Origin of the sequence: Sporocytophaga myxococcoides, assembly GCF_000775915.1 — a bacterium.
Lineage (GTDB): Bacteria > Bacteroidota > Bacteroidia > Cytophagales > Cytophagaceae > Sporocytophaga > Sporocytophaga myxococcoides_A.
Genome location: NZ_BBLT01000004.1, coordinates 519,045 through 576,715, shown reverse-complemented (window position 1 = coordinate 576,715; position 57,671 = coordinate 519,045). Strand labels below are relative to the sequence as shown.

Sequence of the window (57,671 nt, the reverse complement as noted above, 5' to 3'; positions counted from 1 at the left end):
AGGGGCTTTAGCATCCAGAGTATTACTTGCCTGATTAGTGATAATAGGTTCGTTGGTATCAAATACAATGGAAGCTCTTGCTCTTACTGTATCTCCGGTCTGTACACTTTCTTTCGGACGGATAGAGTACGTTACATAACCTTCTCCGTTTCCAAACAGATCATTAATAGGCAGGTAACCTTTCAATGGATTGGAAGGAGGTAAACCAGTTGCAGGATCAATTGTCTGGAATGTCCAGAACAGTTCGTTTTTAATTACATCAACACCTGCAATAGCTTCTACATCATAACCCAGAGAATCCGGAAGGTCGAGTGTGGTCAAATAGCTTGACTGGTTTGCCGGAACTTCGAAGTTGAATTTACCGAATCCAAATTTCCCTACTCTAAAGCTTAGCGGATTCAGATGATCATCTAAAGGAACAGTAATGGAAACTCTCTGTGCTGCAGTAGTCGCTGCTGCAGAGTCATTTTCATAAGTAACCTTATAGGACATAGGCTGAGAAGAAGCCACCATTCTATCAGGTCCATAACCCACAGGCCCGATGATTTCATTCGGATCACAAGAGCTGAGGATATTGGTACAGAAGAATTCTTTTCCGATACATGTAGCAACGTTGATAAAGAACTCAACACCACTGGATGAATTCACACAGTTGATTCCATCAATAATCATCTGACCACGTCTCTTAACTTCTTCATTGGTTTCAGAGCAAAGTGTTACAGCTACTGTAAATTTGATCGCATTAGCTGCGATGCTCATTGAAATAGCAGGGTTAAATCCTTTAGCATCTTTTGCCGATAATGCTCCGTTAAGTCCGTCTGCAACTCCTCCCACCACTGCATTTGCATAGCAGTTATCTATTGGGAATAAAGTTGATCCTACTGATATGGCAGCAGAATAAGGGTCACTCGCCTTGGTAGCCACTTTTACAGCCTGGTTTGTTACATCAAATGTTTTCTTACATATATCACTTGATGTATTGCTCTCATTACAAGGCTGCTGCGGAGGAGGAGGTAGTTCCTGCTCGCTTGGCGTCCTTGGTCTTGGAGGGACATAATATTTGCTTGTTCTGTAAGAACCAGGTCCTTTTGTTCTGCTTCCCGGTTTTTTCCTTGGAGGTGTTCCAGGGGGAGTTCCAGGAGGGGTTGTCTCTGGTCCAGGATTGATTGTTCCTGTTGGTCCGCTTTCTCCACCAGGTCCTGTTCCGCCAGGTCCTGTACCACCAGATCCGCCTTCACCACCGGATCCACCACTTGTTGAACCTCCGTCACCAGGTCCGCCAGGTCCACCAGGGCCACCAGTACCACCAGGTCCGGTTGTGCTGGATCCACCAGGGCCACCCTGACCACCGCTTCCACCGCCAGGTCCGCCAGTTCCACCAGGTCCGCCAGGCCCTGCAGGAGTCGTACTGTTTCCAGGTCCGCCCTGTCCGCCAGGACTTCCAGGTTGGCCATATCCACCAGGAGCGCCAGGGATACCAGCTTCTCCCGGTTTAGGTATTCTTGGAGTGAATACAAGTAATAATGTATCGGTACCCTGAAGTTTTAAAGAGAATTTTCCTCCATAAGTATAGTTATGGGCAACAAATCTCGAAGTGTCAATTGAAATCTTGGAAGTTTCAAATGACTTGATCCCGCCCTCTGCTACTGCAATTGGCCAGCTTTTGGTTACTGAAGGCCACCAGCCCGAAAGATATCCGGGATAATTGTCTTCGTCAAGAGATGAAATTCTGACAACAAAAGGATTCGTAGCTGTTGCTGTAACATTGATGCTTCCCTGAACTTTAATCATATCAAAGCCAGGATCAGTACCAGCTGTACCATTGTATTTGTTGATTTCCCACAGATAATCCTGTCCCGGACCGAAAACAGCTGTTGGCAGATTTACAGTTCCTGGGCTTGCTCCCGGATCATAGTTGAAAGTAATTCCATCAGTATCATTTTCTTTGGGATATGCAGCATTCAAACCTTCTGCGTCCAGACAGCTGTGACATGCAAAATCAAAGCCTACTGTATCAGTCTCAGTTAGTAATCCGTTTTTGAACGAAGGAGTCAGGAAGAGATCAACAAAAGCTTTTCTGTTACCAGCAGTTTCAACCAATCCTTCAACAATATCAGCTCTTAATAGAGCAGGGTCGGAAAGTATTCCAAGTCTCATAAGTTCAAGGTCCTGATTCAGCTTTTTCATTAAGTGTTGCTGATCATATGCGTATAGTCTTACAGATAAAGGGAAATTGTTATAGTTGAAATCTCTTATTCCCAGATTTACAGCAAGTGTAATCTGTTTTCCTGGTGCAAGATCTCTTGATATAAATGGTATCAACTTGATTCCCCCTATTTCTGTATAGTCAGTATTGGGAAGATCGATATCAAGAGGGTAATCCTTTCCTGTGATGATTTTACCTTCAAGTTTCTGAACTTCTACTACTTCAGTTTTTTCTAAAACTGTAAGGTCTCCATGCAGTACCGGAATATCTACGTTTGAAGTATTTCTAAAAGTAAAGGTATAGAATCCGCTTTTACCTTTTCTAAGAATACTCGGAGCCTGAGGTATGTAATCGATAGTATAGGCTTTAGCCGCTTCAACAACCACTCCTTTAACAAGAACCTGTTCTTTGTTATCCGGGTTGATAGCCACAACATCATAAATACCTTTCGGCGTTGAAGTCAGATCCCAGCGTAACTGTAGTTCCATACTGCTAACCATTTTAACAACTTTAGCAGTGGCTACTGTTGCATTGCCATTTTTCAATACGACTTTTACTCCATTTTTGAAACCGGCTCCGTTTAATACCCCGCTTACAATGCCTTGTCCCATCTGATTTGGAGTAATGTTCAGTATGGAGAATGGAAGGGCTTTAGCAAGCAGTTTCAGTTTTTGATTTCCATTATAACCAACAGACGATCTGATCAGGATATAATAGTTGCCGACTTTCGTTTGCGGTACCAGTACTTTCTGATTTGGCCTGTTTGTTTCTGTGTATTTGAAATCAAAATCAGTGCTTGATGGCACTCTGTTGTATGCGATGTATACTTCATTTAATCCGTATGACTGATCACTTGTCAGAGTAAATATAAGGTCAAGATCAGCTTCCACATTTACCTGATAGTACAATCTGTCCTTAGGTGTAAGCACAGTATTCTCAACCACATCGAGATATAATGAGCGTGCTTTTACTGTCAATGTATTGCTGCTAGCTCCGGTGTTATTGTTGGTATTGATTTCATTCACCGCATTGGAACTGTTGGTCTGAAGCAATCCGTTGTATACATCCGGAGTAATTCCTGTTAAAGGAGCAGAGAATGTTCCTCTTATCGAATCACCAGGTAAAAGTTTGATGGATGTATAATCATAATTTACCAGCATGTCCTTGTCAGTCTGCAGGATGAGGTCTTTGGATAAGAATACATTGTTGCGCAGATTTCCTATTGCAGGCACTGTTCCTATGTTTCTCACAGAATAGGACGCCTGAATCGTATCGCCAAGATATGCAGAAGGAGTGAGGTTTAGTCTCTTCACCACCAGATCTGCCGGTGCTGCAGTAGAAATCTTAATTGGTAATCCGATGGACAGGTTGTTATCATCCTGGTTATTTTCATAGACCAGATTTTGATTATCAGCTTTGTAGAAAATGAAATAGTTACCATTCAGATAGTCGGGAAGTTTAACTTCAATACTATCGGTATAACTTTCATTTTTCTTCAATATCTGATTAAACCCTGATTTTCCTACCTGCACAACACCTGATTGAGAAGCCAATGCAGGATCAAGAGCCACATATATAGCATCAGTCCAGTACTTGATGTCTTTGTAGATGGATTGAGCATCTGTACCACCTTGGTTTTTCACAGTATATTTAACTGTGATAGTCTGACCTGCATAAGCTTCAGAAGGAGCATTCCAGGAAGTTACAATCAGATCAGCCGCAGGGTTTGAAGTAAGGTTGATGGCTTTAGCAGCAATATTATTTTTTTCTGAAGCATCATTTATGACCGCCTTTGTCGGATCCGTCACCAGGAATATAAAATATTTTCCTGAAAGGCCTTTTGGCAGATCAACTTCAGCAGACCCATTATAACCTTCCTTAGGTGAAAGCGGACTGTTTCTGAAATTATTTACAACTAAAGCTTTATCATTCGCATCCAATATTGAATCTGCAGAAAGGTAAATTCCATCTGACCATGAATTGGCTTTGGTAATATCATTGCCGATATTGTTTATCTTCCAGTCAATTTTGAGTTTGCTTCCTGAATTCCCTACCGAAGGCACTGTAAGAGAAGTTACTGACAAGTCAGCTTCCAGAGGTGCATATTTGATGTATACACTTTTTAAAATACCTTTCAGGTTGTTTGCTTCACTTCCGTTTTCAAATATATCATTGTGAGGATCTGAATAAACAAAGAACCAGGCCTCTCCAATGCTTTCAGGAGCAGTAACTTTGAGTTCCAGATTTTTGATCTGCTCAGGCTCAAATACTCCTTTCATATAATTGCTCCTTAAAACATATACAGGATTCCATGTAGATGTTGAAGAATAATAAACATAATCAGAATAGTCTGCTGTAACTCTTCCGGTTCCAATGTTTTTGACCTGATATTTTACCGTGAATTCTCTTCCTGCATAAATAGTATCAGGAACTTCGACAGACAGTACCGATAGATCCGCATAAGATCCTGCAGAAATTTTCATGGTTCCTTCACTTCTTGCAATGTTATTAGCTGTATAGGTGTGTTCAAAAACTTTGAACTCTTCATTGGTTACCACATATACATAATAATCTCCTGCAATACCTTCCGGAATATTTATTTGCTTAGTATTTGTATAAATTGAGTCTGCAAGGAACTCAGGATTGTTCGTTTTATAGAATTTTCCAATACTGATGGAAGAATCTTTATTGAAAGTATTTTTCTTCGAGATATAAATATTATCGTACCAAACATTCTCTGATTTATGAGGTCCGCTTGCTCCTATATTTTTTACTGTATAAGAGAAGAATCCTTCTTTGCCAGCAACTGCTGTAGCCGGAGCATCAACTTTAGTTACAGAAAAATCAGGAGGAGGAGTGAGGTTAATTGTAATCTGCTCACTTGCCTTAATGTTATTTCCATAACGAGAAGCTTCATCAACACCCTCTTTGTCTGCTGCAACTACAAGGATATAGTACTTACCTACATATTTAGGAGGCAGATTCACTTCACTTATCATGGTATATGAACTGTCTATTGCAAGTGGTATACCGGCAAAGTTCCTACAAATATCTCTTTCTGTTTTGCTTTTCAGGGCAACAAATGAATAGCCTATATAGACGTCAGTCTCAGGAGAATAGGTTTCATCTTCAGAGAGATAGATCATATCGTTCCAGTATTGGTCATAACAGCTTGGAACAGCTCCTCCTCTGTAAGATCCGCCACCAATGCCACCGGTCACCATAGGAATTACACCGCTTGCATAAGATTTCTTTCCTACAGCATTGGCCTGACCAATATTTTTAACCTGATAGGTCACATTGATTTTACTTCCGTTAAATACTGGAGTTGGTGCTCCTACACTCGTAACTGCAAGGTCTGCAGCAGGTGATGGATTTATAGTAATGACTTTATATATATAATTGTTTTGTTCATTGCTTTCAAGTACATGGCTTCCACCGCTGACTCTCTCTGTTGAGCATTTATCTCCTGTAAGGGTTCCGCTACAAGTAGCATGAGTGTTATCTGTAATAATAAACAGATAATAAGTGCCAGGTGTTGACGGTAGTGTTATTTCCTGGCGCTGTGTATAGGATTTATTAGGTTGCAGATAACTAATGTTGTCAAATGTTCCCAGTAATTGATCCTCGGCCGCTCTTAAGTCAAGGTCAGTAGAAAGATATACTCTGTCTTGCCATGCAGCACTTCCGGTTGAAGCCAGACCCGTATTTTTAACTTCCCAGGTAAGCTCAATAGGAGTTCCCCCATTCGCAGATTTAGGAATAGTGGTATCTACAATCTGCAAATCAGGTAATGGCATGGTCTTGAATCTTTGCACAGGACCCTCTGTAGACCTGCAGTTGTTTTTCGCTATTACCTGCCATTTGTATAATAGATTATTTGTTAAGCCTGTTTTTGCAGCATAAGCAGGTCCGGAGATATTAGTTGCATAATTGTTAGATGGTCTGGAAGCTAATGAATCCGGCCATATATACAGATCATATGAAGTAGCACCAAACGAGGAAGACCAGGTTAGATTTACCGGTACAGATGCATTGATGGCTCCGTCTGCCGGCTTCATATCTGTGATAGCAGCGGGTGTAACAGGGTTTTTTACGGATACTTCTATGGTTTTGGAGGCTCCTCTTTCACCACAGTCAGCAACGGGAGTTACAGTAAGATTGAAAGTTCCGGTTGTAGTCCAGTTTACCTTTACAGATGCTCCTGCTCCTGTTCCGGTAACCAAGCCTCCGCCTGAAACCTGCCATTCGTATTTAGTAGCGAATTGACTATTAACAGAATATGTCCATTCCCCCGGACAAACGTCTGTCAGGCCGTTTATTGCAGAAGGTTGATCAGGTACAGGACAAAAAAGCTTAAAGGTCTGAACTGGTCCTTCAGTTTGTTTACATGTGTTTCTGGCTACTATCTGCCAGTTATATATTACACCCTTTGCAAGTTCTTCTGTTACTCTGTATGTAAGGCCTGTAAGATTGTTTCTGAAAGGCAGTCCTGGTTTTGATTCACTTTTTTGCCATAGGAAAAGGTCATAAGAAGTGGCGTCCTTTGCAGTTGACCATGAAAGGTCTAATGGAAGGGTAAGATTTTCTGTGCCATTTGCTGGAGTCATTCCTGATACAGCAACAGGAACAGGAGAATTGATGACTGTTACCTGTAAAGTACGTGCAGTTCCTGTCTTTCCGCATTTAACAGAAGGTGTGACGGTTAGTGTATAAGTCCCGGGTGTGATCCAGGTTACCTCTACTGACGGTCCTGATCCGGAAATCACTCCATCGCCTGTAACTGACCATGTATAATCTATCCCATCAGCTCCTTGGATGCTATATGATTTTTTTACAGGACAAGTTTGTGTTTCTCCTGAGATAGCTGATGGTTGTTGAGGAGTAATACAATTCAGAGTAAATGTCTGTATCGCACTTTCTTTGGATTTGCAGCTATTTTTTGCTACAACCTGCCATTTATATGGTTTTCCAAATTCCAATCCGGAGTTAAGAACATAACTTGTTGAAGTTATTTCTTTCTGCATCGGACTGCTTGGTTTAGAGCTGCCATCCTTCCAAATAAAGAGATCATAGTTGTCTGCATTTTGACTTGCAGACCAGGAAAGGGTTAATGGCAAAGCAAGATCTGTTGCAGCATCAGCAGGAATCATATTGACAGCAGCAACAGGAGTAGGTTTGTCTGCAACAGTAACAGTTAATGTTTTTGCAGTACCTGTTTTTCCACATGCTACTGACGGCGTCACTGTGATGATAAAAGTTCCTGTTGACGTCCAGTTTACGGATGCAAAGCTTCCAAAACCTGTTACGGTGCCTCCTCCGGAAACAGTCCAGTTGTAATCAACACCTGATTGCTGTTCAACGTAATAGGTCTCTTCTCCCGGGCATGCAGAGGTAGAACCATTTATGGCTGCGGGCTGAGAAGGAGTTACACAGTTTAGTGTAAATGTCTTCAAAGTGCTTTCCTTTGTTTCACATATTGATTTTGCAACTATTTTCCATTTGTATGGCACCCCATAATTAATTCCGAATGTTACTTTATAAGAAGTATCGGTAATGTTGTTTGCATAAGGATAGGTTAATGAAAAATCATTGTTACCGTAATAAAGGTCATATTTTGTCGCATTAGCTGTTTTATTCCAGGTAAATATTACCGGCAACGTCAGATTATTTGCATCATTTGCCGGATGAACAGTTGTAACAGTTCCTAATGGAGGCAATGATACTACTGATATAGTTTTGGAAATAGTATCACTGTTCTTTCCGCAATTACCATTGATATAAAGTGAAACAGTCTGGTTCCCCAGAGTATTCCATTTTACAGTAATGGTGCGGCCTTCATTTTTGGTGATGGTACCTCCGGAAGAAACCAGCCAGTGATAGGTTGCCCCATCAAGGCTTGATGTTGAATAAATTTGTTCTCCCAGACAGGAACTTTCCTCTCCCTGGATGGCATATGGACGGTTTGGATTAACACAGAATGTTCTTACTACAGGATCTGCAGCTTTATATGTGGCATTCCCATTTTGGGAAGCCTGTATAGTAACAGTTCCAATACCAGTAAAAGATACTTCTCCATTATAAAGCTGTGCCGGTCCTGAGACTGTATATGTTACAGGAAGACCTGAGCTTGAGGAAGCATTCAGTGTAAAATAATCATCAAAGTCTCGGTCAGGCAGTGGATTAAATGTAATGGTTTGAGGAGTTTGCCCGAAAGACAAAACCCCATTAGGTGAGAGTTGAACTATAATAGCTTTGGTACTATAATCATTTCCCTGGCTATAACCATTTGCATTTGATTGGACTGGAAGAGATTCGCTATTGGAATAGCCTGCAGCTATGACATTACCATTTCCATCAGATGTAATTGCTGTAATCTGATCATCATAGCTTCCTCCATAATAAGTAGCCCATTGCCTTACACCAGAATTGTTAAATTTCAGAATAAAGCCGTCATCATCATATTGTGTAGATCCCTGAGACTGATTATATCCTCCGGCTATTGCAAGTGTAGGTAAATTACCTTGAGATGAATAACCTCCTACAAGGATATTATTAGATTTATCAGAAGCAATGGCAGTTCCATAGTCATTGCCTGTTCCACCATAATAAGTAGCCCATAAACGAGCTCCAGCGTTTGAAAACTTTACAATAAACGCATCGCTTTCACCTCCGGCATTAGAAGTTTGGTTGTAAGCTCCGGAAAGATTCTGAAGAGGAAAATCAGCACTTGCAGTTCCTCCTGTAATTAATACGTTATTACCTGCATCAATTGCAATACGACCTGCAGTTTCAGTTCCATTCCCTCCATAACAGGTAGCCCAAACCAGCGATGCACTGCTGTTAAATTTCATAAGGAAGGCATCATAAAGATTTGTCCCGGAAAAATTTATATTCTGGTTGTATGCACCGGATACTGACTTTCCCGTAAATCCGTAAGAGGTAACCCCTGTAATCCAGAAGTTGTTGTTGGCGTCTATGGCAATTCCACTTGGGTTAATAGATATTCCACCGTAGTAGCTGGCCCAAAGTCTGGCCCCATTTGCATCAAACTTTGCGAAATAAATATCGCCGGTTCCAAAGGAAGTAGAAACGTTAAGTGCTCCAGTCAAGCTTTTGACAGGAAGGTTCGTACTATTGGTAGTTCCTGTAACGATAATATTTCCGGATCCATCGATGGCTACATCACTACCCTCTTCATCTTCAGATCCACCAAAGTAAGTACTCCATTGAAGAGCACCACCTGCATTAAATTTCGCAATGAATGCATCTTTGACATATTCTTCACCAAATGGTTGTTGGTACCCCCCGGACAGTGTTTTTACGGGGAAATCATTACTGGTTGTACTTCCTGTAATGGCTATATTACCATTCGCATCTACTCCGATTCCAGACAGCACGTCTTCATCATTTCCACCAAAATAAGTAGACCACTGGCGAACTCCATTGTTATTGAATTTAACTATAAAAACATCCTGGTATCCGGAAAATGAAGATTGATTATATCCTCCTGAAATATTTTGAGTTGGAAAATCATCGCTGTATGTATTTCCCGCCATATATATATTGCCAGCTGCATCTGTTGCAATATCTATGGCTTCATCATGACCTGTTCCACCGTAGTAGGTGGCAAAAGGGTCTATAATAAGCACTTGATTTTTGTTGAAACGAGATAGATTAAATCCAACCGTTTTATTGTTTATTAATTTAAAGTCTGAAGCTACTTCAACCGTTTGATTATTGATTATCTGATATGTATAAGGTTTAAGTTCTTCAATTTTTCCTAAGCTATGATTGATCAGAAGTTGTCCATTGCTGCTTATTGCAGTTCCTTCAGCACCCTCATACTCCATTGCTATTTTGGAAGGATCACCTCCAGGATGAACTATAAAGTCATATTTCAGCCCTTGATTGTTGGCATAAAAAACAAGGTCAATATTGGGATATATCTTTTTATAGATAATTTTTCTGTATCCAGGTACATTGGTAATGCCATCCGGACAATGTTTATAATAAAAGTTATAATGACCTTCTGCTTTTTCTTCAGTAAGGATTTCAGGAGTTTTATTTCCACCTTTTAAATGAAGGACTAAAGTTTGCTCTTCAAAGGTCACCTCGTTGTTTTTACCCTGGTCCTTTAATTTTCCTGTTGCTTCGGAAAATTGTTCTTTTTCTTTCTTGAAAGAATAAACAATCCGATCAAGAAGGAAATAGACTTGAGCACCTTTGGCGGACATATAATATCTTATGTCCTTCATGGCTTTTCCGTCATGGCTTGCCAGCTGTCCTCTGTTTTCAATGAAAAGAGGAGAAGCATTTTTTTTGATTGTACTTAAATCACTTGCCTCTATTGGAATGAAGGCAGTAAGAAAAAAGCAGCACAATAAATGTAAAAAACGATTCATAAATAAATTAATAAAATTTGCTGTTAGAAAATTTTTATGTGCCCTTAAATCAGGGATATATATTGAGTACTATAAGGTAAAATTTGATTTTAATATGATTTTTTTTGTCCTCTAAAAATTCAATGGAATACAAAGTTAGTATAAATTCAATTGAAGGTAAGTCAAGTAAAACGGTATTTTTTTATTAGAATAATCTTCTGAATCCTTAGTGTAATGGGATGATACAGCTTAATATAGTATTTAAATTATGTCTGAAAAAAAAACTGATGTTTGTCAGAAAAAATCTCCTTGTCTGTGAATGTTTTACTTTGTTAGGTTAAAATGTAAGATTGATTGTTTAAACACGGGAAAAGTATATTTATGATTATTCTAACTATTAGATTTAAGTGTTTGTAAATTGAATTTATTAAAGTCAGATTAAAATTTTTTAATTATTTAGAATTGTTCTAAATAAGTTTGTCCAGATTTTATTCTCTTTTATATTTGTTAATTGGAATCTTTCTTTCAGAATGGATAAGATTAGAATTTTTATACTGGATGATCATTATCTGATAAGAGAAGGACTTAAGAAAACACTTAAGTCTGTGAAGGATTTTATTATTGTAGGTGAAAGTCCGGACCTTGCTGATTTATTGCTTGTTATGAAGGATTTTAATCCTGATATTCTTTTTCTGGAAATAGGACTATGTAAACGACCTATTGTAGAACTCCTTGTTGATATTAAAAATGTGTCTCCAAAAACAAAAATCCTGGCTATTTCTGATTGTAGTTGCGAAATGAAAGTTTTTACCTCGGTAAAGGCAGGTGTTGCAGGTTTTATAAGCAATAAGGCAGATAGGGAAGAAGTTATAAAAGCTGTTCTGGAGATTTCTTCCGGTAATGATTACTATTCTCCGGAAGTTACAAAAATCCTGATGAAGGGTCTGTTTGCAGGAAGGGGAACTGACATTCAGTTTTCTGAAAGAGAGTCTGAAATAATGAACCTGATCTGTCAGGGAATTACCAATGATTCTATCGCCAGTCAACTTTTTCTCAGCGAAAACACAGTCGCTACTCATAAAAGAAATATCATGAAAAAGGCAGGAGTCAGACGCACCAGTGACTTGATTTTGTGGGCTTTGGATAAAAAGCTTATTGCCAGAACTTCCTGAAAAATACTTTTTTTTTAGTATCGCTTACCAAATTTTTAGTATTAAAAAACACTAGTTTTTCAGTATTGCAAGCCAACGTTCAGCCTTCTATCTTTGTATTGTTTAGAATGATTATAAATAAGTGTTGAGGTGCAATTTACATAGCATTTGGATAAGATTTGTGGCTTTTGAATGTCAGACGAAATATATTTTGAATTTTATTTAAAAACTTATATAAAAGGAAATCATCGAATATTCGGTGGTCCGTAAAGTTTTAGTCCTTCAGGTATTTACCCGAATCGGCAGTTATTAAGTATTAAGATATCTGGTTAAACTGAAGGCACAAATTAGTAGAAATGATTGGTAACTTTTTTAGTTACCAATCTCGAAGCTTACTAAAAACCGCTTGGGCTTAAAGTATTAGGACAACTATAATGTCGACATTTTTCTGAAGGGAGGTACCTTCTGAAATGTAAATAAAGTACCTGTTACAGTTGAGTTAATAGGATAAGTTAAATAAGGAGAATCTTAATAGTAGAATAATATATAAAGATCGGCTATGTGCGAACAAATTCAATTAAGCAAAACAAAAAACGGACAGATATTCAGTTGCGATAAATGCGATGGAAAAATATGTCTCATGTATAAGAACATAGTCCAGGGCCTTGTTTTAAATGATTTTTATAAACTAAAAAATTTAATTGATACAATAGATATTGAGGAGTTTTTTCTTAATTATCAGGGTGAGAAAAGGCTAAGTATAAGAACTTCATTTGCAGATTTATTTTTTGCTTTTGATGTTAACGAATTGTATGAATTAAGAGAGCTTATGTTGTATGCCGATTTAAAAATTAAACTCTATGAAAGTATTAAAGACAATATCAACTAAGACAAGACTATTAATCTTTTCATATTCAGATTTACAGACGAAATTGCTGTAAAGTTGAAATATTTGATGAAGAAGATAGTATTATCATGTTCTTTGGAGAAGAACAAGACACTCCGGAAAACATATATCCGGAGAACGTTCCTTTTAAAATATTTTTTTGTTCTTAATTTTAACTAACTCCGGGTATTTAATATACCTCGGAGTTTTTTTATTTCAGGAATATAAAGATCATCATAATTTATTATTACCAGTTTTATTAAGACAATACGACCTGTGTCTGGAATAGTCTTGCTGTTACTTAAAACTGTTGCTTCCTCAGGTACCTATCAACGCGGCCCCTATAACTCCTGCAGAATCTCCTGTTGTATTCTTTACTATGGCCGTTTTTAATTCATCGTTAAAATGATACTTCTTTACCTGCTCAATTCCAAGAGTATAAAGCTCTTCTATGTTTGAAACCCCACCTCCCAAAACTACAATGTCAGGGTCAATTACAGCAAGTACATTGGAGAGTGCCACACCAAAGTGTTCAAAAAACTTCTGCATGATGATTCCCGCGTCCTTGTTTCCCGTCCGGTATAATGATATAATTTCATGCAGTGATTTTTTTTCTCCCGTCAGCTCTTCGTAACGCTTCTCAACTCCACCTCCTGAAATAAAAGTTTCTACGCAACCACGCTTACCGCAATAGCATTTGGGTCCATTCTGATAATCAATAGTAGTGTGTCCCCATTCTCCTGCTATAGATTGTAAACCTGGTATGACTTGTCCTTTATATACAATTCCTCCTCCACATCCGGTTCCCATAATCACTCCGAATACCATTGCCTTTCCTTTGCCTGCGCCATTAAGAGCTTCAGCCATGGCAAAGCAATTAGCGTCATTTTCTATGGCTACCTTTCTTCCGGTACTTTTTTCGAGATCACGAAGAAATGGTTTTCCATTAAGGCAAACAGTATTGGAATTTTTGAGCATGCCCGTTTTGGCAGATACTGATCCAGGTGTTCCAATCCCGAAAGTATGCTCAGCTTCATGAATGACTTTGCAACATTCTTTATACAATGAAGTGATGTTATTCAGAATATGCTCATAACCTTTTTCCTGTTCTGTATTAATACGCTTTCTGAAAACTTCCTTCAAAGTACTATCCAGAATGATAGCTTCTATTTTGGTGCCGCCAAGATCAATGCCAATTTTAAACATATCGATGATGAATTAGATTTTTATAAATATAAAAGAAATGAGGAAAATGTCTTATAAAATAAATTTCATTGCACCGTATTTCGGTTTTGATTTCCTTAATTCTGGAAACATTTAGGAAGTGCTTAAAAATATTTTTTTGATGCCTAAAAAGAGCATTCCTAATTCCTTACAGAATCCTCTTTTAGTTTTGATGTCAATATTAAAGGTGTTTGATATCTAATTTGAAAGACGGTAAAATAATGACTAACCTAAGGAAATATTATTTATTATTATTTTTTATTATGCCAGTTATTGCCTACGGACAGGATTATAACCTCAATCAGTTGCTTGAAAAAGCAAAGACCTCATATCCTGTTATTAAAGCAAAGCAATACGAAGTAAAGAGTGCTCAGGAAAAGATAGGATATGCACGAGCAGATTACCTGCCTAACTTTATAGTGGCAGATCAATATACCTATTCTACAAGTAATAATGTTGAAGGGGCCTTTTATCCTAATGAAGGAACAGCCTTTGCTCCCTCCGGTGGCATAAGGCAGGATAATATTTATAAAGGTGCTTATGGAAGTTATACAACAGCCATACTGGACTGGAAAGTAATCAACTTTGGAAAGGTTTCAGCAGGTATTAATGCCGCAAAGGCAGAAAAGTCAAGAGTTGAAAATGAGTATGAAAATGAATTGTTTCTGCATCAGATTAAAGTCGCAGATTTATATCTTCTCTTTCTTATCAATCAGCAGTTAAAACGTGTTCAGGAATTCAATCTTCAAAGAGCTGAGGATTATATGAAAACGGTCAATGCCAGAGTGTCTGCAGGTCTCAAACCCGGGGTAGATAGTGCACTGGCTCATGCGGAATATACAAAAGCTGAATTGATGCTTCTCGAGAGTCAAAGAAATGAACTGTCCTATGCCCTTAAACTTATAGAGTTGAGTGGGGGAGATCTAAAGGATTCCCTTTCTATTGATACTATGAATTTTTTTAAAGACTTGCCCTCTCAGATTATAACAGATAAGGATAATCTTAAGAACGCACCTTCTCTCAGGTTATATCAGTCTTTTAGAGATCTAAGCAAAGCAAAAAGTATTTCAATAAAACGTTCCTTCTATCCTTCTTTATCTGTCATTGGTACAACATGGGCAAGGGGCTCTGGTATATCAAGGAAAACAAATGAATACAGAAGGGATTTTTCAAGCGGCGTGGATTATCAGGTTTTTAATTACCTGGCAGGAGTGGCATTAAGATGGAATCTTACCAGTTACTTCAAAATACATAGAGATTATAAAAGTGAGATGTTTCAGTATGATAAATATCAGCTTTTATATGATGCTCAGGTTTTGCGTCAGAGCAGAGAATTGAAAGATTCTGATATGCAGTTTAACGTTGCATTAAAGCAGGCTCAGTTATCTCCCATTCAGCTGGAAGCTGCGAGGGCCGCTTTTGAACAGGCTCAGATAAGGTATAGTTCAGGGTTAACGGATTTGCCTACGTTTACCCAAAGTCTGCTGACTCTCAACAGGGCAGAAGCGGATAATTATATTGCCTACAGCAATGCATGGAGAGCATTACTCATGAAAGCCGCAGCGGCAGGAGATCTTTCTTTGTTTTTAAATCAGGTAAAATAAATTTTAATTAACCAGAAGACATGCTTCAACTAATCAGATCAGCGCTAAGAAATCCGGTTGCCATAATAGTAATGGTTATAGGTATAGGTTTCTTTTCCATGCTCTCGTTATTTAAGATCCCTGTGGATATATTTCCAAATCTGGATCTTCCGACTATCTATATTGTCCAGCCATATGGTGGTATGGCGCCTGAAGAAATGGATGCTTTTATTGCAACCAGATATCAGGATCACTTTCTGTATGTTTCAGGAATTAGAAATGTTGAAGTTAAAACTATTCAGGGATTATGTCTCATAAAACTTGAATTTTATCCGGGGACCAATATGGCTCAGGCAGCGGGAGAGGTGGCAAATAATGTGTCCAGGGCAAAAGCTTATATGCCGGACGGAACAGTTCCTCCTCAGGTGATCAGGTTTGATGCAAGTTCTGTTCCGGTAGGGCAATTAGTTTTTGAAAGTAAAACAAGTTCATTGAGTGAAATCCAGGATCTCGCAAGTTCAAGGGTTCGACCTATGTTTTCAAAAATAGAGGGAGTTTCCAGTCCTCCTCCTTTAGGTGGAAATCAAAGATCTGTTGTTATTAAAATTGATCCTAATCTTATACGCAGTTATAAGTTAACTCCTGAGGAAGTTATAAAGGCAGTTGTTGCGAATAATCAACCGTCTCCTGCCGGTAATATCAGAATAGGTAAGAAAACACTTATGACTCCTGTTAATTCTTTAATTGAGCGTCCTGAAGATTTTCTCAATATTCCAATCAGGGTGGGAGCAGGCCCTACGGTTTTTATCCGTGATATAGGTACTGTTGAGGATGGGTCTGATATTACTGTGAGTTATGCATTAGTGAAAGGTAGAAGAGCAGTGTATATCCCTGTAGTCAAAAAGTCAGACGCTTCTACTTTAACAGTAGTAAATAATATAAAAGCTGCCATACCGTCACTTCAAAATGCCTTGCCTGAAGACGTTAATGTCTCTTACGAGTTTGACCAGTCAGGGTATGTGACAAATGCATTGAAAAGTCTTATTACAGAAGGGATTCTGGGAGCTATACTTACAGGTCTTATGGTGCTCCTGTTTCTTAAAGACTGGCGTAGTGTGATTGTAGTAGTTGTTACAATTCCTGTTTCAATTCTTTCTGCAGTTATTATGCTGAATTTATTCGGCCAAACAATCAATATAATGACTTTAAGCGGTCTGGCATTAGCGATTGGAGTACTTGTAGATGAATCCACTGTAACAATAGAAAATATTCATCAGCATTTGGAAATGAATAAACCAAAGGCTGTCGCTATATGGGATGCCTGCAAAGAAATAGCCTTTCCTAAGCTGCTCATATTACTTTGTATTCTGGCGGTTTTTGCTCCTGCGTTCATAATGGTAGGTGTGCCTAAATCAATGTTCCTGCCTCTGTCTCTTGCTGTGGGATTTGCCATGATAGCTTCATTTATTCTCTCCCAGACTTTAGTGCCGGTATTGTCAAATTGGTTACTGGAACATCATGGAAAGCATGATAAGCCAACATTAGCGCTTGATTCTGATGAAGTAAAAATGTTGATCAATGATGAACGATATCAACCTAAAGAACTTACTTTTTTTGAAAAGTTCAGAAAGCAATATGTTAGATTATTAAAGAAAATTCTGATAAACAGAAAAAAGTGGACCATCGTCTACTTTGCGGTTACAATTGCAATAATTTTAATTGGCACTCTTACAATTGGAACAGATATTCTTCCTAAAGCGGGCAGTAATCAATTTCAAATCCGATTGAGGGCAACAGACGGGACAAGAGTTGAAGAGACGGAAAGGATAACGCTTAAGGTGCTAAATCTTATTCAGAATGAGGTCGGACCTGATAATGTTGAAATTTCATCAGCATTTGTAGGTACCGTTCCTTCAAGTTATGGTACATCTAATATTTTTGTTTTCAACAGTGGTCCTCACGAAGCTGTTATGCAGGTAGCATTTTCAAAACATGCAGATATTGATATAGATGATTTGAAAGAAAAAATAAGAGTAAAAGTAAAGGATCAGTTAAGTGATGTCCGCATATCATTTGAACCTATTGAGCTTGTAGATAAAATAATGAGTCAGGGATCTTCTAATCCTATTGAAGTTACAGTTGCATCTAAAGATATCAAAGAAGCTGACAGGTTTGCCAGTAAGATTTTGAAGAATATGCAGAAAATCCCATTCCTGAGAGATGTCCAAATTGCACAACCAATGTCTTATCCTACTCTTAGAGTAAATATTGACAGAGAAAGAGCCGGGCAGTTAGGTCTTACCTCTACACAGGTATCGAGGTCGCTTGTGGCGGCCACTTCTTCAAGCAGGTTTACAGATAAGAATCTTTGGATGGATTATAAAAAGGGATTAGCTTACCAGGTTCAGGTACAAATTCCTGAAACTAATATGTCCTCTGTTGATGATATTGGCAATATTCCTCTTCTCAGTAACCAGTTACACCCTGTACTTTCAGATGTGGCTACTTTTTCAGAAGTTTCAGCTCCCGGACAGTATGATCGTTCCGGCCCAAATAGATTGGTAACAATAACAGCTAACATTCATAACTCTGACTTGGGGAGGGCCGGAAAGGAGGTAAATGAAGCTATTAAAGCAGCAGGGAGTTTACCTCGCGGATTAGTTGTAGAACTTAAAGGTCAGACTAAACTTTTGAATGAAACATTAAATAGTCTGCAATTAGGTCTTTTAGTGGCAGTCGTAATTATATTCCTGTTACTTTCTGCAAACTTTAAATCTTTTAAAATATCCCTGATTGTCCTTTCGGCCATACCTGCAGTGGTTGCGGGAGCTCTTGTGACATTGCTAATCTGTGGTGCTACATTAAATCTTCAATCCTATATGGGGCTTATTATGTCTGTAGGGGTTTCTGTAGCAAATGCGATACTTATGATAACCAATGCGGAACAGTTAAGATTGGAGATGAAAGATGCCCGTCATGCTTCAGTAATGGCGGCAAACAGCAGAATTCGTCCTATTCTTATGACGAGTATTGCAATGATTGCAGGCATGATCCCTATGGCTAGTGGTTTAGGAGAAGGGGGAGAGCAGGTTGCCCCATTGGGACAGGCAGTTATCGGAGGTTTGTTTGCTTCTACATTGGCATCTTTGTTTATCCTTCCTGCAATCTTTGTTTCATTGCAGGGTAAATCTTCATTTGATTCTGTTTCATTGGACCCAGAGGATCCAGAGAGTAAATATTTTAAATCTAATCAAACACAAGTTTATGACCATGTTTAAATCAGTAATTTATATAAATGCCTTAGTAATATTTCTGATGGCATGCTCTAAAAAAGAAAACACTAGCAAAGATGTAAAGATTGCCGAAGATATTACAGTTGTTGCTGTTTCAGAAGTTCTGAGCCTTCAGCCTGAAAAGCCACTATTGCTGCCAGGCGAACTTCATCCTTGGAATAAAGTGAGTATATATTCAAAAGTAAAAGGTTTTGTAAAGGAGTTAAAAGTAGACCGAGGTTCTCAGGTACGCAAAGGTCAGGTTCTTGCAGTGCTTGATGCTCCTGAGGTATTTGCAGAATTTGATCAGGCAAAGGGGCAACTTTCTGCAGCAGAAGGCGCATATGAAGAGTCAAAGGCTAGGCTGATTGCTTCATCACTTACATATAATCGCTTATTAAAGGCGAATGCTATCAAAGGTGCAGTCGCTTTAAATGAACTGGATCAGGCCAAAGCAAGAATGCTTGCAGACAGTGCTTCTGTTTCCAATGCAAAAGGCAATATTGATGCAGCACGTTCACACTACAGAACCAAACAAGAGTTGGTTAATTATCTTTCAATTACTGCTCCTTTTGACGGCATTATAATTGAAAGAAACATTAGCCCAGGGGCTTTAACAGGAGCCAGTGATGAAAGTTCCAAGCCATTGTTTGTTCTCGAAGATAATTCCAGGCTTCGTCTTACCCTTGCTGTTCCTGAATTATATTCTAACACGGTGAATAAAGAAGGTGTAGTTACCTTTCAGGTAAGTGCTGTTCCGCACAAGGCCTTTAAAGCAAAATTTGGTAGAAGCGCTGAAAGTGTACTGGATAAAAACAGGGTAATGATGACGGAATTTGATTATAATAATATTACCAAAGAATTAAAGGCAGGGATGTATGCAGATGTTCAAATACCTGTTGTAAGGTCATCTCCTACATTATTTGTCCCGAAGTCAGCAGTTGTAAATTCAAGTGAAGAAGTATTTGTAATTAGAAATAATAAGAATAAAGCAGAAAGAGTACCTGTGAAAAAAGGAATTGCACTGGATACACTTGTTGAAGTTTTTGGAGACTTGAGTAAAGGCGATATAATTCTGAAAGAAGGTTCTGAAGAGATAAGGGACGGGCAGAAGCTTAGAGTAAGGGGAGATAAGTTGTAAGCGGAATAAGTTGAAAGATAAAAGTTGAAAGCCGAAAGTTAAAAAAAAACATTAGCATATATCGTTTGAAAGAAAAAATCAAGAAGGCTAAATTAGTAAGTAATAGCCTTCTTTTTAATTTAACTCAGTTGAAGGATATAATAATGATAATACCCTTGGTTCATATACTCTCATTTCATTTTCGACTTTCGACTTTCGACTTTTAACTTTCAACTTTCAACTTTTAACTTTCAACTTTTAACTTAATTTTGATAGTATCATCTTATGTAACGAATTCCCATATCTGTACTCCACTTTTAATCCTGAATGGTCTGCAATTTTCTTTACAATAGAAAGGCCAAGCCCGAGAGAATCAGTGTTCTTATCTTTCTTAAACCTTTCAAATAGTTTCTCCGGAACAGTAATGAGTGGATGACCGGTATTGCAAATCTCAATAGATGTATTTTTAATTTCAACGTTTACAGATCCATTAGATACATTGTGAATAATGGCGTTTTTAATGATATTGGTTAATAAAATTTCGGCCAGATCCTGATGTATATTTAATTTAAAAATTCCTTTGGTGATAAGGCTTATGCTGATATTTCTGTGAATATATAAAGCTTCGAATTCTTCCAGCTTATCGCAGATAATATTATTAAAGTCTATAAGCTCTGAAGCATTGTATTGTCCATTGTCTATCTTTGAAAGAAGAAGTAGTGCTTTATGCATCCTGGAGATTTTCAAACACGCATTCTGAATTTCATCAAGCCATAATATTTGTTTATTATTGAGGTTTTCGCACTGGATCAGGTTTTCGACTTTGCTATTTATTATGGCCAAAGGAGTCTGTATTTCATGAGAAGCATTTTCAGTATACTCTTTTAGGCTCAGATAATCTTTACGCATTTTTCCTGTCATTTTTTTAATTACGTCGTTCAGCTCATTAAATTCATAGATTTGAGTAACTGAGACTTGTATATCTTTATCATCTTTGATATCAAATTTTTTAGCTTTGTCGAGCGTATTGTAAAAAGGCCTCCAGATGTTTTTTGACATTTTTCTGAAAAATATAAACATGCTGGAAAGTCCTATATTTAAAAGGAATAACATAGTGAGGGTGATATATCTGATAAGCTCAGTGGTTTCGATCAAAGACTTCCGAATGCTTATTTTATACCAGTCGTTTTTGAATTTATTGTAAAAAGTGAGTTCCCGATATGGAACATCTTCTTTCGTATATTTATTGTAAAAAATGGTGTCTTTGAAAGAGTCTTCAAATTGAGTAGTATCAGATTTTGAAAGTTTTTGAATCTCAATTTTGTTTTCCACAAAATATGAGCTTTCATCCCAGTCCCCATGTCTTTTTACAAAGGCTTCAAAATCATGTTGCTCAGCTCTCAGTCTTTCCTCAACTTCTTTATAGATCAGGTGTTTTACAACAATGTAAAATGCACCAGCAATGAGGATATAGGTGATTAATGAAATTAATATATAATAGATTGTTGTCTTGGTAAGAAGCTTCATTTTTCCCCAAATTTATAACCAATGCCATAGACCGACTGTATATAGTCCTTGCTGCCTTTATCCAATAGTTTTTTTCTGAGGTTTTTAATGTGCGAATATACAATATCCAATGAATCCGCTGAGTCTATGTTGTCTCCCCATAAATGCTCAGCAATGGCAGCCTTGGTAAGTACATTATTTTTATTCGAAAGAAAATACATTAGCAGATCAAATTCTTTTCTGTAAAGATTAACTTCATTATTGTTAACAAAAACATTTCTGGGGTTAAGGTCAACTTTTATTTCATGAAATATTATTTCATTGCTTCCGTTAAAATTCCTTCTCCTGAGAAGAGATTTGATTCGGGCATTTAATTCAGAAAAGTGAAAAGGCTTCACGAGATAATCGTCCGAGCCTGTATTTAAACCACGAACCTTATCGTCAAGAGAGTTTCTTGCAGATATAATTATAATACCTGTAGAAGAAGAAGTTTTTTTTAGATTTTCTATCAACGAGAATCCATCTCCTCCTGGAAGATTTATATCAACTACTACGCAATCATAGTTGTATAACATTATCTTCTCAAGGCCACTTGGATAATCGAAAGCTGCTTCGCAGAGGTAACCTTCTTTGTCAAGTTGAGAGGTAATGCTTCCTGCAAGTGCTTTTTCATCTTCAATTACCAGAATTTTCATAATACAAATTTTTTTTTAAAAGTAATGAATGATTCTGGAGCAAAATGGGAAGTTTGAGATCTTTTCAAGCTTAGGTTTTTAAGACTGACTCCTTTAGAAAAATTTCAGAAATTACTTATAAAAAATATCCTGAATTGTAGTAATCCAAATCGGTTTTTGCAATAATTTTGATATCCGTATTTTGAATTTAACAAAATGGAAGACTATCTCTGTAATATGTACTCCTTTCTCCTTGACCGCACTGCACGTAGAGTAAAACAATATGCGCAACAGCAGTTTAATGAGAAAAATTTTAATGTCACTGTGGATCAGTGGCTTGTCCTGAGGCATTTATATGAACATAATGATTTGAACCAAAAAGAGCTGGCAGAACTTCTTTTCAAGGATACTCCGACACTTACGCGAATAATCGATATTCTTTGTGAGAAAGGTCTGACAGAGCGTAAAATGCATTCCAAGGATAGGAGGTCTTTTATTGTTCATTTAACTGATACCGGATTAGCTTTGGTAAAGGAATTGATGCCTCCTGTTTCGGAAATCAGACTCAAAGCGTGGGAGGGACTTTCTGAAAATGACTTTCAAGAGTTTAAAAGAATTCTTAATTCTATTTATAATAATTTGGAAAACAATTAATTAGGATAGATGTAAATTTTTTTACCTAAATAGTTGTTGTGCTAATTATTGTTGAGCATATTTGTTTATAAGGAATTCATTTACCTAACCCCAAATTTTCATGATACACACAGATATATGCATCATTGGAGCCGGACCTGTCGGACTTTTTGCTGTTTTTGAAGCGGGTTTATTAAAAATGCGCTGCCACCTTATCGATGTTCTTCCGCAGATAGGTGGACAGTTATCAGAGATTTATCCTAAAAAACCAATTTACGATATTCCTGGCTTTCCGGAAGTGCTGGCTCAGGACTTGGTGGATAATCTCAAAAAACAGATTGATCCTTTTAAGCCTACTTATACTTTGGGAGAAAGGGTTGAAACGCTCGCAAAAAGAGAAGATGGAACTTTCGAAATCAAGACTTCTGATGAGACTGTCATCAGTTGTAAGGCTGTTGTAATAGCCGGTGGCCTGGGTTGTTTTGAGCCAAGAAAACCAGAGATTGAAAATCTTGAAAGGTATGAAGGGAAAGGGGTTTATTATATGGTTAAAGATCCGGAGCGCTTTCGTGATAAGAAGATCATTATAGCTGGAGGTGGTGATTCTGCATTAGACTGGACAATCTTTTTATCAAATGTTGCTTCAGAGGTTACACTTGTTCATAGAAATGAATCTTTCAGAGGTGCACCAGACAGCGCAGAGAAGGTTTTTGAAATGGCTAAAACCGGTAAGATTAAATTACTTTTAAATACTCATCTTAAGGAGCTGAAGGGCGATAATATCCTTGAGTCAGCTACTGTAATCGGCAAAGAGAAGGAGGAGAAAGAACTTAAAGCAGATTATCTTATTCCATTATTCGGTCTGAGCCCAAAGCTAGGACCAATTGCGGACTGGGGATTGAACATAGATAAAAATGCGATTGAAGTGAATACATTTGATTATAGTACAAATGTTCCTGGAGTTTTCGCAATTGGTGATATTAATACCTATCCGGGAAAGCTGAAGCTTATTTTGTGCGGATTTCATGAAGCGGCATTGATGGCACAGAGTGCTTTCAAATACGTTTATCCTGATCAAAAGCTCAGCTTTAAGTATACAACAGTAAATGGTGTCAATGCATTTTAATTTTTACTCTTATGATAAAATTTGAAATAGAAGACAGACAAGGGAATATACAGGAAGTAGAGATCCCGGAAGATATCAATCTTAGTTTGATGGAAGTCTTAAAAGCTTCAGACTATCCGGTATTGGCAACTTGCGGAGGAATGGCTCTTTGTGCAACATGCCATGTCGAGGTTCAAAGAGGTTTGGAGAAATTAGGAGGCCCTTCCGATGCAGAGCTGGATATGCTTGATACTTTACCTGATGCTTCTTCAGCAAGCAGACTTGCATGCCAGATAAAAATAGGAAGTCATTTGAGTGGAATGATGTTTAAGTTGAAGGGTGAATAGTAAATCTACATATTAAAAAAGCCCCGCAGCTTTCGCTTGCGGGGCATCACACTTAAACACAACAAACCTTGTACTTCGTCAAAAATTCAAACTATTTGTTGGTACCTTTACGCTCTTTATGAGCTTGCTTTCTTTTTTCTTTCATCTCTGCTTTTTTAGCTTCGAGTTTAGTATACTGGTCCTTGTTCAGTACACTTTTAAATTCTTTATCCTGTTCATCTTTCAATGCCTTCATTTGTTTACGATGTTCTTCATGCATTGATTTTCTCTTGTCAGAATATTTCTGATTGATGGTTTCAACTTTGGCTGTCTGGTCGTCTGACAAAGATAATTCAGTTTTCATCCATTCAGTTTGTTTCTTTGGACTAAATCCTTCTCCTTTTCCTTTATGTGGATGTTTAGGGCAGTCAGCCTGAGCATTTGCTTGTGAAACAAACATTACTGCACTCATCATAAGTGCACTGAAGATTACTTTTAATTTAGTGGTCATCATAACATTTAAAGGTTTAGTTTATTCTAAAATTTTAATCCGTTCCGGTTTACTTATTTATATCTACTAAACATTTAACACCAAATTAATGCCTGTTTCTTCCTTCATTGACAAAGAATATACCAAACCTTAAAATGTAAAGACGAACAGGATTAAGTGAGCTTGATCAGGCTATTTATATGAAATGATCACCTTTTGATTTTCAATCATTAGCTCAAATTCACCAGGCTCAGTTACAGTCTCGAGCTTTTGGCTTACAAATTCCAGATCACTCTTATTCAGTTCAAATTCTACTGTTACAGTTTCTCCCGCCTTGATTGCAACTTTTTTATATTTTCTAAGGCGCTTACTGTCAGGTGTGACACTGGCAAACAAATCTTTTGAATACAATTCTACACTGTGTTTCCCATCCAACTGTCCAGTGTTTTTTACTTCAACAGAAACTTTTATTGTTTCATTTCCTGAAAAATCTTTTTGGCTAACTTTAATAGGGCTGTATTCAAAAGTCGAATAGCTAAGACCGAAACCGAAAGGCCACTGAGGTTTGTATCCGTTATATTCAAAGCCTTGTGCAGTTTCCTGGATTTTTTCGGTAAACTTATGATCATACAAAACTAGGTCCCCTGTGGCTGCAGGATAAGAGAACGGCAATCTTCCATCTGGGTTGTAATCTCCGAATAAAACATCTGCTATAGCATCAGCGCCCTTAGTACCTGGCCAGTAAGCCTGTATTATGCCCTTCATACCTGGTACAATCGAATTGATTACTCGAGGCCTTCCCTGAGTCATGACCAGAATCACCGGCTTTCCTGTGTTTATTGCTGCTTTGGCAAGTTTCAATTGATTTACAGGTAGGTCTAAATCATCAATAGCTCCCGGCTGTTCGGCATATGCATCTTCTCCAAGACAAAGAACAATGAAGTCAAAAGCAGATGCATTTTTAAAAATGGACTCCGTTGCAAAATTGACTTCGTTATTATATTCTTTTGATCCGTAAAAGGTAACATTGCTTTTACCTGTTTTTTCTTGAATTGCCTGAAGAATTGTCTTGGTTGTAGAAGGATAATATTTGCTATTATTCCCTTGCCATGAATAAGACCAGCAACCGTGAAGGCTAGGAAGGTTATCTGCTCCAGGACCTGCAAGAAGTATCTTAGCATTTTTCTTTAAAGGTAATACCGGGCTCGCTCCCAGGTTTTCATTTTTTAAGAGTGTGATAGACTCTCTTGAAGCCTGTAATGCAGCCACTCCATATTCAGGAAGGTTGAATAATGATGCCGCAGATTTTTCAGGGTATGGATTATCAAATAATCCCAGATCATATTTAAGCTTTAATATTCTTCTTACAGATGCATCAATTGTTGCCATGCTTACCTGACCTTCTTTTACTAGCTCGGTTAGATAGGTGAAGAAGCTGTAATCATTGGGTACCATGCTCATATCTATACCTGCATTAATTGCTATTTTTACCGCTTCCTTAGGTGTTGATGCAATCATATGTCTGTTGTGCAATCTTATAATGTCTTCCCAGTCCGTTACTACCAATCCTTTAAAACCAAGCTCTTTTCTCAGGACTTCTTTAAGAAGGTATTCGTTGGCATGAGTTGGTATACCATTGATTTCTGCAGAGTTAATCATTACAGTAGAGGACCCTGCTTCAATAGCAGCTTTAAATTGTGGCAGATAGTACTCTCTGAGGATAATATCAGGAATATGAGCCGGAGTTCTGTCTTTACCTGTTCTCGGAGCTGAATATCCGATGAAGTGCTTCATACAGGATGCCACAGCAGTTGGGTTTTTAAGTCCGTCACCTTCCATACCTTGAATGGTGGCCACACCCATTTGTTTGGTTAGGTATGTGTCTTCTCCCCAGGTTTCTGCAAACCTTGACCATAATGGTTGTCTGCCTGCATCTAATACCGGAGAGAAATTCCATCTAATCCCGGAAGCTCTTACCTCTCTTGCTGTTATATTTCCACTCAATCTGGCAAGCTCATCGTTTCTGGTAGCTGCAAGTCCAAGATTATGAGGGAATAGAGTTGAATTAAGTGTGAAAGTTGTTCCATGAACCGCATCTATTCCATATATAACCGGAATTTTGTTTGGGGTCTTTTTTACAGCAAGGTCTTGAATTTCCGTAATTATCTTGTGCCAGGTTTCTACAGAATAAGCTCTGCCGACAGGGTTAAGTACTGAACCTACTTTGTATTCGAGAATAGCTTTTTTAAGTTTTTCTTTATCAAGGCTTCCGTCTGTATTCTGATACCCATTGACAGCAAGCAGATTCAGATCTATTTGGGTCATTTGTCCTACTTTTTCTTCAAGAGACATTTGAGACATCAGTCTGTCAATCTTTTGATCCTGATTTTGAGCCTGGACATTCTGATAATTAAAAGCTAAAGCCATAATGATTAGTTTACCTGCTTTAGGTACCTTTTTAAATAATCTTTTCATAGGATAATTTATTTTTTACCATGTAATCGATAGCAAAGAATAGGAAGAGAAATAAGAAATAAATAAGATTTTTTATGAAAAATTATATTTTTGGGCCAGGTAATCTTCGTTAATGAAGGATAAAATTATGATTTGTTACCTAGGGTTGATGTCTGTTATTCAGTATTTTATATTTAAATGATGATGGAAACTCATCCCGGGATAACGATCTTTGAAAAAAGCTATTTATGAACAATCAATTTTTGGGGTTTCTAATTCTTCTGGCAGGTCTGATTTTGCCAATCGGAAAAATTTATGCTGAAATAAATCTTACAGATCAGACCGAAGATTTAATCATTCAGGGAAGAGAAGGTGAGTGGATGGAAGATTTTTCAGGCAAAAAATCATTTCTGGAAATAGCATCAAAAGGAACTTTTTCTAAATCAGAAAGCGGAGTTTTAAGAAATTTTAACCCCTCTTCCGTTTATTGGATCAGGTTTAATGTTAAAAATAATGCCTCAAAAGATAAAAAATGGGTGCTGGAAAGTCTGACTCCGAATATTAAGTTATTGGATGTCTGGATCCCGGACGAGAATGGAGTGATAAGGCAATATACTTCCGGACTGCTTCATCAGAATGCTAAGAGTTATCCTCATAAAAATTACGTATTTGACCTGCCTTCTGCTCTTCATAAATACACTGTTTATGCCAGAATTTATTCACCTAATGACACTGGACTTGAGTTTAAAATAAGGTCTCAGCATTACTTCACAGCTTATGCATTGTATGAGTATTTCTTTCTTGGCATCTATTATGGTTGTCTTCTGCTGATGCTGATTTATAACCTGCTTCTATATCTTACCAACAAAGAACGGGTTTATATTTTTTATTCGGTTTATGTAACAGCCTGCATTTTTCTGTCGCTTACAGAAGATGGCTTGGGTGTAGAAGTTTTCTGGAAAGGCTTTTCATCTGAAAGCCTTTATCTCTACTATTATATTGCTCCTTTGGTATTTCTTATAAGTTCTGTATTCTATGCAAGAGCATTTCTTAATTTAAAAATAAACTTTCCTCAGGCTGATAAAGCTTTATTGTTTCTTACTCTTTTGTATACCGGATATGTTGGTATTGAGGCTGTCAGAAATTCCAAATTTTCCTTGCCAGAGTTGTATATAGTACCGTTTGTTTTGATCTATATAATTTCCATATATATCTATATAAAAGGGTATAAAGCGGCCAGATTCTTCATACTTGGATATACTGTAGTCTTTATCTCTCTGATTATTCTTCAGCTGCGACTAAATAAAATCCTGGAACCAGATATTTTCAGTGTATATGTTTTTAACTATGGTATTCTTGCAGAAGCCATGATTCTATCTTTTGCACTTGGAGACAGATTGAAAATGATAAGGAAAGAAAAGGCAGAGGCGGATAAACAAATCATGATTCATTTGAATGAAAATAATGATCTTAAAGGTCAGCTGGTTCTTGAACTGAAAGAGAAGAATCAGCTTGCAGATAAGGTTAATCGGGAGTTGGACATGAAAGTACAGGAAAGGACTAAAGCGCTTCAGCAGAAAACAGATGAACTGGCATTAGCTCATGATAAGCTGGAGTTATATTCTAAAAAACTTGCAGACATGAACATTAAGCTTGATCTGGATAACTGGAAACTAAAGACAAAGGTAAAAGAGGAGCGCAAGGCAAGAATAGTTTCAGAAGAGATTTCTATTGAAGAGTTTTTAACAACGTTCCCGGATCAGAGTGCATGCCTCAGATACCTTGAAGAGTTAAAGTGGGCAGAAGGTTATTCCTGCAGGAAGTGTAGGAATACTAAGTTTTCTGAGAAAAACTTTTCAAGGAAATGCACAAAGTGTAATTATATCGAATCACCTACTTCTAATACTCTTTTTCACGGAATTAAAATTCCTTTGAATAAAGCTTTTTATTTGCTTTACTGCACGAACCTGAAAACAGGGAAGTATACTTTAGATGAGTTAAGCTTGAAGCTGGAGATCGGTAAAAATACCTGCTGGGAATTCAGAAAAAGAGTACAGCAAAGGCAGGAAGAAAAAAGGAAAACGTTGAAAATAAAAGAAACTGAAAATTGGGAACTCTTAATTATGGATTAAAATGGGCGAACTTTAAAATGTTATTGAACTAATGCTTATATCAGTGTGGTTATAGAATCATCATTAAAAAAAACACTCCCTTATGTCGAAACTAAAAAACCTGCTTATTCTGATGTTATTGGTATGCTCTATGGTACCGCAAGCTCAAAGCAAAGGTAAGAACAAGAAAATGCCGGAGAATATATCTGCAGAAAAAGAGCAATTGGTTTTAAACGGATGGGGGGTAAGAAAGAAGTTTTACATAGATCTTTTTGAAGGTGGCCTTTATCTGAAGGAGAGAAGCAAGGATGCAAATAAAATCATTCAGGCTGATGAGCCGATGAGTATCAGAATACATGTCATCTCAGACCTCATTACCGGCAAAAGACTCGAGGAGAACATGCGTTCAGAATTTGACCGTGTTACAAATGGTGATTGGGGAACTCATAAAGCAAACATTGAAACAGTTATGCATGCTTTTAAAGAAGATATCAATAAAGGAGATGTGTTTGACCTGGTATACCTTCCTGGTTCAGGTTTAACGATCTTTAAAAACAATAAAGAACAGGCTCTTGTCAAAAGTCTGGATTTTAAAAAACTTTTGTATTCGATTTGGCTAGGTGATGATCCTCAGGATGCAAAACTTAAAAAAGGTATGATGGGCTAATAAGTTAAAAGTTTTAAGTAGTAAGTTTTAAGTATATTAAAGGTGGTAGAAAGCAGGGGAGACTCTGCTTTTTTTGTTTATCTTTATTTAAATTTTTGATACCGCACATTTAGGTTTGTATACAATGAATTTTGTCAGTATCTATAATCGAATTTTGATTTTCTTATGAACAAATATTTTCTTATAATTTTATTTTTAGTACCATTCATTGCTTTTGGCCAGAATGACGATAAGATATTCGATTTTACTAAAGGAACAGATTCATTACAAAACCTACTGTTATCAAACATAAAAATGCCCATTTTTAAGTCAGATTTGGCAGACTTTATGAGAGGGAATATTAAATATCCAAAATCAGGCATCAAAAAGGGCATTGAAGGGACAGTATATGTTTAATTTGTTATTGGCACAACTGGTGAAGTGACAGACCTGAACATCATAAGAGGCTTGGGTAATGGTTTTGATGAAGAGGTATTGCGGGTAATGAAATTAATGCCAGAGTGGGAACCAGGGTATTTGGATGGTAAGCCCATTAAAATTCGAAAAATTTTGCCGATAAAATTTTCTTTACCTGACTGAAAGTTATATAACTCTTGATTGAGGATTTTAAATAGAACGCGAATGAAATATATACTTCTTTTCTTGTTTAAGTTATCATTAGAGTTGTCATTTGCTCAAACTGATGGCGAAAATTTTATTGTAAATAATAAAGAAGAGAAGAGTTGTCCCAATGGAAAACAAAAGAAAAAGCCAGCCACATTTAAAGGAAAGCTGAAGACTTATCTTAAACAAAATCTTCAGTACCCGGAAGAGGCATTGATAAAAAGACTTGAAGATACCGTATGGGTTACCTTTGATATTGATGTTTACGGTAATATTAAAGATCCTCGTATCGATAAAGCCGGACAAATATTTTTTGACGAGGAAGCATTGCGGGTTATAAAACTAATGCCAGCCTGGAGTCCTGCCACCATTAATGGAGAGGCCGTTTCAGAATGTCAGATAATACCAATAATATTCAAACTTCCCGAAAAAGGACATTCTGAAAAATGATATTATCTATTATCTTATCTTATCTTTTGTAATTTTCTATTAAGCCTCTTATAGTAGCCAGTTTTATCAATTCAGTAGTATTTTGCACACTGCTCTTTTCAATCATATTTTTTCTGTGTGTAGAGACTGTGTGAACACTTAGGTTTAGAATTTCACCTATCTTTTTGCTTGTCTTTCCTTCTGCCAGTAATGAAATGATTTCAAGTTCTCTCTTTGAAAACCTGTAGGAAGCGCCTGTGGAGCTGAAGCTGCTGGAAAATATTTTCTTTAATAAACCTGTTTCTGATTTTTTATAAACTATAAACTCATTTACTTCATCTTTTTTAAATAATGAGATATCAGATATTGAAAGCACAGAATTGATAGGCTGGCCTTTGGTGTTCACTTTAAATGGTCTCATTTCAAATAAGGTCCAGATATGATTGCCATCGCTTCTTCTCATTTTTAATGTAAAGCCGAATTTAAGTTCAGTGACTTTTTTTTTCTGTGAATACAAATGATAATACTTAAAAAGCAGGGGAAGGATTTCATTGTCGAAAAGTTCTCTCTGTGCAGGATGCAACAGTGAAAGAATAAATTGGATATTTCCTTGCAGGAATTTTTTATGATCAAATCCTAAAAGTGATTTGGTGTTGGAACTAAAAAAATCATAACCACAACTGACATGATTGTATATTCCCGTTATTGTGGCGGAATTTACATTGAATAAATCCGGTATACTTAGGTCTTTATGGTTACCCTTGGTTTTACCTTCAGGATAATTATAGAATTTTCTGGTAATGTCTATCAATTTTCTATTAATAGAATCGGAAACTGTTTTTTTTTCCATATGCTTTCTGAAATTGAAAAATATTATACTATCGTATTAGTGATCTAAAAACTGAACTAACTAGTTGTTGAAGTATGATTTAATTTGTCCTTAAATAATGCTTCATTTAAGAGGACTTAAAGTTATATATATTAATGTAACTTTCTAGTATTCTATTCTTTAAAGGAAAATTTTTTGTAATCTAAAATTAAATTATAATTCTGTTACCACTCTCCTTATGGTACTTGAAGAAAAAAACTGATGTTAAGATGCAAACCATTAGTAATGTAATTGTTATAATACTAATTTGTCTGCAAAAGGTAAACGTCTGAAATATAAAATATTATTGGCTTTTTGAGACAATTATATTAGGATAAATTTTTAAAATACATAGATGAAATGAATATTTCTTTGGATATAAATATTAAAACTTGAAACTGTCCATATCTTAAAATCGTAAAAATACACTATGAAAAAGATAGTCTTAAAAACATTAGTCTGGCTCAGATCCAGTTTGGGTTTTAGGCAGAAAAAAGCAAACATTGACATGATTATAGAAGAAAACATGGCAATGATGAAAGAAATAAGAGCTAAGAGAATAAGCTTTTATAGGCATTATAAAAAAGCTGAATCTTATTTATGATTTAGCTGGTGAAGTGTAATAAATAACCTGCAGGTTTTTTTTAAGATCTTATTATTTAACATATAATTTTTTGCAGAAATAGCTTTTTTCTGCTGTTTGTTTTATTGCCTGAAGCGCCAGTCAATGTCTGGGAGGTTTCTAAGCATATTTTAAAGAATTTTTCTTCTTACTAAATCCTATTTTGGGCCAGGTTCTGATTAAGTTGTTCTTGAATATTGCTTTTAAAATGCCATTTTTTTTTAAGTATGAGTATCCTTGAGTATAGAAATGGTTGGGATTTTTATAAATGATGAGAGAGCTTTTTCTGATAATAACAATCATTAAAAAGCTTAGTATATTTAAACATGAACTCTCTGGAAACGATTTTACTCAGTATATCCATTCTTATCATTATTAGTACAATTGTCGCTAAAGTTTCAAAAAAAAATTGGAATGCCTGTACTATTGATTTTTATAGGCACAGGTATGCTTGCAGGTTCTGAAGGGCTTGGTGGATTGAGTTTTGATAATGCATCGGTTGCACAGAATGTTGGAATTATATCATTAATATTTATACTTTTTTCTGGAGGGTTGGATACCAACTGGTCCAAAACAAAACCTGTATTGTGGTCGTCTCTCAGCCTTTCTACACTTGGAGTTTTAATTACAACATGTTCTGTAGGAGCATTTGTACATTTTCTTTTTAATCTGCAATGGGCTCAGGCGTTTTTGTTAGGTGTGGTTGTATTGTCAACAGATGCGGCTGCTGTATTTTCTATATTAAGCTTAAGTAATTGTAATCTGAAAGGCAAGGTGAAACCTTCACTGGAAGTTGAATCGGGGACGAATGACCCAATGGCGATATTCCTTACTATAAGTCTTATATCATTTATTACAAACAGTAGTACTTCCTATATAGAGTTTTTTGAGTTGTTTATTCTCCAGATGGGACTTGGTTTTCTCATTGGTTTTTCGGCAGGAAGGTTAATGGTGGCAATTATAAATAATATCAGGTTTCCTATTGAGGGGGTTTACATTGTTTTTGTATTGGCGTTTTCAGTATTAATATATTCTTTTACCGCAAAAGCAGAGGGGAGCGGATTCCTGGCTGTATATGTAGCCGGAGTGGTGGTTAACAATTACGAAGTGGTGCACAAGAGGGCCATATATAGATTTTTTGATGGCCTTGCCTGGTTATCTCAAACAGGAATGTTTATCACCCTTGGGTTGCTTGTATTTCCAAGTAAACTGGTGCCGGTTATGTTTACCGGAATCCTAGTATCTGTTTTTCTCATAGTACTAGCAAGGCCATTAAGTGTATTTATATCACTGGCAATGTCTGAATTTAATTTTCGTGAAAAGCTATTGATTTCCTGGGTTGGTCTGCGAGGAGCTGTTCCCGTCATCCTTGCAACGTTTCCTCTTTTGGCAGGTATAAAAGAAGCTGGCTGGATATTTAATTTGGTGTTCTTTATAGTGTTATCATCAGCTATTGTACAAGGGGGGGCATATCTCCTATAGCTAAATGGCTGAAACTTGATGAACCATCAAAAGCGAAAATAAAATCGCCTGTTGAGTTCAGTTATCCGCAGGATAGCTCTATGAAACTTATTAACCTTCGTGTTCCTGAAAATCATAGCAGTATTAATAAATCTCTGGTTCAGATTCCTCAATTGAAAGGGAACCTGATTGTAACCATTACATGAGACAGTAATTACTTCGTTCCCAGCGGAGGTACAGTGCTGGAGTCAGGGGATATAATTCAGGTTTTGGTAGCAAAAGAGAATGTACGCGAATTGAAAGATTATTTCTCGTGATCTGAAGAGAAAGAACCCGAAGTTCCTGATGAATCATAATACTTCGGGCCTTAAAAGATTTTACCTATCGGTTAAAAACTATTTCATTAACCATTCGGAGAGAGACTTTATGTCTGTACAGGGGATTGTAAGTGTAATATAATCCTGTGTGAGAATTGTGATAGAGATCACGCCTTGAGCAATGGCACCGGTTTTTACTTTAGTTCTGCCAACCAGTCTGCCAATAAATTTTAGCCCAAGTTTTTTGTACGATTCACTTTTCTCGTCTAAAACAGCAACTACTGTTTTATTGTTGAGTTCGGCTGAAATTTTTTCGAAATCCATCTCTAAGGTTTGATTTATATTTGATTAAAATATAATTATATTAAAGGGATTCTATGATCTTGCTTCAATATAACTATTAAAATTCAAATTCAAAAACCATTCCCCTTTTTTTATATGTTTATTAAGATTTCATTAAATTTATCTATGATACCTTATATTGTTGGAGCCACTGAAGCGCTTTGGTCTTGTCAGTAAAGAGTTTTGCAGGTACTTTATGTGCTTTGAATTTTATGAAAAAATTTCCAAAAATTTCCTGAGCCTTACTTTTAATGATAAATGCTCCTGCTGTAAGATAACATGTTCCTTTGTCTGAGTTCAAAAGCTGCATAGCATCTTTGGTAATATATTTTACTTTGCGGACATCGTTAAGTAATGGATAGTAATGGTTCCCGCAAATATTTATCCTTTTATTTATAGCAAGCTCAGCAAATTCGTAGGTTATAATCATTTCTTTTTTTGTCTCACAGCAAATTATGCCATCAATGATTTTTATATATATATACTCATCTTCATATTGACTTTCCTGACTTTCCATTTTTACGTTTTTCACTAACGACATTAAATTTAATCTAGCTAACGATTTATTGCACAAAAAATTTTATTGTGTTGTTAAAATATAGAAGGGATTAAAATTATTAAAGGTATGAAGCGGTTGGGTTTATTCATTATTTCTTTGTTGATGATTTTTATGCTTTCTTGTTCTTCGGGAACTTATGTTGGCAGAACATATACTAATGGCTATGGATATGATTATTATCCGTATTCTTATTATAATTATGACCCGTATTGGAATGATTATGGTTCTTATTATCCTTATTCAGACCCCTATTATCAAAACTACAACAACTATGGGTATGGTTGGAATTATTACCCTTATAATTATAGATACTATCATAACTATGACCGCAGTATTAACGAAATGTGGTGAAATTAGCGGAGTATAGAAATATATCCGTGAATAACGTTCCCTATACTTCCCTTAATAGTATAATAATATTGTCCCACAGGCAAATCTTGCCCATCAGTAGTTTTTCCATTCCATGTAAAATTATCTGTGTCTGAATAATGATTTTCAAATAAAATGTGGCCTTGAATATCTGCTATTATAATTTTATTTTCTTTTGAAATTACTGGCGCAGTCCAGGTCTCATCTCTCAATGGGTAAAGAATTATTTCTTTAAAGCAATTTTTCTCTGGTATAATCAATTGTTTCCTTGAAATACATCCTTGTGAATCTTTTATTAAAAGTTGAGCAGGCCCGAACCCTAAATCTTCAAATACCGGAAATTCCTGATAGTTTGCTCCGCCATTAAGTGAAAACTGATAACCTGGTTTTCCTCCTTTTACCGAAGCAAGGTCAATTGTAATTTTTCCTGAACCTTTCTGGTCTTTACAAACAGGTTCTATATGAATAAAAGCGTCTATCGCATCTGCTTTGCAAGGAACAGGACTACTTTGGATTGTATATTTTTCCTGTACATGCTCAGTCATTTGTTCTATGGCCAGATTGATGGAATTTAACTGAGTTATTGTTTCGGGAAGTGGCATGATAGAATCTGATATACTTTGTAATTCCGATGTTGCCGGAAGAGGTATTTGGGATTCAATATATGGTGGTTTCTGAGTTGTAATTTCTGAAATTAAAGGTTGAGGAGTAGCTGCTATACTTTCGGGCACTTTAGCATTTAAAGATATAGGTGATTCTTCTGAAACTGGTTTTGTATGGTCAGTATATTCAGCTTTTAATTCGTTAGCTTTCGGTGATATTGTAAAATAGGCAATAACTGAAATCAATATGATAGCAGTCGCAGTACCTCCATAAAGTTTGTAACGACTTGCAGTTCTTTGTTTCAAAGAAATTCGTTTTAAATCTTTTCTGAGACCTGTAAGGTTCAATTCTACGATTGCTTCATTCGCAAGCTGTTGCAATTGCACTTCTTCAGCAAGACTTTCGTGCTTTTCCATCATAACCTTGAATTCTGAAAGCTCCTGTCTGGAAAGCTCCCCATTAAGGTATTCATCTATCTTTTCAAAACTGGCTCTCAGCTTGCTCATGATTCATTAATTCTTTTACCAAAGGGTTTTTTTTCAGCAAGCTGATAAGCTGCTGTTTGCACTTGTAGTTTCTGGTTTTGGCTCCGTTTTCAGTCGAAAAACCCATCTTTTCACAAATTTCTTTCATAGACATTTTATGATAGATGGTGTAAGAAAGAAGTTCTTTGCATCTATCGCCAAGCTGCTCAAGTACCGAAGTTAAAAGTTGAGCCCTTTCTTCGGTTATCATCAGGTCAAGTGTATCGGTCTCTGAATAATTTAATGCTGTAGATTCCTCTTTATATACCTTTTCTTTTATCTTTCTTCTCTTTGCTTCATTAATCCATAGGTTCCGTGCAACAGAGTATATAAATGCACCAACTTCATAGCTGGAATCAAAGCGGTTTAGTTTTACTTGCCTGTAAAGTATGACAATGGCTTCCTGGAAAATATCTTCTGCATCTTCATAATTTCCTGAATTTTCAATAATTAATTTTTTTATCCTTGGGAAATAGGTCTTGTACAGATAAGATAACATTTGTGAATTATCCTTTCCTGCAATAGATTCAAGAATGTAGGTATTGCTGTAAGCCACTGATCCGGATTTTATCAACCTTCCTACAAGTTAAGGAATTAATTGTAACCCCTTTGTCGAGTTTTTTTATTAAAGTTTTGGATCAATTTTTTGAATATGTAACAAATTTTCATAAAGTTTGACTAGTTTTAAAGTGCCCTGGAAAGCACCAGCTAAATGAGGATTTATCTAATACTTTTAATTTTATCTTTTGGGTCTTTAAATTCCATTGCACAGCAGACTGAGAACAGGTTTCTTCCTGTTCAGTTATATCAGTTTTCTGAGTTTTATTCTTTAATAAATCCTGCACGGAGCTCTGAAAATTTTAAATTTGACATCAATGTTGGTCATAGGGGAAGTGCTGCTGAAGGAATCACTAACCATATCAATTATTTTAATGGTCAGGTTAAATTTTACCAGAAATATGACCGCTTTCATAAAGTAGGCCTAAGTTTTACCGGGCTTGCAGAAGGGCAATATTTTAAGAAAAATCAGGTGATGGTGAGTTATGCCTGGAAGATGCCAGTCGGAAAGAAAAATTACCTTTCAGTAGGGTTGTCATTAGGGGCATTTAATTATTCGATTGGTGCAACGCAGCTTACGGCAGGTGCAAACTCCATGACAAGTACAGGAAATGCAGGAGTATTATTTTATAATGATCATTTTTTTTGCGGGGTTTCAGTAAATCAGTTAAATAACGGAAGGGTAGTGCCATACACCGAGGTGACAAGGCTTGCTCGACATTATAATGTAATATGTGGCAGGATTTTCCATTTGAATCAGCATATTTCTTTAAAATCTGCCTTGCTGATTCGGTATGTAAACAACCCGAAATTTGACAGCGAAAAGCCTTTCCCTCAGATATATTTTGGTACGATCCTCGGGGGATTATTCTCTGCAGGAGCAGTTTATCAATACAGAAATGGTATGGCCCTGACCGCGGGACTGGAAGGGATTTATCTGAATGACAATAAATTAAATTTCTTCTTTTCTTATCAGGTATATAGCAGCCGTACCAGACTTAATCTCCGTTCGTATGAGATCGGAATAGGCTTTTACATAAAAGAGAAAAGAAGTCCGGTGAAGTTGGAAGATGATGACTCAGAATAAAGGGTTACAATCAAAGGTCTTGACTGTAGTATTAAATACGCAGAAGAATGATAAAAGAATGAGTAAAAGATTCTTCAAAATATTGTTTTATCTATTAGTGTTTGTGGCAACACCCGGACACAGCCAGGTTCCCTGGACTGTGCAGCCCTCCTCTGTAGTCAACACTATTTTTCTGAATATAAATCGTTCTATGTTTGAAGAAGATACTTTATTTCTAGGGGCCTTTTTTGGCAGTGCTACCGGAAATGCTAAATGCGGCGGATATGCCAGAATACCTGGTGATTCTATTCTTCGAACTTTTGGTAAAGACGCCTACGAGGACGGCTTTATGCAAGGCGAGCAATATCAGTTTAGGGTTTATAATCCTAAAAGAGGTTGCTATATGTTAGTGAGCTTTCAGGATTCATATACATTCGGAAATTCTTTTTATCTGGATGATTCTTTACTATCGGTAGCTCCTGCTAAGATTTTTTATCCTCAAACAGTCAGTTGCAGGAGCAAACAGGATTTAATCCCTGTAAGTAATAATAATTTATATACCTGGTTTTCATCTACTCCCTATGGTTTGGCAATGGATTCTGTCACTGGAACTATCAATACCAGAAATAGCAAACCTGGTATATATGAAGTAAATATAACTACAGAAAGCTGTCTTGTGAATGACAAATTTGCCATTACCATAACCAATGGGAATGAGATTTTTTACTCAAAAGATACTACTTTCTGTGGGCCTGTACAGATAGGTACATATCTGTATGCAAAGAGCTATTACTGGAATACGGGTGATTCAGTGCCATTTATAAATGTAACTAAGTCTGGTGATTTTATTTTGGAAATTGAGGATACAAGCGGATGTTTTTTAAAAGACACTATTTCAATTAATGTTATAAATTCAAATTCCAATCTACTTGGTGAAGATACTGTTGTTTGTTCAGGTTCTTTTACCCTAAATGCACCCGAGGGGTATACATATGAATGGAATACAAAATCAAAAGAGAGATCTATTGTAGTCAATAATTCCGGCGCATACTGGGTTACGGCTGAAAAACAAGGTTGCTTTTTTGAAGATTCAATTTATATCAAATTAAAAGAGCCGGTTCAATTTGATCTGGGCGGAGATACCATACTCCTATGCAGATCACCGTTTATTCTGAATGGTCCTCCAGGTTATTTATATCAATGGAATACAGGTGAAACATCAGAATCAATTCAGGTAGATAAATCTGGCAGATATTCCCTTCATCTGATAGATGAGGATGGTTGTAACAGCAATGACAGTATTAACGTCGATTTTTCCAAAGCAACAGATGGCCCTGAGATAAACCTTGGGTCTGATACCATAATTTGCGCCTTATCTTCATTTACAATCAATGCAGGAAAATCAGGTGTTGAGTATACCTGGAACACGGGTGAAACAGGGGATTTTATTGAGGTGCAGTCCAGCGGATTGTATACTGTAAGTGTTAAAGGCCAGAACGGATGCTTAACCTTTGATAGTATTGCTGTGGAGTTTAGGGATGGTTTTGCTGCAGGAAATATCTCTGTTGACATCAATAATCCACCTTGCAGTGAAGAGATAACTCTTAAAGTTATTCCTGTTTCACTACACGGAACTTACCCTTATACATACGAACTGATAAAAGATGGATTGATAGTAAGTAATAGCTCGGACGGAATATTTAATAATATTCATGAAGGCATCTATCATTATGAAATCAGAGATGCCCAAGGTTGTAAAGCCTTAAAGACGAATGATATTATTTCAGTTAAAAAAAATGAACCTTGTCCTGAAAAAGTGCTTGCATTTACAGGAGCGTATCAACCTTCTTATTTTATCGGATTTCCAGGTACAACAAAAATTTATGATATGAGCGGAATTCTTATTAAAACCATTTTGACTCCTGCGGAATGGGACGGGACGGGAAATAACGGGGAAATCGTACCTATGGGAGATTATATTATTGTATCTGGTGAAAATCAAAGAATTATAGTTACTGTAATAAAATAAAAATTATTTTCGATGAGAGGGGTTACATTATAGGTGCCAGTTTGTAGAATAATCAAATTTGCCCTGATTCAAATCGGCGAACTTATTTTTTATACAATCACAATGGTGAATTTTTTATTGTATAAGCGTCTTATATTTTGAATTGGCGGATTAAGTGTTTTGTAAATTTTTAAATTTTTTTGGTTGAAAGAAGCAGGTAGTAAAAACTACCTGCTTTTTTTATAAACAATATTCCTGGGAAATTGTTTAGCTAACTCATTTTTAATCACCAAGCTAGAACAATTGTATTATGGAAAACTGGTACCAATATATCTTCAATGGCAAAGTTTTATTTCTTCTGGTTCTGATATTCTCCTCCATGTATATTCATTACAGAGGAAAAGTTAGATATACTTTCTTTCGCCAGTTGTTGGATCACTCTACTTTTATGGCTCCAATTAATTTCCTGATGTATATATTTTCATCAGCCCCTTCGAGACCCTATCTGGAGGTTTCAAAATATTCTGATTTACAGGTCTTAAGGGAGAGTTGGGAAACAATCAGAGATGAAGCTTTAACTCTTGAAAGAAGCGCCTTGATAAAGGGCTCAGATAAGTACAATGATATTGGTTTTAATTCATTTTTCAGAAGAGGGTGGAAGAGATTTTATCTGAAATGGTACAATGATTTTCATCCTTCGGCTTTGGAATGTTGCCCGAAAACTGTAGAGTTGATAAAAAATATTCCATCCATAAAGGCTGCCATGTTTGTGGTATTGCCGGCAGGCAGCAAACTCCCGGAACATCGCGATCCTTATGCAGGCTCCCTGAGGTATCACCTCGGCCTGATAACTCCCAATTCTCCCAAATGTGAACTGGTCCTTGACGGGCAGTCTTATTTCTGGAAAGATGGTGAGGATGTTTTATTTGATGAAACATATATTCACTATGCGGAGAATGCTACAGATAAAGACAGATTAATTTTTTTCTGTGATGTTGAAAGACCAATGAAGTTGAAAATCGGTAAATGGCTCAACAGCTTCTTCGGTTGGTTTATTATGGCTTCTGCAGCTTCTCCTAATAAGGAAAAAGATAAAACCGGAAATCTGAATAAAATATTCAAATATCTTTATCAGATAAGGTTACTCGGCAAAAGAATAAAGGCATACAATAAAACTGTTTATTATGGAGTGAAGTATGCTCTTTTCGGCTCTATCATTTACCTTATTTTCTTTTAGACAATTTTAATTGAAGGAAATTTTAAAACAGATCTTAATAAAAAAGCATAGGGATTAACCTATGCTTTTTTATTGAACTTATAGCAAAGTATTTGTTAGTCACTATTCTTTCCGGAGGAATTTTTAAAATCACCCATGGAAATTGCCATCAGCTCTTTCATAGTTCTTTGCATACCGTCTGTAGATCCATCAAGGAATATCGTATTGCCTTTACCATGTTCTGCAAAATTCTTTACGGCTTCCGTCCACATTGAAAACAAAATAAGAGAGGAATTAAGATTAGCTTCCTGCATTTCTTTGGCTGCCTGGGTCATACCTCTTGCTACTTCCTGTCTGAATAATGCTACTCCTTGTCCGCGAAGCATTGCAGCTTCTCTTTCGGCCTCGGCAGCAATTTTTATAGCATTACCTTCTGCTTCGGCAGCTTTGGTCTTTGTGATGAGCAATGCCTGACCTTCGTTCTCTGCAGCAGCTTTAAGATTGTTGGAGGCAACTACCTGAGCCATGGATTTCATGATCTGGTCATCAAAAGTGATATCGTTCATCTGAAGGTCCAATAGGTGATAACCCCAGCTTTCAAGAGTTAAATCAAGCTGTTCTTTTACATCTTCTACAATTTCTCTTCTCAAAGAGAGTACTTCTGATTGCTTCTTGGTCGCTACAAATCCTCTGATTGATCCTTCTACTGTGCGAATCAGTGCCTGCATGAAATTGTTGTGGTCCACGAATTTAAAAGCAACATTTTTTATAGTTTCTTCTTTCTGGTCCAATACAGAGTAAAGTAACATGGCAGTAAAATTTACATTGGCCTGGTCAATCGTGGTGGCCTGAAACTCAAGCTCTGCAGAATGATTCTGGACTGATACTCTGTTGTATATGGTTTCAATCAAGGGGATTTTCAGGTTTAATCCAGGAGACATAATCCGGCGGTATTTTCCGAAAACAGTGATCACACCAACTGTTCCCTGTTTTACAGTAACAAAAGAACTAAACAAAATAATGAGGGTCAGGATGGCGAAAATAATAAAAACGTAGGTCATGATAGTATTAAGAAAATAATGGTTTATACATACTATATCGATATAAAAAGTCAATAGTTGTTGAATTACAAAAAAAGAATAAAATCTTTCTTAAAAAGTTATCCAATAAAATTATAAATCCTGAAAATGGGCTTCAAAGATTATTAATAAAAAGTCCTGCCTGCTAAGAGACGAGGCAGGACTTTTACACTATGCCTGATTGTTGTTTACTTTGGTGTTAATGCAGTAAATCAGATCGTCTATAGTTGACTCCGGAGTTATTTCATTATTCCCTATATCTATTTTAAAAATGTTTTCTACGTTAAATAACAAAAGATTAAAATCTAAAATAGTTAATTTCAGATCTTTTGTAAAGGATGAAGTACTGTCAATTTTTTTTGAATGGATCAGAATTTCTTTGTCCAGAATTCCATAAACAGTTTTTTTAATATTTCTCATAGCAAATGTATTTATAGCTATGACAACGTATTCGTTGATTACCCCTATACAATAACTTGTAAAATTTTATTTTTCGTTATCTGTATAATTTAAAATTCAAATTTACGTTCCCCAAAAATATTGTGACTGTTACAAAATAAAATTACTCTAGGTTACTCAGCTTGGGTATGGAATTATCCTTAAATTTAACACCTTCGGAAATCCCTCCAGTTCGGTTTTGTTTGTTATACAATTCTTCTGCTTTTTCTGAAGAAACAATTTGCAATTCAGAATAAGTCGTTTTTCCGGAAACAATTGGAAACCCTGCAACTCTTGTTGTTTCTGAGCATTCTAGACAGGTTTGGGTATTTGGTAAAGCCTTCAAACGCAATTCCGGAATGGCTTTCTGGCATTTGTTACATTGCATAAATCTTATTTTGAGAATTTTATTTTTTTTCCCTTTTTTTAACACCCCTTACAGCCTCTGCAGTCCAGGGATCTTCAGGCCAGTGATGTTTAGGATACTTCATCCTGAGTTCTTTCCTCACTTCCTGATAAGTGTTCTGCCAGAAGCTTTTTAAATCCTGAGTGATCTGCACCGGTTTATATCCGGGAGATAAGAGATGAAGAATTACTTTATTTCTTCCTTCATTCACAGCAGGTGAATCAAGTAAGCCAAAGACTTCCTGAAGTCTCACTGCTAATACAGGAGGAGCTCCTTCATCTTTATATTGAAGTTTGATCATTGAACCGCTGGGGACTTTAATATGTGTAGGAGCGAGAAGGTCCAGCTTTTGATAAAGATCCCAGGAAACTATCCCTGAAATGATTCCTTTAACATCCAGTTTTTTAAAGTCTTCTTTCTTTCTAAGGTTTTGAAGATAAGGTGCAACCCATTCTTCAGCATTATCTGTAATATACCTTCTGTTCATTTCAGGCCATGGCTCTGTCGTCCTCCATAGATGAAGGCTCATTAAACGTGCTATCAGTTCATCTGTTTCTTCAGACCAGGGGAGCAAATCTTTACCTTCCGACCTTATAATCGTGCATAACATTTCAGATAATTCATCTTCAGGAATGTTTTTAAGTGGGCTTGAACTGATTATAAGCTCACCGATCTTAATCTCATTTCGTGCAATCAAGATCCCTTTATTTTTATCCCAGCCTACTGCTCTTTTATTTTTTTTTAGGTGATCCAAATTGTCAGGATTAACAGGTGCAGCAAGAAAAATCTTTCCTTCACCCATACCCGCATCTAGATGAGCAATGGCAAGCCAGTTTTCAATATTTAAAGGATCAAAGTCTCCGAGTCTTGCTGATCTCCCGTTTGCCAGTCTGTATGAATTATTGGCAGCATCTTTCTTGATAGCAATTCTTTCAGGATATGCATCTGCAATCAGTTCTCCAACACAAGCACCGTCTACAACAGAGTTGTCACTGTTAATATTAAATGTTTTTCTCCAGGAAGAAGCTATACGTTCAATTCTTTCGAGGACATTTTTTTCAGCATCTGAAGATTCCTTATTCCTCCATCTTCTTAGCGCCTCTATTCTGAGTACCATATTACTTCCGGCTTCTTTGCGCAATGGATCTCTTTCTTCAAGGATTGCTGCAAGATCTGTCGCAAGTGAAAGCATCCCTTTATGTTTACCTTCAATCAAAAGGTGCGCAATTCTTGGATGGGTAGGTAGTTTGATAATTTCTTTTCCCCTTTCTGTAATTTTTTCCTGATCATCAATGGCATCAATGTTTTTTAGAAGTTCCTTGGCTTGTTTTACAGAACCCTGTGGAGGAGGAGTAAGAAAGGAAAGGGTACTTATATCTCTTGCTCCCCAGTTTATTAACTCCAGGATAGTAGGGCTTAGGTCTGCTTCGAGGATCTCAGGAGTCCTCTGTTCCTGAAGATATTGATGTGATGGTTGTGACCATAATCTATAACATATTCCAGGGCCTAGTCTTCCGGCTCTTCCCGCTCTCTGGTCAGCAGCGTCTTTAGTGACAGGTATTGTTTCAAGTTTTGTTAATCCGGTTTTGGGATCAAATCTGGGTGCTCTTGAGAAGCCACTATCTACGACGATTTTTATACCTTCTATCGTTAAGCTGGTTTCTGCTATAGATGTAGCCAGTATTATTTTTCTATACCCCTCAGAATTTGGAGATAGAGCCTCTTGTTGCTTTTGAAGAGGCAGGTCACCATACAAAGGCAATATTCTTATACTTCTCAGATCTTCACTTAACAAATCCAAGGTTTTAAGTATTTCTCCTGTTCCCGGCAAGAATACAAGGATGTCGCCATCATCATGTAATGACACTACTTTTCTTATGGCCTTTGATACCTGATGAGGAATCGAAAGATTATTATCAGGAGGCATATAACTAACTGTGACTGGATGTTGTCTTCCACTGCTGGAAAGTATAGGAGCATTGTCCAGTAAAGAAGATAGCTGATCGCTATTTAATGTTGCAGACATAATTAATATACGCAAATCTTCTCTGAGCACTGTTTGTACTTCTCTGCAGAGAGCAAGAGCAAGGTCAGCGTGCAAACTTCTTTCATGGAATTCATCGAAGATAACGAGACCAACATTATCGAGAGCATTATCCTGCTGAATCATTCTGGTCAATATACCTTCAGTAAGTACTTCTATCCTTGTGTCTTTACTTACTTTATTGTCAAAGCGCACCCGATAGCCGACTGTTTTTCCCACCTCTTCATCCAGATGCTGAGACATTCTTGATGCTACGGCTCTGGCGGCCAGCTTTCTGGGTTCGAGCATAAGAATTCTTTTGCCTTTGAGCCATGGTTCATTATACAAAGCAAGCGGAAGGACTGTACTCTTTCCTGCTCCTGGAGGAGCTTGTAATATCAGGGTGGTAAACAGGTTTAATTTATCTTTTATATCCGGAATAATTTCCTGAATCGGAAGATCTGTTATGCTCACTTTAATTTTATTATATGAATATGAAAATCAAATAACAATTCAATATTTAGATGTGCTATTTTGTTTTAAAATTAGAAAGACGACATAAGAAAAGCTATCTCAAAAAGTTTTATATTGTAATAAACATCTTTTTGAAATGAAGAAATGTGTTTTTCTTTTGCTTAGCAATATGTTGTTGTTTTATGTTTCATCCTGTTCTCAGAATAAATCTATGAATACAAATGAAAAATCGGTGGGGTTAGAAAAGTTCCAAGTGGCTAAAGATTCTTCCCAATTTAATGCTTTGAATCCTGAAGAAGAAAGGGTTATAGTGCATAAGGGTACAGAAAGGCCATTTACAGGGAAATATTACAAAAACAAAGAAGAAGGAACTTATATCTGTAAGAGGTGTAATGCGCCTTTATACAGATCTAAAGATAAGTTCGACTCTTTTTGTGGATGGCCAAGTTTTGATGATGAAATCCCAGGTGCTGTAGAAAGAATTCCTGATCCGGACGGAATGAGAATTGAAATTATCTGCGCTAACTGTAAAGCACACCTTGGTCATGTTTTTGAGGGAGAGGGTTTTACTGTAAAGAACTTAAGACATTGTGTCAACTCTGTTTCTATGGAGTTTGTGCCTTTTAAAGAGAAGTGATAAAATACACCACATAACAAAAAGTCCTGAAAGAATTCAGGACTTTTTGTTATGTGGTTGAAACTTATGTTTTTAATAACGCTGAATCTCAACCTCAGTTTCATCCTGATAAGGGGATTCAGAGTTTATCTCCACATCTCCGTCTCTCTCAATTTCAACATTATCATTGCTATCGAAATTGTATTCACTTGAAGCATCATACCCCTCATCCATAGGTGTTCTTGCTTCTTCATAATAATATTCTGTTTTCTCAACAGGTTTTGATGGATTTTCAACGACACTTTCTCTATATTTTTTGTTGTACTGATCCTTCGGCTCACCTCTGAAAAGCTTGGTTATACCTTTTACAGGAGAGTATGCAATACGTGCAATACCTTCGCCTGTTTCACTGACTATTGTGGTCGCCACTTTAAATGGAGCTTCTACAATATTTCTGAATTTAGACTGATGCTTTTTTTCTTTCTTTTTATAGGTTACAGTTTCTGTAGCTTCAGTCATTTCTTTGCTTGTAGTTACGAGCTCCTCTTCGCTTGTCATATTCTGACCGCTATTGTCTGCCACATCATTTTCCATGAAAAGAGAGGTATCTCCTCCTGCTGTACTTGCAGATTCTTCAAAGGATGAAGTATCATTCAGCATAGATGAACCATTTGGACATGATGCTGAAGTATCTTCCAGCATTTCGTCATTCATATCAACGTCTTCACTTTCTGATGATTCATATTGATAAGAATCATTATAATTATAGTTATCATCTATGCCACTATAATCATATCGTCTGTCCTTCTCATCGAGTTGGTCATCATTTATGTTATAGTCGTATTCGTCGTACTGGAGTTCATCCGGTTTAGATTTATCATCGGACATTCTTGATTGGCCAGACTCTACTTCTGTACAAACATATTCCTGCGCTACTGAAATGTTCCATATCCCTGCAGCCAGCAAAATAACCATTATATATCGCATTGTCGTTTTGTTTTAATTTAAACTTACAATTGGTTAACATCAATGACTTTTTATTCTGTTCCTGAACTTCTCAAAGGGATAATTATTGATGATTTTATGAACTAATTTCTTTTCACTTTTATTTAGTATTTTTCAATATAAATGGCGTGGAAAGGCTTTAAACATGCCCGACTTATTGAGTTTGTCCTTTTTTATGAACTTAATTGAAGTCCTTCTTTTTAATAATAATATAGTGTAACTAATTGAAAAAATAATTGTGTACTAAGAACTTATATTATGGAGACTTCTGTATCAAGATATGAGAGAAGGGTGCGATGGATGGCAGCCTTAAAGGGACTCGTTCTTATTCTATTGGGTATTGTAGCCTTGTTTTATCCTATCGCAACAATACTCACATTTGCAATTTATGTTGGAATAACAACATTAGTGACAGGCTTTATAATAACTATTGCTGCTATTGTGAATCATAAAGTTAATGGCTGGGGTTGGGCTCTTGCTGAAGGCATTTTGGATATTATTTTCGGAATTGTGTTATTGTCGTATCCTTTTATGACAGCTATAATATTTCCAATAATGGTAGGCTTCTGGATTTTCTTCGGAGGAGTTTTGCAGATTTCTACTTCCATTGCCTACAGATCTGAAGTAAAAAGCTGGTGGCTGGGTCTTCTGTTTGGAATAGTAGCTATTATGTTTGCTTTCTGGATATTGTATACTCCTGTATCTTCAGCATTTGCACTTACTTATGTTATCGGAATCTTTGCTATGGTATTTGGATTATATTATATTATTAATGCTATTACTCATAAGAGAATTGCATTTTAGTTTCCAGGTTATCTTAAATTCTGTAAATAATTCTAAAATTGAAAAGGAGCTTTTAAAGCTCCTTTTTTGTGAAATTTTTTGAATTCATTAAAAGCTTAACCTGGTTCGATTTCTCTTGTCGATAAAATTTAAAATTAACCCTCCATAAGAAGCACAGGTAAGAAGTGTAATGATTAAAAATCCTATAAAGGGAATCAACAGGATCAGATGCAGTATTATCAGAATAATGATAGCTGCTAACAATAGCATCCATTTACTCCAGTGCTTCTGTAGTTTGTAATTGGCAAAGTTGGCCAGGGCAAGGGATACAATGACTAGACCGCAGGAAACACTAAAGAGGTAAAGGACAAATAAAAGAACAGCGATTGGTATACCGATAATACTTATAAACAGAAGTAAAATTGCAAATGGAAAAACTATGAAGTATATAAGTCCATAACCAAGGCTTTTGACCGGAGTATTTGCAAGATATACACCCGTACTTTGAAATGATACCGGCCAGATATATGTAAGCAGGATAAACATCAGTATGGCAAATAAAATATGCCAGATGAGGAAAATAGAACCAGATCTTAGTGAAGACTGGTTTTGGTCCTTATGTGGAGCCAGAGAATTATCATAATCAAATCTACCGGAATGAACTTTTGGAGAAATTTTTAATGGTCCACCTTCTTTCCAGTATCTTACGTTTTCATTAAACTGGGCAGTGGAACTTACTGTAAAGTTTTGAACTGCTATTTCCGCTCTTCCATTCAATTCTGAGCTGATTGTTAGTTTTCCTCCTTCTATCTTAGTATTACCATTAATGCTTCCACCTAAGGATATGGTTCCTCCCTTAATGGTAAGATTACCCTTGATGATTCCCTCACAGAATAGGGTTCCTGCATATACAGTAAGATCGCCATAGATTGTACTCCCTTTACTTATATATACTTCGTTTGCAAAGATGATTACATCTCCCTTAATGGTGCTGTTGTTGATATTGACACTTCGAGCTGCAGCTCTGAAATCATCATTCAGCACAGCATTTACATCAATAGTTTCAGATGCTGTTACAAGGTCTCCGTTTATTGTATCTTCAATAGAAATGTTTTGTGAGACTGCATACAAGTCGCCGTTGAGAACAGCTTTGGAAATGAGTTTTTTGGAGGAAATATACTGGTCTCTGCTTGTAGTGGAATCAATAATTACAACATCGCCATTTCTGTAATCACCGGCAAGAACAGGATTGTGATAAGTATATAATAAGGTGATAAATAATGCAATGAAGCCTGAAATCAGAACGATTTTGGAGCGTAGTTTCATCTTTATTAAAGTTTAGATAAAAACTACGCTTAGGATGCATTGTTCACATTGGCTTAGGCCATTAGCACATGATTATAATTTTCAGGTTTTTGAAGTATACGGGCAATTCCTTTGCTGACTGAGAAAAAAGCATCGAAGTCTATATGTACAGGCACTTGAATACGAGCTTCGAATCTTTCCTTCAAGCCTCTTAATAAAGCATTTCCTCCAGTTACATGAATTCCATTGTAATAGATATCAGAGGCAAGTTCTGGAGGACATGTTTCCAGGGTTTGAACGATGGTATTCTCTATTCTTGTAACTGATTTATCAATAACATAAAAGATTTCTTTGTGGTCGATTTTTTTTGTAATAGGAATTCCTGTAACAAGATCTTTTCCCTTGATAGTAAGTGGAGCAGGAGGGTTCTCAATATCTTCACGAACAGCCCCAATGCGAATTTTAATCTGCTCTGCAGTTTTTAGCCCTACTGCAAGGTTATAATTCCTTCTGAAGTGGTCTTGAATTTCTTCATCAAAAGTATCTCCGGCTGTTCTGATTGAATTAAAGGATACGATTCCGGATAAGGAAATAACTACGATTTCAGTTATTCCACCTCCAATATCAACAATGAATTTTCCATCTGGTTCTTCAATATTCAACCCCATGCCCATTGCTGCCGCCAAGGGTTCAAAAATCAGGTATTTTTTTCTTGAATTAAATTGTTCCAGGGCATCGCGTAGGGCTCTCCTCTCTACTTCAGTTGCATAATAAGGAATACCTGATATAATATGATCAAATCCTCTGAAAGGGAGCTTGCTCGGAAAAATTTTATCAACAAGTCCTCCAAGCATTTTTTCTGCAGAGTGAAAGTCAGCGATAACGCCTCCTTTCATTGGTTTTACAGCTTTAAGATTTTCATGTGTCTTTTCAAACATGTCATATGCTTCACCACCAACTGCCTTTAGAGAATTGTTGTATCTGTTTAAAACTATGTAAGAAGGCTCTGATAATAAGACATTATTTCTGTCTGTCAGAAGAGTATTATTATTGCCAAGGTCAATGGCGAAACTTTTTTCTTTGTTGAAATTTAAATTTAACATATGGTTAGTACCCTGCCTGTATAAATCCTTTTAACGGCGAATTTTCTAAAAGTGATGTCTTTAAATTAAGTTTATTTATCGAAGAAATGTAAAAATAAATAGAAATACTAAGATAAAACCTTTAATTTTATTAAAAATCGTATCTCGGTTTTTTACTTTTTTACAGGTTTTGCGTACATCTCCTTGTAATGTTAAAAACCGCTCGGGAAATGTTATAATTTCAAATAATGCTCACCGTTACCAAATATACTTTGACCGTTTAAAAGGTCAAGTATGGGAGATCAGGAGAGGAAGTTAGCAAGTGATTGTTTATTAAATGATTCGGTAGTCGGAGTTCCGATACTCAATATGTCTGTTTTAAGGTCTTTTCTTTTATTCCTTCTTTATCTTATCTCATTTTCTGGTTACAGCTCGACTCCTATTGAGATAGGGGAAAATGATCCGGATAAGGATTATGTTTTCACCGGAGGAGTAATTGAAATTTTTAAGGACACCAGCAGGAAAATTACAATAAAAGATATTGTGGATCATCACAATGTGGTTTTTGAACCTTATAATTCTGCTATGGTAGCTACCATTCTCGATTCGAAGGCAGATTACTGGGTTAGATTTACAGTGATTAACCAAAAAGCTACTTCCGGTTGGACAATAGAACTTTTTGATTTTAGAATTGATGACTTTGAGCTATACGTCCCTAATCATTATGGAGGCTTTGAAAAGTTTAATGGAGGAGATCGGCAGAATTTTATTAAAAAAACTTACAAGCATAAAAACTTTGCCTTTGATGTCAATCTTCCAAGGAATAAACCCAACGTAATTTATATTAAAGTAAGATCAGAAGGGCCTGTAGGGATCATTGGTGTTATTAGAAGTACTAAACGATTCCTGGCTTATGCAGTGAATGAATATTTTCTCCTGGCTCTTTTCTATGGAGTACTCATTGCAATGGCACTCTATAATATATTCATGTTTGTGACAGTAAAAGACAAAACTTATCTGTACTATGTCTTTTATCTGATAAGTATTATCATTTATGCTTCTACACAAGATGGAACAGGCTTTCAATATATATGGCCTGAAATGCCAGAGTTGAACCAGTTTTTACCTGACTTTTCCCTTCTGCTGGTTATTCTGTTTGTGATACTTTATTGCAGGGCTTTTTTGCGAACAGAAACTGAATCCATCTGGTTTGACAACATGCTTGTCATGTGGACTTTTATAAGAATGGGATTGTATCTTGTAAGTTTTGTACATCCGGTTTTATACAGGTTGGTTTGCCCATTTACAGATCTGGTAATTTTTGTTTTTACTTTTGCTGCTGGCATAGATGTATGGCGTAGACAAAAGTATAAGCCCGCATTTTTGTATACTGTGGCATTTGGATTTTTCTTTTTAGGTTACACTATATATGTAATTGATCATTTAAGATTTATTTCTCCTTCAATATTTTATGTCTACAGTCTTAACTTTGGCGTAGCTCTGGAAGCCATAATATTTTCTCTTGCTCTGGCGGTAAGAGTAAAGGTTTTACTCAAAGAAAAGCAGGATATGCAAGAGCAGATAATTTGCCATCTAAAAGAAAAGGAACAATTCAGAACAAAGGTCAATAAAGAGTTGGAGCAAAAAGTACTTGAGAGGACCCAAAAACTGGACACATTTGTCTTTAAGGCATCCCATGACATTAAGGGACCTTTAAGATCTATCATTGGTCTTACAAAGGTCGGAGCAAAAGATGTAGAAGATCAGAAGGCTAAAGAGTATTTTGAACATATTCTGAAAAGCACTACCCGGTTAGATCTCCTGCTTTCTGACCTGATTTCCCTTACAAGAATTCAGCAAGCTACCTTAAAGGAAGAAGAAATAGATTTTAAAGTATTGGTAGAGGAGTCTTTCACCAGTTTTTCTCATCTGGAATTGTATCAAAATATATCGGTTTATATAGATATTAATGTTAAAGAACCTGTCAGAGGTGATAAGTCGCTTTACAGGTCGGTGATTCAAAATCTAGTTGAGAACGGATTGAAATATAGTGATCCGTCAAAAGAAAGTCCTTATTTTAAAGTACTTATAAAGTCATTGGAAAGAAAGCTTATTATGGTTTTTGAGGATAATGGTCTTGGTGTAGATTCTTCATTGAAGGATAAAATATTTGAAATGTTTTTTAAAATTGATTCATCCACAGAGGGGTCTGGACTAGGATTGCACATTGTGAAAATGGCTCTTGAAAAGATAGGAGGAAAAATAAGCCTAGATACTGCTGAAGGTAAAGGCAGTACCTTTGTAATAGAAATTTCTTTAGTTAAACAGTTGGAGTTCTCTTGAAATTAAAAAATAAATAGAACAGGATTTGCACCTGTTCCTTTATGCTTCCCCGCTTCCTGATTTCTCCAAATTTCTATCTTTAGCAACATTAGATCCGGTTCTACCAGTATCGACTTTATTGTAATCGATTTCATATGGTAAAGATCCAGCCGAGCCTTGTCCTTCTGAAATCTTGTTCTTTTGATGCTTAATTTTACCCGTTCCTATAAAATCGCCCCCTTCTTCTCCTTCTCCGGAGGATAGTCCGTTGTGAATCTCTTCATCTACATCTTCAGAAGTGTCTGCCATAAAATCTCCGGCTTCTTCTCCTAGTCCTGAAGAAAGTCCGGGATGTTCATCTCTTTCTTTCTCAGCCACTATTTCTTCTATGTCCCGGTGTTTTGTTTTCATAATTAATCCTTTATAATTAGAACAAGTCCGGCAAAGGTTTAATTTCATGAACTGATTAATCGGGATAAATTATCTGAGGATACGGACTTATTTTAACAGAGTATTTCTCAGATATTTTTCTCAGTGGAGAAAGATCAAATTGCAAGGTGTCTAATAATAACCTTCTGCAATGGTCGTCTGTAGTGAGATGGAGGAGGTGCAATTCAAAAACTGAGGCAGAAGGCTGACCATTGCTCCTTAGTTCAAATTTATGCTGCCTGCATCCACCACCATATTTAACTGTAATTGTTAAAATGTCCTTTGTGATTTTGGAAGATAAAATGTCGTAATTAGGTGCAGTTAAGCCAGATGCAGAATCTTTTACTATCTGTATAGCCGGATATTTACTACTTTCTTCAATATCTGCTGTTGATGCAGGCCCTTTTTTGCATGAGGCATTTATAATGAAAATAAATAGTATTAAGGCTTTAATGTAATCTTTATAGTTCAACTTACTCATTAATTTTTGTAGAATTTACCCGAGATCATCTGATTGTCGCTCTGTATCAGGATAATGTAAAGGCCATCTTTAAGAGAATTCAGATCGACTTCGTTGTTTAAAGAACCTTTGCAAAGTAACCTTCCATTAATGTTATAAATGGAATAATTTCCGCTAAACACGAAAGAATTGAGGTGAAGAAAACCATTTAGAACAGTGCCTACACTTTGTGGCTGAGTAATTGAAGTCACTATTGCATTAGCCTGGATCCAGTCTGCATAATTTGCAACCCTGGTATAGACCCCTGGCTGATTAGGTGCGGCGCAATCCCCACCCCAGCTTACAATTCCTGTCTGAACAGTTTTATCTTGATTGACATCTTTGAAAACAAGAGGACCTCCGCTGTCTCCGGCGCAAGCATCCTTACCTCCGGCAAGAAATCCTGCACAAAGCATATTAGTTGTCACTTCACCTTCATAAACTTGTTTGCTATTGCAAACTGAATTTGAAATAATCTTAACCTCTACTTCCTGCAAGGTATCTGCGATATGAGAGGTAGGTTGAGTATATCCCCAACCCATGACAGTACTGGTTAATCCGTTTTTGGTATAGGTTGTATCATCCTGTTCGGGTAAAGAAACCGGACTATTTGTTACCGGACGCTCAAGCTGGATAAGTGCAAGGTCACCATCTACTGTGACGGGATTATATGTCGGATGGATGATAATCTTTTTAACGTTAATTTTCTGATATCCAGCTTCAGGTTTGTTTAAAGAGTAAAAGTCGAGAAAAATACTTATCTCTGTTGGATGATAGGGAGTTGTGTTGGATTCTTCAGTAGTAACACAATGTGCGGCAGTAAGTATCCATTCGTTGTTAATGATTGTTCCACCACAATAAATTGAACTCTTTGGTGCAGATATATTGGAATAGCCAATGCCAATCATCCATGGATAAGCACCTTTAACAGCATTTTTTCCACCTATGATTCTTTTTATCTGTGCATCAGCCGGAAAAGTCAGTAAAAGGATTGTAATACAAGTAAATAAGAAGGGTAAAGTCTTTCTCATCCGTGTTGGTTTTGGTTTTTATAATAGCTAAAATGGGTAAAAATGTTTTGTTATAAAAAAAAGTAAAGGCTGATTTTGTCAGCCTTTACTTTTGGATATTCAGTAGTTTTACAATTTCTCTATGCTTTTCAGTACTGGTATCACCCTCTTTAGAACCAAGTTCTTTCCATTTGGAATTAATATCGTCGATGCGGTCTTGAGAAGCGGGGTGAGTACTTAGAAAGTCAGGAATGTGGTTATGATCCTTTTCCTCTTTAATCAGTTTTTTGAAAAATCCACCAACTCCTCTAGGGTCATATGGAGTGTCGTAAAGATATTCTACAGCATATTCATCAGCTTCTTTTTCATCTCCGCGACTAAATTTTAAAGAGAGAAGTTGCTGGCCAATATTTATAAGATCTCTGAAGTCTGAACCAAATATCAAGGAAATTAATACTCCTGTACCATAGGATTCTGCAAGCTGTTTTACAGTGTGTCTGTTTTCGGCATGTGCTATCTCATGAGCAATTACGCCTGCAAGTTCAGATTCGGAATCAACATATTTGATCAGGCCAGTATAGACATAAATGTAACCGCCGGCAACGCAGAAGGCATTAAGAGTGTTATCATCCTGAATAATTTTTACAGTATAGGGAAACTGATCTTTGTATTTTATTTTATCAGAATTTATCAATTGGTTTCTGATGTTTTCTACATAAGCATAAACTTCCTTGTTCTTTACTGGGTCAAGGACAGGGTATTGGGATTGACTTTCATTGATCTGATAGGAAAATTGTTCTCCCAGATTTTTATCAATATCGATAGGAATCATCTCCATTACTGCGTTGCAGCCGGAAAAGACTATAACCATCAGAAGTAAATACCACCTTTTTGAAAAAAACATGAATATTGTAATTATGAGTTAGTAAAATCTAAAACGAAGATAAATTTAGAAAAAATCTGTAAAGGCAAATAATTCTTTTTGTATTGTCTCATTAAACTTGCTTTTTCACTTATTCAGAATGAAGAGCTTCAATTTCGGAAATAAAATATCTGAAAGTGTTTTCTACTTTTTGGAGAGGAGAATAATCGTATGAAGGCTAATGATTTCTTAATGAATAAAAAAAGCTGCCCTTGTTACCAGGGCAGCTTTTGGTTTATACAAAGTCAGAAATATTAAACTACAAGAACTTTTTCTTCGTGCTGAGATAGGTCTAGTCCTTCTTTTTCTTCCTCTTCTGTTACTCTTAGAGGAGCTATTATGTTAGTAATAACAAGAAGTATGTAAGAACCTACGAAAGAAAATGCTACCACTATACCTAACGCGATAAGGTGCGATACGAAAAGGGTTGTTTCTCCGAAAGCAAGACCGTTTCCGGTAGCGTTACCAGCGTTTACTGCAGTGTGTGCAAAGATAGCAGTAAAAAGCATTCCGCTCATTCCACCTACACCATGACAAGGAAATACATCAAGAGTATCATCGATACCGGTTTTAGCTCTTAATCCTACTACTATGTTACTGATTAAGCTAGCTGCAACACCTATTACAAGGCTGGAAGCAATTGTAACGAAGCCCGCTGCAGGAGTGATTGCTACAAGCCCTACTACCACACCGATACAAAATCCCATAGCAGATGGTTTTTTACCTTTGACAGAATCAAACAGAACCCATGCAATACCAGCAGCAGCAGCAGCGATGTTAGTAGTAGCGAACGCCGAAGCAGCAAGGGCAGAAGCTCCAACAGCAGAGCCGGCGTTAAAACCGAACCATCCGAACCATAGTAAACCTGTACCTAATAATACAAATGGAATATTTGCAGGAGTAGCTTCTACGTTTTCTTTTCTTTTGCCGAGGTAGATGGCAGCAGCAAGAGCAGCACAACCAGCAGAGATGTGAACTACAGTTCCACCGGCGAAATCAAGAACCCCCATTTTGCATAGGAATCCTTCTGGATGCCATGTCCAGTGTGCAATAGGTGCATAGATCAATATGCTGAAAAGACATGCAAACAGAATATATGACGTGAACTTAATTCTTTCAGAGAATGATCCTGTTATCAACGCAGGGGTGATAACTGCAAATTTTAACTGGAAGAAAGCAAAAAGGACCAATGGAATTGTTGATGCTGCAGGCCAGGGTTTTCCGTCCAATACATTCTGGAACATAAAGAATGAGGCAGGGTTGCCGATAAAACCTCCGATGTCTTCACCAAAAGCAAGGCTAAAACCAATAGTAATCCATAGTACAGAGATGATACCCATACATATGAAACTTTGTAACATGGTAGAGATAACGTTTTTAGGGTTAACCATTCCACCATAAAAAAGTGCAAGTCCGGGGGTCATTAAGAGCACAAGAGCTGCCGATGCAAGCAGCCAGGCGATATCACCTGTGTCTAGACCTTCTGTTTCGATTGATTTTGGAACACCCGGGAAAGCAAATGCCAGTGCAGTAACAACCAGCAATACCGCAAATGGGACAATTGATAGTTTTTTCATAAGGTAGTTAAAATTTAGTAAAGGTTAATTGTGGACTAAAATTAGTAAATATTATCAAAACAAGTAAAATTTTTAGGTGTATTTTTTTATAATGTATATATATTGTTGATTTATGCCTTAAAATTTGACCTTGTTTTGAATAAAACTAGTAAAAAACCATATTACTACCTAATTTTTTAAAGTAGAATTTTTTCGGGATTAATAAATTCCTGAACTTCTGTTAATTAAAAGTCTCAATTTTGTGCTGATTAGCCTATTTTTTAGGGCAGTTAAGATGAATAATGCAATTTTTTTACATAGTAACCTTTTTTATGAAACTATGTTTGTTAATATTAATGTAGTTTAATGGATATTGTGTCTAAAA

45 protein-coding genes and 1 pseudogene (1 of these 46 only partly in view) are annotated in these 57,671 nt (G+C 36.6%); 23 read left to right on the top strand and 23 right to left on the bottom strand.

Annotated elements, in window-relative coordinates; all coding sequences use genetic code 11:
* A protein-coding gene (locus MYP_RS12580; protein ID WP_081990504.1) for a DUF7948 domain-containing protein crosses the window boundary here: on the bottom strand, positions 1 to 10,611 show its 5' portion. It extends 1,587 nt beyond the left edge of the window; only the first 10,611 of its 12,198 coding nucleotides appear in the window; the start codon lies at positions 10,609 to 10,611; its stop codon lies off the left edge, out of view.
* Between the two features lie 509 nt (positions 10,612 to 11,120).
* On the opposite strand from MYP_RS12580, the gene MYP_RS12575 reads away from it, so the two are divergent.
* Positions 11,121 to 11,762 carry a response regulator transcription factor gene (locus MYP_RS12575; RefSeq protein ID WP_045463755.1) on the top strand — a complete coding sequence of 214 codons (642 nt, stop codon included), beginning with the start codon at positions 11,121 to 11,123 and terminating at the stop codon, positions 11,760 to 11,762.
* A gap of 538 nt (positions 11,763 to 12,300) precedes the next feature.
* Positions 12,301 to 12,630, top strand: a complete 330-nt coding sequence (locus MYP_RS12570) for a DUF6686 family protein (RefSeq protein WP_045463752.1) — start codon at positions 12,301 to 12,303, stop codon at positions 12,628 to 12,630.
* A gap of 315 nt (positions 12,631 to 12,945) precedes the next feature.
* Here MYP_RS12570 and MYP_RS12565 read toward each other — a convergent pair whose 3' ends face one another.
* Positions 12,946 to 13,833 (bottom strand): ROK family protein, encoded by an 888-nt coding sequence (locus tag MYP_RS12565; RefSeq protein WP_045463749.1) that lies wholly within the window; start codon positions 13,831 to 13,833, stop codon positions 12,946 to 12,948.
* Positions 13,834 to 14,114: 281 nt separating this feature from the next.
* Here MYP_RS12565 and MYP_RS12560 point away from each other — a divergent pair, with 281 nt between their 5' ends.
* The 3 genes from MYP_RS12560 to MYP_RS12550 are packed head-to-tail and all read left to right on the top strand — an operon-like array spanning position 14,115 to position 19,847.
* Positions 14,115 to 15,455 carry a TolC family protein gene (locus MYP_RS12560; RefSeq protein WP_052430152.1) on the top strand — a complete coding sequence of 447 codons (1,341 nt, stop codon included), beginning with the start codon at positions 14,115 to 14,117 and terminating at the stop codon, positions 15,453 to 15,455.
* 20 nt (positions 15,456 to 15,475) lie between these two features.
* Positions 15,476 to 18,712, top strand: coding sequence for an efflux RND transporter permease subunit (locus tag MYP_RS12555; protein WP_045463743.1), 3,237 nt, complete (start codon positions 15,476 to 15,478; stop codon positions 18,710 to 18,712).
* Positions 18,705 to 19,847, top strand: a complete 1,143-nt coding sequence (locus MYP_RS12550) for an efflux RND transporter periplasmic adaptor subunit (protein ID WP_197060071.1) — start codon at positions 18,705 to 18,707, stop codon at positions 19,845 to 19,847. The genes MYP_RS12555 and MYP_RS12550 overlap by 8 nt, the downstream gene beginning before the upstream one ends.
* Before the next feature lie 237 nt (positions 19,848 to 20,084).
* Here MYP_RS12550 and MYP_RS12545 read toward each other — a convergent pair whose 3' ends face one another.
* Both MYP_RS12545 and MYP_RS12540 read right to left on the bottom strand, forming a co-directional pair.
* Positions 20,085 to 21,353 carry a type IX secretion system histidine kinase PorY gene (locus MYP_RS12545; RefSeq protein WP_045463736.1) on the bottom strand — a complete coding sequence of 423 codons (1,269 nt, stop codon included), beginning with the start codon at positions 21,351 to 21,353 and terminating at the stop codon, positions 20,085 to 20,087.
* Entirely contained in the window at positions 21,350 to 22,027 is a 678-nt protein-coding gene (locus MYP_RS12540; protein WP_045463733.1) for a response regulator transcription factor, read from the bottom strand. The genes MYP_RS12545 and MYP_RS12540 overlap by 4 nt, the downstream gene beginning before the upstream one ends.
* A 195-nt stretch (positions 22,028 to 22,222) precedes the next feature.
* On the opposite strand from MYP_RS12540, the gene MYP_RS12535 reads away from it, so the two are divergent.
* The 3 genes from MYP_RS12535 (at position 22,223) to MYP_RS12525 (ending at position 24,091) form a co-directional block, all read left to right on the top strand.
* Positions 22,223 to 22,660 carry a MarR family winged helix-turn-helix transcriptional regulator gene (locus MYP_RS12535; protein WP_045463730.1) on the top strand — a complete coding sequence of 146 codons (438 nt, stop codon included), beginning with the start codon at positions 22,223 to 22,225 and terminating at the stop codon, positions 22,658 to 22,660.
* Positions 22,661 to 22,760: 100 nt separating this feature from the next.
* Positions 22,761 to 23,765, top strand: a complete 1,005-nt coding sequence (locus tag MYP_RS12530; RefSeq protein WP_045463728.1) for an NAD(P)/FAD-dependent oxidoreductase — start codon at positions 22,761 to 22,763, stop codon at positions 23,763 to 23,765.
* Positions 23,766 to 23,776: 11 nt separating this feature from the next.
* A complete protein-coding gene (locus MYP_RS12525) occupies positions 23,777 to 24,091 on the top strand; it encodes a 2Fe-2S iron-sulfur cluster-binding protein (protein ID WP_045463725.1) in 315 nt (104 codons plus the stop codon).
* Between the two features lie 91 nt (positions 24,092 to 24,182).
* Here the strand turns inward: MYP_RS12525 and MYP_RS12520 are convergent, their stop codons facing one another.
* Both MYP_RS12520 and MYP_RS12515 read right to left on the bottom strand, forming a co-directional pair.
* Positions 24,183 to 24,584 (bottom strand): hypothetical protein, encoded by a 402-nt coding sequence (locus MYP_RS12520; RefSeq protein ID WP_156140551.1) that lies wholly within the window; start codon positions 24,582 to 24,584, stop codon positions 24,183 to 24,185.
* 168 nt (positions 24,585 to 24,752) lie between these two features.
* A complete protein-coding gene (locus tag MYP_RS12515) occupies positions 24,753 to 27,035 on the bottom strand; it encodes a glycoside hydrolase family 3 N-terminal domain-containing protein (RefSeq protein WP_052430151.1) in 2,283 nt (760 codons plus the stop codon).
* Positions 27,036 to 27,262: 227 nt separating this feature from the next.
* Between MYP_RS12515 and MYP_RS12510 the strand changes: the two genes are divergently transcribed.
* From MYP_RS12510 to MYP_RS12495, 5 genes are all read left to right on the top strand, one after another.
* Positions 27,263 to 29,146, top strand: coding sequence for a 7TMR-DISM family protein (locus tag MYP_RS12510; RefSeq protein WP_052430150.1), 1,884 nt, complete (start codon positions 27,263 to 27,265; stop codon positions 29,144 to 29,146).
* Between the two features lie 82 nt (positions 29,147 to 29,228).
* A complete protein-coding gene (locus tag MYP_RS12505) occupies positions 29,229 to 29,792 on the top strand; it encodes a chalcone isomerase family protein (protein ID WP_045463719.1) in 564 nt (187 codons plus the stop codon).
* A gap of 165 nt (positions 29,793 to 29,957) precedes the next feature.
* Entirely contained in the window at positions 29,958 to 30,188 is a 231-nt protein-coding gene (locus tag MYP_RS25035) for a hypothetical protein (RefSeq protein WP_052430148.1), read from the top strand.
* A 6-nt stretch (positions 30,189 to 30,194) separates the two neighbouring features.
* Positions 30,195 to 30,371, top strand: coding sequence for an energy transducer TonB (locus MYP_RS26925; RefSeq protein ID WP_081990502.1), 177 nt, complete (start codon positions 30,195 to 30,197; stop codon positions 30,369 to 30,371).
* 42 nt (positions 30,372 to 30,413) lie between these two features.
* Positions 30,414 to 30,845, top strand: a complete 432-nt coding sequence (locus tag MYP_RS12495; RefSeq protein WP_052430147.1) for an energy transducer TonB — start codon at positions 30,414 to 30,416, stop codon at positions 30,843 to 30,845.
* Positions 30,846 to 30,864: 19 nt separating this feature from the next.
* On the opposite strand, the gene MYP_RS12490 is transcribed toward MYP_RS12495, so the two are convergent.
* The gene (locus tag MYP_RS12490) at positions 30,865 to 31,674 is read right to left on the bottom strand and encodes a response regulator transcription factor (protein ID WP_045463717.1); all 810 of its coding nucleotides are present in this window, start codon (positions 31,672 to 31,674) and stop codon (positions 30,865 to 30,867) included.
* A gap of 448 nt (positions 31,675 to 32,122) precedes the next feature.
* Between MYP_RS12490 and MYP_RS26085 the strand changes: the two genes are divergently transcribed.
* The 3 genes and pseudogenes from MYP_RS26085 to MYP_RS26920 form a co-directional block, all read left to right on the top strand.
* Positions 32,123 to 32,296: a hypothetical protein gene (locus MYP_RS26085; RefSeq protein WP_156140549.1), complete on the top strand. Its 174-nt coding sequence runs from the start codon at positions 32,123 to 32,125 to the stop codon at positions 32,294 to 32,296.
* Positions 32,297 to 32,728: 432 nt separating this feature from the next.
* A complete protein-coding gene (locus tag MYP_RS12480; protein WP_231570038.1) occupies positions 32,729 to 33,796 on the top strand; it encodes a potassium/proton antiporter in 1,068 nt (355 codons plus the stop codon).
* A 206-nt stretch (positions 33,797 to 34,002) separates the two neighbouring features.
* Positions 34,003 to 34,092 (top strand): annotated as a pseudogene (locus MYP_RS26920) (hypothetical protein); the annotation flags it as partial.
* Positions 34,093 to 34,170: 78 nt separating this feature from the next.
* On the opposite strand, the gene MYP_RS12475 reads toward MYP_RS26920, so the two are convergent.
* Both MYP_RS12475 and MYP_RS12470 read right to left on the bottom strand, forming a co-directional pair.
* Positions 34,171 to 34,416 (bottom strand): hypothetical protein, encoded by a 246-nt coding sequence (locus MYP_RS12475; RefSeq protein ID WP_045463710.1) that lies wholly within the window; start codon positions 34,414 to 34,416, stop codon positions 34,171 to 34,173.
* 142 nt (positions 34,417 to 34,558) lie between these two features.
* Complete coding sequence (locus MYP_RS12470) at positions 34,559 to 34,975, bottom strand: DUF7793 family protein (RefSeq protein WP_156140547.1); 417 nt, start codon at positions 34,973 to 34,975, stop codon at positions 34,559 to 34,561.
* Positions 34,976 to 35,059: 84 nt separating this feature from the next.
* Between MYP_RS12470 and MYP_RS12465 the strand changes: the two genes are divergently transcribed.
* The gene (locus MYP_RS12465; RefSeq protein ID WP_156140545.1) at positions 35,060 to 35,344 is read left to right on the top strand and encodes a hypothetical protein; all 285 of its coding nucleotides are present in this window, start codon (positions 35,060 to 35,062) and stop codon (positions 35,342 to 35,344) included.
* A gap of 2 nt (positions 35,345 to 35,346) precedes the next feature.
* Here MYP_RS12465 and MYP_RS12460 read toward each other — a convergent pair whose 3' ends face one another.
* Together MYP_RS12460 and MYP_RS12455 are read right to left on the bottom strand one after the other, a co-directional pair.
* A complete protein-coding gene (locus tag MYP_RS12460) occupies positions 35,347 to 36,471 on the bottom strand; it encodes a hypothetical protein (protein WP_045463700.1) in 1,125 nt (374 codons plus the stop codon).
* Positions 36,446 to 37,045, bottom strand: coding sequence for an RNA polymerase sigma factor (locus tag MYP_RS12455; protein WP_156140544.1), 600 nt, complete (start codon positions 37,043 to 37,045; stop codon positions 36,446 to 36,448). The genes MYP_RS12460 and MYP_RS12455 overlap by 26 nt, the downstream gene beginning before the upstream one ends.
* Positions 37,046 to 37,201: 156 nt before the next feature.
* On the opposite strand from MYP_RS12455, the gene MYP_RS12450 reads away from it, so the two are divergent.
* The 3 genes from MYP_RS12450 to MYP_RS12440 all read left to right on the top strand — a co-directional run bounded on the left by MYP_RS12450 (position 37,202) and on the right by MYP_RS12440 (position 41,358).
* Positions 37,202 to 38,134 carry a type IX secretion system membrane protein PorP/SprF gene (locus MYP_RS12450; protein WP_045463695.1) on the top strand — a complete coding sequence of 311 codons (933 nt, stop codon included), beginning with the start codon at positions 37,202 to 37,204 and terminating at the stop codon, positions 38,132 to 38,134.
* A gap of 58 nt (positions 38,135 to 38,192) precedes the next feature.
* Complete coding sequence (locus tag MYP_RS12445; RefSeq protein ID WP_156140542.1) at positions 38,193 to 40,142, top strand: hypothetical protein; 1,950 nt, start codon at positions 38,193 to 38,195, stop codon at positions 40,140 to 40,142.
* A gap of 289 nt (positions 40,143 to 40,431) precedes the next feature.
* Positions 40,432 to 41,358 carry an aspartyl/asparaginyl beta-hydroxylase domain-containing protein gene (locus MYP_RS12440; RefSeq protein WP_045463690.1) on the top strand — a complete coding sequence of 309 codons (927 nt, stop codon included), beginning with the start codon at positions 40,432 to 40,434 and terminating at the stop codon, positions 41,356 to 41,358.
* Positions 41,359 to 41,453: 95 nt separating this feature from the next.
* On the opposite strand, the gene MYP_RS12435 is transcribed toward MYP_RS12440, so the two are convergent.
* The 4 genes from MYP_RS12435 to hrpB all read right to left on the bottom strand — a co-directional run bounded on the left by MYP_RS12435 (position 41,454) and on the right by hrpB (position 45,757).
* Positions 41,454 to 42,398: an SPFH domain-containing protein gene (locus MYP_RS12435; RefSeq protein ID WP_045463688.1), complete on the bottom strand. Its 945-nt coding sequence runs from the start codon at positions 42,396 to 42,398 to the stop codon at positions 41,454 to 41,456.
* Between the two features lie 189 nt (positions 42,399 to 42,587).
* A complete protein-coding gene (locus tag MYP_RS12430) occupies positions 42,588 to 42,836 on the bottom strand; it encodes a hypothetical protein (protein WP_045463686.1) in 249 nt (82 codons plus the stop codon).
* A gap of 142 nt (positions 42,837 to 42,978) precedes the next feature.
* On the bottom strand, positions 42,979 to 43,242 hold the full coding sequence (locus tag MYP_RS12425; RefSeq protein ID WP_156140540.1) for a TraR/DksA C4-type zinc finger protein: 264 nt from the start codon (positions 43,240 to 43,242) through the stop codon (positions 42,979 to 42,981).
* A 19-nt stretch (positions 43,243 to 43,261) separates the two neighbouring features.
* The gene (hrpB, locus tag MYP_RS12420) at positions 43,262 to 45,757 is read right to left on the bottom strand and encodes an ATP-dependent helicase HrpB (protein WP_370568877.1); all 2,496 of its coding nucleotides are present in this window, start codon (positions 45,755 to 45,757) and stop codon (positions 43,262 to 43,264) included.
* Between the two features lie 211 nt (positions 45,758 to 45,968).
* Here hrpB and MYP_RS12415 point away from each other — a divergent pair, with 211 nt between their 5' ends.
* The gene (locus MYP_RS12415) at positions 45,969 to 46,394 is read left to right on the top strand and encodes a methionine-R-sulfoxide reductase (RefSeq protein WP_231570037.1); all 426 of its coding nucleotides are present in this window, start codon (positions 45,969 to 45,971) and stop codon (positions 46,392 to 46,394) included.
* A 72-nt stretch (positions 46,395 to 46,466) separates the two neighbouring features.
* Here the strand turns inward: MYP_RS12415 and MYP_RS12410 are convergent, their stop codons facing one another.
* A complete protein-coding gene (locus MYP_RS12410; RefSeq protein ID WP_156140538.1) occupies positions 46,467 to 47,360 on the bottom strand; it encodes a hypothetical protein in 894 nt (297 codons plus the stop codon).
* A gap of 276 nt (positions 47,361 to 47,636) precedes the next feature.
* On the opposite strand from MYP_RS12410, the gene MYP_RS12405 reads away from it, so the two are divergent.
* Complete coding sequence (locus MYP_RS12405) at positions 47,637 to 48,182, top strand: HdeD family acid-resistance protein (protein ID WP_052430145.1); 546 nt, start codon at positions 47,637 to 47,639, stop codon at positions 48,180 to 48,182.
* A gap of 87 nt (positions 48,183 to 48,269) precedes the next feature.
* On the opposite strand, the gene MYP_RS12400 is transcribed toward MYP_RS12405, so the two are convergent.
* Together MYP_RS12400 and MYP_RS12395 are read right to left on the bottom strand one after the other, a co-directional pair.
* Positions 48,270 to 49,487, bottom strand: coding sequence for a polymer-forming cytoskeletal protein (locus MYP_RS12400; protein WP_045463679.1), 1,218 nt, complete (start codon positions 49,485 to 49,487; stop codon positions 48,270 to 48,272).
* Between the two features lie 53 nt (positions 49,488 to 49,540).
* The gene (locus MYP_RS12395; RefSeq protein ID WP_045463677.1) at positions 49,541 to 50,569 is read right to left on the bottom strand and encodes a rod shape-determining protein; all 1,029 of its coding nucleotides are present in this window, start codon (positions 50,567 to 50,569) and stop codon (positions 49,541 to 49,543) included.
* A 273-nt stretch (positions 50,570 to 50,842) separates the two neighbouring features.
* Here MYP_RS12395 and MYP_RS12390 point away from each other — a divergent pair, with 273 nt between their 5' ends.
* Positions 50,843 to 52,891, top strand: coding sequence for a sensor histidine kinase (locus MYP_RS12390; RefSeq protein WP_045463675.1), 2,049 nt, complete (start codon positions 50,843 to 50,845; stop codon positions 52,889 to 52,891).
* 39 nt (positions 52,892 to 52,930) lie between these two features.
* Here MYP_RS12390 and MYP_RS12385 read toward each other — a convergent pair whose 3' ends face one another.
* The 5 genes from MYP_RS12385 to MYP_RS12365 all read right to left on the bottom strand — a co-directional run bounded on the left by MYP_RS12385 (position 52,931) and on the right by MYP_RS12365 (position 57,307).
* Positions 52,931 to 53,281, bottom strand: a complete 351-nt coding sequence (locus MYP_RS12385) for a hypothetical protein (RefSeq protein WP_045463672.1) — start codon at positions 53,279 to 53,281, stop codon at positions 52,931 to 52,933.
* A 55-nt stretch (positions 53,282 to 53,336) separates the two neighbouring features.
* The gene (locus tag MYP_RS12380) at positions 53,337 to 53,780 is read right to left on the bottom strand and encodes a hypothetical protein (protein ID WP_045463668.1); all 444 of its coding nucleotides are present in this window, start codon (positions 53,778 to 53,780) and stop codon (positions 53,337 to 53,339) included.
* Positions 53,780 to 54,829, bottom strand: coding sequence for a trypsin-like serine protease (locus MYP_RS12375; protein ID WP_045463665.1), 1,050 nt, complete (start codon positions 54,827 to 54,829; stop codon positions 53,780 to 53,782). Before MYP_RS12375 ends, MYP_RS12380 begins: the two co-directional genes overlap by 1 nt.
* Before the next feature lie 85 nt (positions 54,830 to 54,914).
* Positions 54,915 to 55,712, bottom strand: coding sequence for a M48 family metallopeptidase (locus tag MYP_RS12370; RefSeq protein ID WP_045463662.1), 798 nt, complete (start codon positions 55,710 to 55,712; stop codon positions 54,915 to 54,917).
* 272 nt (positions 55,713 to 55,984) lie between these two features.
* On the bottom strand, positions 55,985 to 57,307 hold the full coding sequence (locus MYP_RS12365) for an ammonium transporter (RefSeq protein ID WP_045463659.1): 1,323 nt from the start codon (positions 57,305 to 57,307) through the stop codon (positions 55,985 to 55,987).
* Between the last annotated feature and the right edge of the window lie 364 nt (positions 57,308 to 57,671).

Bases quoted from the DNA above. Each gene is read 5' to 3' on its own strand.
- MYP_RS12575 (WP_045463755.1), top strand. From the start codon at position 11,121: ATGGATAAGATTAGAATTTTTATACTGGATGATCATTATCTGATAAGA.
- MYP_RS12570 (WP_045463752.1), top strand. From the start codon at position 12,301: ATGTGCGAACAAATTCAATTAAGCAAAACAAAAAACGGACAGATATTC.
- MYP_RS12565 (WP_045463749.1), bottom strand. From the start codon at position 13,833: ATGTTTAAAATTGGCATTGATCTTGGCGGCACCAAAATAGAAGCTATC.
- MYP_RS12560 (WP_052430152.1), top strand. From the start codon at position 14,115: ATGCCAGTTATTGCCTACGGACAGGATTATAACCTCAATCAGTTGCTT.
- MYP_RS12555 (WP_045463743.1), top strand. From the start codon at position 15,476: ATGCTTCAACTAATCAGATCAGCGCTAAGAAATCCGGTTGCCATAATA.
- MYP_RS12550 (WP_197060071.1), top strand. From the start codon at position 18,705: ATGTTTAAATCAGTAATTTATATAAATGCCTTAGTAATATTTCTGATG.
- MYP_RS12545 (WP_045463736.1), bottom strand. From the start codon at position 21,353: ATGAAGCTTCTTACCAAGACAACAATCTATTATATATTAATTTCATTA.
- MYP_RS12540 (WP_045463733.1), bottom strand. From the start codon at position 22,027: ATGAAAATTCTGGTAATTGAAGATGAAAAAGCACTTGCAGGAAGCATT.
- MYP_RS12535 (WP_045463730.1), top strand. From the start codon at position 22,223: ATGGAAGACTATCTCTGTAATATGTACTCCTTTCTCCTTGACCGCACT.
- MYP_RS12530 (WP_045463728.1), top strand. From the start codon at position 22,761: ATGATACACACAGATATATGCATCATTGGAGCCGGACCTGTCGGACTT.
- MYP_RS12525 (WP_045463725.1), top strand. From the start codon at position 23,777: ATGATAAAATTTGAAATAGAAGACAGACAAGGGAATATACAGGAAGTA.
- MYP_RS12520 (WP_156140551.1), bottom strand. From the start codon at position 24,584: ATGATGACCACTAAATTAAAAGTAATCTTCAGTGCACTTATGATGAGT.
- MYP_RS12515 (WP_052430151.1), bottom strand. From the start codon at position 27,035: ATGAAAAGATTATTTAAAAAGGTACCTAAAGCAGGTAAACTAATCATT.
- MYP_RS12510 (WP_052430150.1), top strand. From the start codon at position 27,263: ATGAACAATCAATTTTTGGGGTTTCTAATTCTTCTGGCAGGTCTGATT.
- MYP_RS12505 (WP_045463719.1), top strand. From the start codon at position 29,229: ATGTCGAAACTAAAAAACCTGCTTATTCTGATGTTATTGGTATGCTCT.
- MYP_RS25035 (WP_052430148.1), top strand. From the start codon at position 29,958: ATGAACAAATATTTTCTTATAATTTTATTTTTAGTACCATTCATTGCT.
- MYP_RS12495 (WP_052430147.1), top strand. From the start codon at position 30,414: ATGAAATATATACTTCTTTTCTTGTTTAAGTTATCATTAGAGTTGTCA.
- MYP_RS12490 (WP_045463717.1), bottom strand. From the start codon at position 31,674: ATGGAAAAAAAAACAGTTTCCGATTCTATTAATAGAAAATTGATAGAC.
- MYP_RS26085 (WP_156140549.1), top strand. From the start codon at position 32,123: ATGAAAAAGATAGTCTTAAAAACATTAGTCTGGCTCAGATCCAGTTTG.
- MYP_RS12480 (WP_231570038.1), top strand. From the start codon at position 32,729: ATGCCTGTACTATTGATTTTTATAGGCACAGGTATGCTTGCAGGTTCT.
- MYP_RS12475 (WP_045463710.1), bottom strand. From the start codon at position 34,416: ATGGATTTCGAAAAAATTTCAGCCGAACTCAACAATAAAACAGTAGTT.
- MYP_RS12470 (WP_156140547.1), bottom strand. From the start codon at position 34,975: ATGTCGTTAGTGAAAAACGTAAAAATGGAAAGTCAGGAAAGTCAATAT.
- MYP_RS12465 (WP_156140545.1), top strand. From the start codon at position 35,060: ATGAAGCGGTTGGGTTTATTCATTATTTCTTTGTTGATGATTTTTATG.
- MYP_RS12460 (WP_045463700.1), bottom strand. From the start codon at position 36,471: ATGAGCAAGCTGAGAGCCAGTTTTGAAAAGATAGATGAATACCTTAAT.
- MYP_RS12450 (WP_045463695.1), top strand. From the start codon at position 37,202: ATGAGGATTTATCTAATACTTTTAATTTTATCTTTTGGGTCTTTAAAT.
- MYP_RS12445 (WP_156140542.1), top strand. From the start codon at position 38,193: ATGAGTAAAAGATTCTTCAAAATATTGTTTTATCTATTAGTGTTTGTG.
- MYP_RS12440 (WP_045463690.1), top strand. From the start codon at position 40,432: ATGGAAAACTGGTACCAATATATCTTCAATGGCAAAGTTTTATTTCTT.
- MYP_RS12435 (WP_045463688.1), bottom strand. From the start codon at position 42,398: ATGACCTACGTTTTTATTATTTTCGCCATCCTGACCCTCATTATTTTG.
- MYP_RS12430 (WP_045463686.1), bottom strand. From the start codon at position 42,836: ATGAGAAATATTAAAAAAACTGTTTATGGAATTCTGGACAAAGAAATT.
- MYP_RS12425 (WP_156140540.1), bottom strand. From the start codon at position 43,242: ATGCAATGTAACAAATGCCAGAAAGCCATTCCGGAATTGCGTTTGAAG.
- MYP_RS12415 (WP_231570037.1), top strand. From the start codon at position 45,969: ATGAATACAAATGAAAAATCGGTGGGGTTAGAAAAGTTCCAAGTGGCT.
- MYP_RS12410 (WP_156140538.1), bottom strand. From the start codon at position 47,360: ATGCGATATATAATGGTTATTTTGCTGGCTGCAGGGATATGGAACATT.
- MYP_RS12405 (WP_052430145.1), top strand. From the start codon at position 47,637: ATGGAGACTTCTGTATCAAGATATGAGAGAAGGGTGCGATGGATGGCA.
- MYP_RS12400 (WP_045463679.1), bottom strand. From the start codon at position 49,487: ATGAAACTACGCTCCAAAATCGTTCTGATTTCAGGCTTCATTGCATTA.
- MYP_RS12395 (WP_045463677.1), bottom strand. From the start codon at position 50,569: ATGTTAAATTTAAATTTCAACAAAGAAAAAAGTTTCGCCATTGACCTT.
- MYP_RS12390 (WP_045463675.1), top strand. From the start codon at position 50,843: ATGGGAGATCAGGAGAGGAAGTTAGCAAGTGATTGTTTATTAAATGAT.
- MYP_RS12385 (WP_045463672.1), bottom strand. From the start codon at position 53,281: ATGAAAACAAAACACCGGGACATAGAAGAAATAGTGGCTGAGAAAGAA.
- MYP_RS12380 (WP_045463668.1), bottom strand. From the start codon at position 53,780: ATGAGTAAGTTGAACTATAAAGATTACATTAAAGCCTTAATACTATTT.
- MYP_RS12375 (WP_045463665.1), bottom strand. From the start codon at position 54,829: ATGAGAAAGACTTTACCCTTCTTATTTACTTGTATTACAATCCTTTTA.
- MYP_RS12370 (WP_045463662.1), bottom strand. From the start codon at position 55,712: ATGTTTTTTTCAAAAAGGTGGTATTTACTTCTGATGGTTATAGTCTTT.
- MYP_RS12365 (WP_045463659.1), bottom strand. From the start codon at position 57,307: ATGAAAAAACTATCAATTGTCCCATTTGCGGTATTGCTGGTTGTTACT.